This is a genomic window from Bradyrhizobium sp. CB2312 (assembly GCF_029714425.1).
Lineage (GTDB): Bacteria > Pseudomonadota > Alphaproteobacteria > Rhizobiales > Xanthobacteraceae > Bradyrhizobium.
Genome location: NZ_CP121668.1, coordinates 1,078,321 through 1,132,500 on the forward strand (window position 1 = coordinate 1,078,321; position 54,180 = coordinate 1,132,500).

Annotated in this window: 48 protein-coding genes, 2 tRNA genes, 1 rRNA gene and 1 riboswitch; of the genes, 29 read left to right on the forward strand and 22 right to left on the reverse strand. The window is 65.1% G+C overall.

Features of this window, described 5'->3' with window-relative positions:
- Positions 1-276: 276 nt before the first annotated feature.
- The 3 genes from QA642_RS05110 (at position 277) to QA642_RS05120 (ending at position 4,238) form a co-directional block, all read left to right on the forward strand.
- Positions 277-1,278, forward strand: coding sequence for a glycoside hydrolase family 16 protein (locus QA642_RS05110; RefSeq protein WP_283086807.1), 1,002 nt, complete (start codon positions 277-279; stop codon positions 1,276-1,278).
- A gap of 2 nt (positions 1,279-1,280) precedes the next feature.
- A complete protein-coding gene (locus tag QA642_RS05115) occupies positions 1,281-2,747 on the forward strand; it encodes a GH1 family beta-glucosidase (protein ID WP_283083683.1) in 1,467 nt (488 codons plus the stop codon).
- A 147-nt stretch (positions 2,748-2,894) separates the two neighbouring features.
- Entirely contained in the window at positions 2,895-4,238 is a 1,344-nt protein-coding gene (locus QA642_RS05120; RefSeq protein WP_283083684.1) for a squalene monooxygenase, read from the forward strand.
- Between the two features lie 100 nt (positions 4,239-4,338).
- On the opposite strand, the gene QA642_RS05125 is transcribed toward QA642_RS05120, so the two are convergent.
- The 7 genes from QA642_RS05125 to QA642_RS05155 all read right to left on the reverse strand — a co-directional run bounded on the left by QA642_RS05125 (position 4,339) and on the right by QA642_RS05155 (position 12,991).
- Positions 4,339-4,896, reverse strand: coding sequence for an HNH endonuclease (locus tag QA642_RS05125; protein WP_283083685.1), 558 nt, complete (start codon positions 4,894-4,896; stop codon positions 4,339-4,341).
- A 205-nt stretch (positions 4,897-5,101) separates the two neighbouring features.
- The gene (locus QA642_RS05130; RefSeq protein ID WP_283083686.1) at positions 5,102-6,079 is read right to left on the reverse strand and encodes a peptidyl-alpha-hydroxyglycine alpha-amidating lyase family protein; all 978 of its coding nucleotides are present in this window, start codon (positions 6,077-6,079) and stop codon (positions 5,102-5,104) included.
- A gap of 136 nt (positions 6,080-6,215) precedes the next feature.
- Positions 6,216-7,991: an NAD(P)/FAD-dependent oxidoreductase gene (locus QA642_RS05135; RefSeq protein ID WP_283083687.1), complete on the reverse strand. Its 1,776-nt coding sequence runs from the start codon at positions 7,989-7,991 to the stop codon at positions 6,216-6,218.
- 75 nt (positions 7,992-8,066) lie between these two features.
- Positions 8,067-9,152 (reverse strand): DUF2855 family protein, encoded by a 1,086-nt coding sequence (locus tag QA642_RS05140; RefSeq protein ID WP_283083688.1) that lies wholly within the window; start codon positions 9,150-9,152, stop codon positions 8,067-8,069.
- Positions 9,153-9,253: 101 nt separating this feature from the next.
- Positions 9,254-10,768 (reverse strand): acyl-CoA synthetase, encoded by a 1,515-nt coding sequence (locus QA642_RS05145; RefSeq protein WP_283083689.1) that lies wholly within the window; start codon positions 10,766-10,768, stop codon positions 9,254-9,256.
- A 25-nt stretch (positions 10,769-10,793) separates the two neighbouring features.
- Positions 10,794-11,978, reverse strand: a complete 1,185-nt coding sequence (locus QA642_RS05150) for an ABC transporter substrate-binding protein (RefSeq protein WP_283083690.1) — start codon at positions 11,976-11,978, stop codon at positions 10,794-10,796.
- A 38-nt stretch (positions 11,979-12,016) separates the two neighbouring features.
- On the reverse strand, positions 12,017-12,991 hold the full coding sequence (locus tag QA642_RS05155) for a nitronate monooxygenase family protein (RefSeq protein ID WP_283083691.1): 975 nt from the start codon (positions 12,989-12,991) through the stop codon (positions 12,017-12,019).
- 183 nt (positions 12,992-13,174) lie between these two features.
- Here QA642_RS05155 and QA642_RS05160 point away from each other — a divergent pair, with 183 nt between their 5' ends.
- The gene (locus QA642_RS05160) at positions 13,175-14,062 is read left to right on the forward strand and encodes a LysR family transcriptional regulator (RefSeq protein WP_283083692.1); all 888 of its coding nucleotides are present in this window, start codon (positions 13,175-13,177) and stop codon (positions 14,060-14,062) included.
- Here the strand turns inward: QA642_RS05160 and QA642_RS05165 are convergent.
- A complete protein-coding gene (locus tag QA642_RS05165) occupies positions 14,059-14,709 on the reverse strand; it encodes a DNA-3-methyladenine glycosylase 2 family protein (protein ID WP_283083693.1) in 651 nt (216 codons plus the stop codon). The two genes, QA642_RS05160 and QA642_RS05165, sit on opposite strands and share 4 nt — an antisense overlap.
- 127 nt (positions 14,710-14,836) lie before the next feature.
- Here QA642_RS05165 and gluQRS point away from each other — a divergent pair, with 127 nt between their 5' ends.
- Together gluQRS and QA642_RS05175 are read left to right on the forward strand one after the other, a co-directional pair.
- Positions 14,837-15,706: a tRNA glutamyl-Q(34) synthetase GluQRS gene (gene gluQRS, locus QA642_RS05170; RefSeq protein ID WP_283083694.1), complete on the forward strand. Its 870-nt coding sequence runs from the start codon at positions 14,837-14,839 to the stop codon at positions 15,704-15,706.
- Between the two features lie 103 nt (positions 15,707-15,809).
- Positions 15,810-17,072: an ATP-binding protein gene (locus QA642_RS05175; protein WP_283083695.1), complete on the forward strand. Its 1,263-nt coding sequence runs from the start codon at positions 15,810-15,812 to the stop codon at positions 17,070-17,072.
- On the opposite strand, the gene QA642_RS05180 is transcribed toward QA642_RS05175, so the two are convergent.
- The gene (locus QA642_RS05180; RefSeq protein ID WP_283083696.1) at positions 16,999-17,892 is read right to left on the reverse strand and encodes a YihY/virulence factor BrkB family protein; all 894 of its coding nucleotides are present in this window, start codon (positions 17,890-17,892) and stop codon (positions 16,999-17,001) included. The genes QA642_RS05175 and QA642_RS05180 overlap by 74 nt on opposite strands.
- 288 nt (positions 17,893-18,180) lie before the next feature.
- Between QA642_RS05180 and QA642_RS05185 the strand changes: the two genes are divergently transcribed.
- The 6 genes from QA642_RS05185 to QA642_RS05210 all read left to right on the forward strand — a co-directional run bounded on the left by QA642_RS05185 (position 18,181) and on the right by QA642_RS05210 (position 22,338).
- The gene (locus tag QA642_RS05185; protein ID WP_283083697.1) at positions 18,181-18,375 is read left to right on the forward strand and encodes a twin transmembrane helix small protein; all 195 of its coding nucleotides are present in this window, start codon (positions 18,181-18,183) and stop codon (positions 18,373-18,375) included.
- An 86-nt stretch (positions 18,376-18,461) separates the two neighbouring features.
- The gene (locus QA642_RS05190; protein WP_283083698.1) at positions 18,462-19,034 is read left to right on the forward strand and encodes a cob(I)yrinic acid a,c-diamide adenosyltransferase; all 573 of its coding nucleotides are present in this window, start codon (positions 18,462-18,464) and stop codon (positions 19,032-19,034) included.
- A gap of 125 nt (positions 19,035-19,159) precedes the next feature.
- Positions 19,160-19,909 (forward strand): electron transfer flavoprotein subunit beta/FixA family protein, encoded by a 750-nt coding sequence (locus QA642_RS05195; protein WP_092218212.1) that lies wholly within the window; start codon positions 19,160-19,162, stop codon positions 19,907-19,909.
- Positions 19,909-20,853, forward strand: a complete 945-nt coding sequence (locus tag QA642_RS05200; RefSeq protein ID WP_283083699.1) for an FAD-binding protein — start codon at positions 19,909-19,911, stop codon at positions 20,851-20,853. The genes QA642_RS05195 and QA642_RS05200 overlap by 1 nt, the downstream gene beginning before the upstream one ends.
- A 208-nt stretch (positions 20,854-21,061) precedes the next feature.
- Positions 21,062-21,943 (forward strand): 3-hydroxybutyryl-CoA dehydrogenase, encoded by an 882-nt coding sequence (locus tag QA642_RS05205; protein WP_283083700.1) that lies wholly within the window; start codon positions 21,062-21,064, stop codon positions 21,941-21,943.
- A 200-nt stretch (positions 21,944-22,143) separates the two neighbouring features.
- Positions 22,144-22,338 carry a putative motility protein gene (locus QA642_RS05210; RefSeq protein WP_027562813.1) on the forward strand — a complete coding sequence of 65 codons (195 nt, stop codon included), beginning with the start codon at positions 22,144-22,146 and terminating at the stop codon, positions 22,336-22,338.
- Positions 22,339-22,398: 60 nt separating this feature from the next.
- Here the strand turns inward: QA642_RS05210 and QA642_RS05215 are convergent, their stop codons facing one another.
- A complete protein-coding gene (locus tag QA642_RS05215; protein ID WP_283083701.1) occupies positions 22,399-23,064 on the reverse strand; it encodes a TlpA disulfide reductase family protein in 666 nt (221 codons plus the stop codon).
- Positions 23,065-23,165: 101 nt separating this feature from the next.
- Here QA642_RS05215 and argH point away from each other — a divergent pair, with 101 nt between their 5' ends.
- The 3 genes from argH (at position 23,166) to lysA (ending at position 26,236) form a co-directional block, all read left to right on the forward strand.
- The gene (argH, locus tag QA642_RS05220) at positions 23,166-24,563 is read left to right on the forward strand and encodes an argininosuccinate lyase (protein ID WP_283083702.1); all 1,398 of its coding nucleotides are present in this window, start codon (positions 23,166-23,168) and stop codon (positions 24,561-24,563) included.
- Between the two features lie 93 nt (positions 24,564-24,656).
- Positions 24,657-24,947 carry a lipoprotein gene (locus QA642_RS05225; protein WP_283083703.1) on the forward strand — a complete coding sequence of 97 codons (291 nt, stop codon included), beginning with the start codon at positions 24,657-24,659 and terminating at the stop codon, positions 24,945-24,947.
- 23 nt (positions 24,948-24,970) lie between these two features.
- Positions 24,971-26,236, forward strand: coding sequence for a diaminopimelate decarboxylase (lysA, locus tag QA642_RS05230; protein ID WP_283083704.1), 1,266 nt, complete (start codon positions 24,971-24,973; stop codon positions 26,234-26,236).
- Between the two features lie 103 nt (positions 26,237-26,339).
- Here lysA and QA642_RS05235 read toward each other — a convergent pair whose 3' ends face one another.
- Both QA642_RS05235 and QA642_RS05240 read right to left on the reverse strand, forming a co-directional pair.
- Positions 26,340-27,230 (reverse strand): NAD(P)-dependent oxidoreductase, encoded by an 891-nt coding sequence (locus QA642_RS05235; RefSeq protein WP_283083705.1) that lies wholly within the window; start codon positions 27,228-27,230, stop codon positions 26,340-26,342.
- A 136-nt stretch (positions 27,231-27,366) separates the two neighbouring features.
- Positions 27,367-27,750, reverse strand: a complete 384-nt coding sequence (locus tag QA642_RS05240) for a carboxymuconolactone decarboxylase family protein (protein ID WP_008567285.1) — start codon at positions 27,748-27,750, stop codon at positions 27,367-27,369.
- A 168-nt stretch (positions 27,751-27,918) separates the two neighbouring features.
- Here QA642_RS05240 and QA642_RS05245 point away from each other — a divergent pair, with 168 nt between their 5' ends.
- Together QA642_RS05245 and QA642_RS05250 are read left to right on the forward strand one after the other, a co-directional pair.
- Positions 27,919-29,865, forward strand: a complete 1,947-nt coding sequence (locus tag QA642_RS05245) for a TIGR02302 family protein (protein WP_283083706.1) — start codon at positions 27,919-27,921, stop codon at positions 29,863-29,865.
- On the forward strand, positions 29,853-30,992 hold the full coding sequence (locus tag QA642_RS05250) for a DUF4175 family protein (protein ID WP_283083707.1): 1,140 nt from the start codon (positions 29,853-29,855) through the stop codon (positions 30,990-30,992). Before QA642_RS05245 ends, QA642_RS05250 begins: the two co-directional genes overlap by 13 nt.
- A gap of 140 nt (positions 30,993-31,132) precedes the next feature.
- On the opposite strand, the gene QA642_RS05255 is transcribed toward QA642_RS05250, so the two are convergent.
- A complete protein-coding gene (locus tag QA642_RS05255) occupies positions 31,133-31,507 on the reverse strand; it encodes a response regulator (RefSeq protein ID WP_283083708.1) in 375 nt (124 codons plus the stop codon).
- Positions 31,508-31,554: 47 nt separating this feature from the next.
- Positions 31,555-32,433: an MJ0042-type zinc finger domain-containing protein gene (locus QA642_RS05260; protein ID WP_283083709.1), complete on the reverse strand. Its 879-nt coding sequence runs from the start codon at positions 32,431-32,433 to the stop codon at positions 31,555-31,557.
- Positions 32,434-32,608: 175 nt separating this feature from the next.
- Between QA642_RS05260 and ftsE the strand changes: the two genes are divergently transcribed.
- From ftsE to QA642_RS05280, 4 genes are all read left to right on the forward strand, one after another.
- On the forward strand, positions 32,609-33,268 hold the full coding sequence (gene ftsE / locus QA642_RS05265) for a cell division ATP-binding protein FtsE (protein WP_018646542.1): 660 nt from the start codon (positions 32,609-32,611) through the stop codon (positions 33,266-33,268).
- Positions 33,261-34,229: an ABC transporter permease gene (locus QA642_RS05270; RefSeq protein ID WP_283083710.1), complete on the forward strand. Its 969-nt coding sequence runs from the start codon at positions 33,261-33,263 to the stop codon at positions 34,227-34,229. The genes ftsE and QA642_RS05270 overlap by 8 nt, the downstream gene beginning before the upstream one ends.
- 107 nt (positions 34,230-34,336) lie before the next feature.
- Positions 34,337-35,041 (forward strand): YdcF family protein, encoded by a 705-nt coding sequence (locus tag QA642_RS05275; protein ID WP_283083711.1) that lies wholly within the window; start codon positions 34,337-34,339, stop codon positions 35,039-35,041.
- Positions 35,042-35,052: 11 nt separating this feature from the next.
- Positions 35,053-35,826: a lysophospholipid acyltransferase family protein gene (locus QA642_RS05280; RefSeq protein ID WP_283083712.1), complete on the forward strand. Its 774-nt coding sequence runs from the start codon at positions 35,053-35,055 to the stop codon at positions 35,824-35,826.
- Here QA642_RS05280 and QA642_RS05285 read toward each other — a convergent pair.
- A complete protein-coding gene (locus QA642_RS05285) occupies positions 35,823-36,428 on the reverse strand; it encodes a gamma-glutamylcyclotransferase (RefSeq protein WP_283083713.1) in 606 nt (201 codons plus the stop codon). The two genes, QA642_RS05280 and QA642_RS05285, sit on opposite strands and share 4 nt — an antisense overlap.
- Positions 36,429-36,538: 110 nt before the next feature.
- Between QA642_RS05285 and QA642_RS05290 the strand changes: the two genes are divergently transcribed.
- Positions 36,539-37,723, forward strand: a complete 1,185-nt coding sequence (locus QA642_RS05290; RefSeq protein ID WP_283083714.1) for a DUF2125 domain-containing protein — start codon at positions 36,539-36,541, stop codon at positions 37,721-37,723.
- 126 nt (positions 37,724-37,849) lie between these two features.
- Here the strand turns inward: QA642_RS05290 and QA642_RS05295 are convergent, their stop codons facing one another.
- From QA642_RS05295 to QA642_RS05305, 3 genes are read right to left on the reverse strand one after another with little or no spacing between them, the layout of a single operon-like run.
- A complete protein-coding gene (locus QA642_RS05295; RefSeq protein WP_283083715.1) occupies positions 37,850-38,788 on the reverse strand; it encodes a prephenate/arogenate dehydrogenase family protein in 939 nt (312 codons plus the stop codon).
- Positions 38,785-39,879 (reverse strand): histidinol-phosphate transaminase, encoded by a 1,095-nt coding sequence (gene hisC, locus QA642_RS05300; RefSeq protein ID WP_283083716.1) that lies wholly within the window; start codon positions 39,877-39,879, stop codon positions 38,785-38,787. The genes QA642_RS05295 and hisC overlap by 4 nt, the downstream gene beginning before the upstream one ends.
- Positions 39,880-39,909: 30 nt before the next feature.
- Entirely contained in the window at positions 39,910-40,758 is an 849-nt protein-coding gene (locus QA642_RS05305; protein ID WP_283083717.1) for a chorismate mutase, read from the reverse strand.
- Between the two features lie 202 nt (positions 40,759-40,960).
- A riboswitch (SAM riboswitch) is annotated at positions 40,961-41,040 on the forward strand.
- A 91-nt stretch (positions 41,041-41,131) separates the two neighbouring features.
- On the opposite strand from QA642_RS05305, the gene QA642_RS05310 reads away from it, so the two are divergent.
- Together QA642_RS05310 and metW are read left to right on the forward strand one after the other, a co-directional pair.
- Positions 41,132-42,334 carry a homoserine O-acetyltransferase gene (locus QA642_RS05310; RefSeq protein WP_283083718.1) on the forward strand — a complete coding sequence of 401 codons (1,203 nt, stop codon included), beginning with the start codon at positions 41,132-41,134 and terminating at the stop codon, positions 42,332-42,334.
- A 15-nt stretch (positions 42,335-42,349) separates the two neighbouring features.
- On the forward strand, positions 42,350-43,012 hold the full coding sequence (gene metW / locus QA642_RS05315) for a methionine biosynthesis protein MetW (protein WP_283083719.1): 663 nt from the start codon (positions 42,350-42,352) through the stop codon (positions 43,010-43,012).
- A 116-nt stretch (positions 43,013-43,128) separates the two neighbouring features.
- Here the strand turns inward: metW and QA642_RS05320 are convergent, their stop codons facing one another.
- A complete protein-coding gene (locus QA642_RS05320) occupies positions 43,129-43,992 on the reverse strand; it encodes an alpha/beta hydrolase (protein WP_283083720.1) in 864 nt (287 codons plus the stop codon).
- 215 nt (positions 43,993-44,207) lie between these two features.
- Between QA642_RS05320 and QA642_RS05325 the strand changes: the two genes are divergently transcribed.
- Positions 44,208-44,864 carry a TIGR02594 family protein gene (locus QA642_RS05325; protein ID WP_283083721.1) on the forward strand — a complete coding sequence of 219 codons (657 nt, stop codon included), beginning with the start codon at positions 44,208-44,210 and terminating at the stop codon, positions 44,862-44,864.
- A 128-nt stretch (positions 44,865-44,992) separates the two neighbouring features.
- On the opposite strand, the gene QA642_RS05330 is transcribed toward QA642_RS05325, so the two are convergent.
- Positions 44,993-45,781 (reverse strand): MOSC domain-containing protein, encoded by a 789-nt coding sequence (locus tag QA642_RS05330; protein WP_283083722.1) that lies wholly within the window; start codon positions 45,779-45,781, stop codon positions 44,993-44,995.
- A 241-nt stretch (positions 45,782-46,022) separates the two neighbouring features.
- Here QA642_RS05330 and clpB point away from each other — a divergent pair, with 241 nt between their 5' ends.
- Positions 46,023-48,662: an ATP-dependent chaperone ClpB gene (gene clpB / locus QA642_RS05335; RefSeq protein ID WP_283083723.1), complete on the forward strand. Its 2,640-nt coding sequence runs from the start codon at positions 46,023-46,025 to the stop codon at positions 48,660-48,662.
- A gap of 80 nt (positions 48,663-48,742) precedes the next feature.
- On the opposite strand, the gene QA642_RS05340 is transcribed toward clpB, so the two are convergent.
- The gene (locus QA642_RS05340; protein WP_283083724.1) at positions 48,743-49,009 is read right to left on the reverse strand and encodes a hypothetical protein; all 267 of its coding nucleotides are present in this window, start codon (positions 49,007-49,009) and stop codon (positions 48,743-48,745) included.
- Between the two features lie 117 nt (positions 49,010-49,126).
- Positions 49,127-51,190 carry a M23 family metallopeptidase gene (locus QA642_RS05345; protein WP_283083725.1) on the reverse strand — a complete coding sequence of 688 codons (2,064 nt, stop codon included), beginning with the start codon at positions 51,188-51,190 and terminating at the stop codon, positions 49,127-49,129.
- A gap of 990 nt (positions 51,191-52,180) precedes the next feature.
- Here QA642_RS05345 and QA642_RS05350 point away from each other — a divergent pair.
- From QA642_RS05350 to QA642_RS05360, 3 genes are all read left to right on the forward strand, one after another.
- Positions 52,181-53,669 (forward strand): 16S ribosomal RNA (locus QA642_RS05350).
- Positions 53,670-53,859: 190 nt separating this feature from the next.
- A tRNA-Ile gene (locus QA642_RS05355) sits at positions 53,860-53,936 on the forward strand.
- A gap of 33 nt (positions 53,937-53,969) precedes the next feature.
- Positions 53,970-54,045, forward strand: a tRNA-Ala gene (locus QA642_RS05360).
- The last annotated feature ends 135 nt before the right edge of the window (positions 54,046-54,180 follow it).

The window sequence follows — 54,180 nt, forward strand, 5'->3', positions numbered from 1 at the left end:
CGGCTTTCGCGAGACATGCGGCATCCATTGAACGGATGCCGGCGCTTCGGGTTCCCTCCGGCCGCAGAGTGAGGCCGGCGACGGCCGCCTGCCCTCGGGTTTGGTGAAAGGATGGGGGAATCGGTGCAGGTCTGGTTTTTGTAAGTGCACGAAAATCTGGCTCGCATAAGCGGGCGGCGATCCCGAATTTGCGCGCCGGCAGCATGGCTGCACTTGCCGGTCCGAATGCGGGCGAGTTAATTTCTGCGCCTTTCCTGGCCTGTTCGATGTGTGATGATGATCGACCGTTGGACGAGGGGCGCTCTGGTTGCGATCGGTCTCTGCGCCGTGCCTGCGCCAGGCATCGCGCAGGACGATCTTGATGTCGCGCCGGACAGCCTGACGCTGCAAGTGACGACCGATCCTTCCATGATCGAGTGCCGGCGGCTGGAGACGGTGAATCCGGCCTCGCTCGCGTTCCTGCCGCTGCGCCGGACCTTCAACGACGATTTCGACGAGCATCCGCTCGCGACCGGGCGCTGGGTGCCGCATTACGCCGGCGGTGCGGCGTGGCCTGAGGCACGCTATTGGGGCGGCGACGGCTCCGACTTCAAGCGCAAGACCAGCGCCAATGGCGAGCAGCAGATCTATGTCGATCCGCGCTACGCGGGGCGCGCCGCAACGCCGCTCGGGCTCGATCCGTTCAAGGTCAAGGACGGCGTGCTGTCGATCGTCGCGCGCCGCACGCCGCCGGAATTGAAGCCGGTGCTGTTCAACAACGAGTACATCTCGGGGATCCTCACCACGCAAGGCACGTTCGCGCAGAAGCACGGTTATTTCGAGATCCGCGCCAAGCTGCCGGTTGGCCATGCGGTGTGGCCGGCGTTCTGGATGCTGGCGGACGACGGCGGCTGGCCGCCGGAGGTCGACGTGCTGGAAGGCCGCGGCGAGCGGCCGGGCGATCTCGTCATGACCACGCATTGGCGGATCCCCTCGACCCAGAAGATCCAGTCCTGCGGCTTCGATTTCGCGGTCGGCGATGCCTCCAGCGCGTTTCATAATTACGGCGTGCTGTGGGAGGAAGACCGGCTGATCTATTTCATCGACCGTAGGCCGGTCTCCGACATCAAGGTGCCGATCGGCTTCGACGATCCCATGTGCATGATTGTCAATCTCGCGATCGGATCGAAATTCTTTCTCGGCGTCGGTCCCGTCGATGCGGAATCGCCCCCGAGCGTCACCTTCGAGATCGACCGGGTCTCGGTCTATCAGATCGACATGGCGCAGGCGCGGAGATAGCGATGCTCGCAAAATTCTCGCGGCGCGGTTTTGCAAAGCTCGCCGGCGTCGCCGCGCTTGGCGCAGCGGCGGGTGCCAGGGGCGCGGAGAATGACGCGCCGGCGATGGACCGCCACGCGCCGGCACCGTTCCCGAAGGAGTTTCTGTGGGGCACGGCGACCTCGTCCTACCAGATCGAGGGCGCGGTCAACGAGGATGGCCGCGGCAAGTCGATCTGGGACATCTTCAGCCACACGCCCGGCAAGATCGAGGACGGCTCGACCGGCGACCGCGCCAACGAGCATTATCACCGATACAAGGAGGACGTCGCGCTGATCAAGGCGCTCGGCGTCAAGGCTTACCGTTTCTCGATCGCCTGGCCACGGGTGTTTCCCGAAGGCTCAGGCCAGCCCAATCCCAACGGGCTCGACTTCTACAACCGTCTCGTCGACGAGCTGCTCGCGAACGGCATCACACCCTACGTCACGCTCTATCACTGGGATCTGCCGCAGGCGCTGCAGGACCGTGTCGGCGGCTGGCAGTCGAGCGACACCTCGAAGGCGTTTGCCGATTACGCCGCCTATGTTGCGGCGCGCCTGACCGATCGCGTGAAGACCATCTTCACCGTCAACGAGGTCGGGCGCTTCGTGAATTTCGGCTATGGCTGGGGCATCGACGCGCCCGGCCTCAAGCTGCCGACGGCGCAGCTCAACCAGGCCCGCCATCACGTCGCGCTGGGACACGGGCTTGCGGTGCAGGCGATCCGCGCCTCCGCTCGTGCCGGCACCCGCGTCGGCGCGGCCGAGAACATCGCCGCCTGCGTGCCGGCGATCGCGACGCCGGACAACATCCGCGCCGCCGAGATCGCGACGCGCGAGCTCAATGCCGGCTTTCTCGGCGTGGTGCTGGACGGCAAGTACACCGACGGCTTCCTCGCCTATGCCGGCGCGGATGCGCCAAAATTCACCCCTGAGGAGTTGAAGATCATCGGCACGCCGAACGATTTCGTCGGTCTCAACATCTACGCGCCGCAGTTCTACGTCACCGCGTCCGAGCGCGCGCCGGGCTTCCACGTGCTGCCGTTTCCGGGCTCGTTCCCGCACATGAACTCGGAATGGCTGCGCATCGGGCCCGAAGTGATCTACTGGGCGCCGCGCCTCGCGGCAAAGATCTGGAACATCGAGAACATCTACATCAGCGAGAACGGCACCTCGTCGGAGGACAAGATCGCCGCCGACGGCCAGGTCTACGACCTCGACCGCATCATGTTCCTGCGCAACTACCTGACCCAGATGCAGCGCGCCATCAGCGAGGGCGTGCCGATCCGCGGCTATTTCCTCTGGAGCCTGATGGACAATTTCGAGTGGATCTTCGGCTACGGCAAGCGCTTCGGCGTCTATCGCGTCGACTTCGAGACCCAGGCGAGAGTCCCGAAGCTGAGCGCCGCGTTCTATCGGGACGTGATCGCGCGAAACGCGATCGGGGTGTGAGCCGAGGACGCGTGCTGCATTCTGACGCGGCGCGGGCATCCCGGCCGCTCTGTTGCAATAGAAACAAAGGTCCAGCGATCGGAAACATTCCCGTAGTGCGGCCCACGCACAGAAGGGCGGTGAAGCAAAACCACCAAGGGAATGAACATGAACCGTCATTTTGGGCAGCGCGCGGTCGTCATCGGAGCGGGGATGGGCGGATTGTCTGTCGCCGGAGCGCTTTCCTCCGCATTCAAGGAGGTCATCATTCTCGAACGCGACACGCTGCCGGCCTCGGTCATGTCCCGTGCCGGCGTTCCCCAGGATCGGCATCCGCATCTTCTTCTGGCCGGCGGGCTCCAGGCGCTCGACTCGCTCTTCCCCGGATACGCGCAGGATCTTGCCGCGGCTGGTGCCGTTCCTGTGAACGTCTTTAAAGACGTCCACTACGAGCGGCCGGATGTCGGCGCTCTGCCGCGGCGCGATTGCGGGACGTCGCTGCTGTGCGCCTCGCGGCCGCTGATCGAGCACACCTTGCGCCGAAAGGTCGTCGCGATCGCCAATGTGACGTTGCAATCGCAAAGCCGCGTGACGGAGATTGTGCCGGCTGCGATCCGGCCGATGGTCAAGTTCGAGACCGACGCAGGCGTTGGTGCCGCGATCGAGGCGGATCTCGTGATCGACGCATCCGGCCGCGGCGCGCCGACCCTTGGCCTGCTCGATGCGCTTGGCTGGGAAAAGCCGCAGGAAACCGTCGTGGGCGTCGACATCAGCTACACCACCGCGGTTCTCAGGGCTGCGCCGACCTCGTTCAACTGGCTCAATCTCGTCACCTTGCCCGATCCGGCCATCTCGGCGACAGCCGGGTTGATCATTCCGCTCGAAGGCGGGCGCTGGTTTGCAACAATTTCCCAGCACGGTGCGACGGATCACCCGGAGACCTGGGAGGAGTTTCTCGCCGTTGCGCGCCAGTTGAACACGCCTGCGATCTACAATGCGATCTACAAGCTGTTGCCGCCCGGTGGCCTCCGGCATTTCGTGCTTGATGCGAGCCGCTGGCGGCATTTCGAACGGCTCGAGCGGTTGCCGCACGGGATTCTTCCGGTGGCGGACTCGCTGTGCCGGTTCAATCCGGTCTACGGCCAGGGCATGACGGTCGCGGCGCGCGAGGCAAAGCTGCTGCACGACATCCTGGGGCGCGTGGCCGGGGAGGAGGATCCGATCGAGGCGCTCCAGGCTGCGTTCATGTCCGAAGTGGGTACGCTGCTTCAGGCGCCCTGGAACATGGGCGTGAACGCCGATTTCGCCTATCCCACCACGCGCGGCGAGCGCCCGGAGCGTTACGAGGAAAGCCGGCAGTTCGAGGCCGCTCTATTCCGGGCCGCTGTGGCCGATCCGGTGGTTCAGCGGGCGTTCTCCGATGTCGTGCAACTCATGGAGCCGTTCGACCTGCTCAACCAGCCCGATATCCGGCAGCGAATCGAGTCTCATTCCCTTGCGCAGAGCGCCTGACGTTCGATGAGACGAAGACCCGTCGGCAAGCCGGCGGGTCTTTTGCTTTTGAGGTCGGCAGATCGCACGAATGGCCGGACGTGGTGGACGCTGTATCGGCCTACGGATCCAGCTCCGTATCCCAGTAGAGATAGTCCAGCCAGCTGTCGTGCAGATAGTTCGGCGGGAACAGGCGGCCGTTGCGGTGGAGCTGGTGCACGGTCGGGGCGAACGCGCTTTGGCGCGGAAACATCCTGGCTTGCGCCGGGGTGAGATTGCCCTTGCGAAGGTTACAGGGCGAGCACGCCGCGACCACGTTCTCCCAGGTGGTCTGGCCGCCTTTGCTGCGCGGGATGATGTGATCGAAAGTGAGGTCTTCGGGCGAGCCGCAATATTGGCAGGCGAAACGATCGCGCAGGAAGACGTTGAAACGGGTGAAGGCGGGATGGGTGGTCGGCTTGACGAAGGATTTGAGCGAGACGACGCTGGGCAGCTGCATTTGCAGCGTGGGACTTCGAACCGCCTGATCGTAATGCGCGACGATGTTGACGCGGTCGAGGAACACCGCCTTGATCGCGTCTTGCCACGACCACAGAGACAGTGGGTAGTAACTCAGCGGCCGGAAGTCCGCATTCAGGACCAGCACCGGCCAACTGCCTTGCGAGACATGTGCGTTCAAGTAACGCTCCCGGCCTCCAATGTACGCTGCGAAGCAGCATGTACTGACATACTACATGCAGCGTGACGGGATTGTGAAGCCCGTTGAGCGACTTATTCAGGCGCAAGCAATGCGGCGGCGGGGTGGCAAGCGCTCAAAAACGCCGCGATTCGGGGAGCGGTCATGCGAGGCCGGCCCGGAACCCCTGATGCGGCTCGCCGACGCCTCATTCCCGCACCCGCTCCAGCTTCTGCAGGCAACGCGTGGCGCCTACTACGGCCGGCATCTCCTCGTCCGGAAAGCTGGTTTTCCAGTTGGTGACGCCGACCTCGCCGACATAGATGTCGCCCCTCGAATCCAGCGCGATGCCGTGCGGGGCCAGGAATTTTCCGCTGGCAACGCCCGGGCCTTGCTCGCCGCCGAGGCGCGCGATGCGCTTGCCCTGCGCGTCGACGATCGACAGCCGCGGGCCGAGATTTGGCACATTGCGGTTGATGTCGAGGCCGGGGCCGAGCTCGCCGATGACGAAGGTCGGACTCTTGGCGCCGCCGCAGCAGCACAGCGCGCAGGGCCGGTGCAAATTGTTCCACTGCGTCTCGTACTCGCCCTCGCCGTTGAACACCTGCACGCGGTGGTTTTCGCGGTCGGCGACATAGACCCAGCCGTCGGCATCGGTCGCGATGTTGTGCACGATGTTGAACTGGCCGGGATCGGTGCCGGGCTCGCCCCAGCTCTTGATCAGCTTGCCATCGGGCGTGAACTTGTGGACGCGCGCATTGCCATAACCGTCGGAGACGTAGATCTCGCCTTTCGGCGACAGTGCGGTGTGAGTGCAGCGGTGAAACGGCTCTCCGCTCATGAACGGCGCCGGCTTTGCGGGGATGCCGATCGTCAGCAGCACCTTGCCGTCGGTCGTGCATTTGCGCACGGTGTGGTCGCCGTCGTCGGTGCAATACAGATTGTCGTCGGCGTCGATATGCAGGCCGTGCGCGCGGGAGAACAGGCCCTCGCCAAAACTCCGAAGGAAATTGCCCTCGCGGTCGAGCACCACCATCGGATGGGCGCCGCGGTTGAAGACGTAGACGCGGTCCTTGCTGTCGACCGCGACCGAGGCCACGTCGGTCAGCTGCCAGCCGTCGGGCAGCTTCGCGAAATTGTCGACGACGCGGTAGCGGTGCTCGCCGGTGCCGAGAATGGCTGGCATGGGTGTCCCTTCCTCTCGCTGTCTCTGTCGTGCTCGTCTGCATCCGCGTCGTCATTGCGAGCGCAGCGAAGCAATCCAGAGTATCTCCGCGGTGGGATTCTGGATTGCTTCGCTACGCTCGCAATGACGGTGCTGCTCAAGCCGTGCCGACCTCACGCGCCAAAATCCCTTCCTCGATCGCCTTGATCTGGAGCGCAAGAAATTTCGAGTTGATGCGGCACTGCGCGAGGCTGCCGGCGATGAACCACAGCCCGGGCTGCTTGGTGCGCGCATACATGTTGCGCAATTCAAAGCCATCGCCAAAGCCCCAGACCGGGCCGACGCGGTCGGCGACCGCATCGCCGAACAGTTTTTGCACGAGGTACTCCTGCGGCTTGTAGCCGGTTGAGAGCACGATGAGATCGGCGGCAATCATCGTGCCGTCCTTCAACTGCGCGCCGCCGGCCGTAAAGCCCTCGATGTCGTCGAACTGCTTCAGCTTGATCGCGCCCTCGACGATCAGGTTGGAGCAGCCGACGTTGAAGTAATAGCCGCCGCCGCGGGTGAGGTATTTGAACTGCCAGCCGGTGCCGGCCTCGCCGAAGTCGAGCTTGAAGCCGACGCGGGCAAGACCGTCGAGCAGCTCTTTGTCGAGCCGCTTCGACTGCTCGGTCAGCATCACATGGGTCTTCTTCGCGAGCGGCGTCGGCATCGAGGCCGCGATCAGGTCGTTGTCCTCGAGCGTGCCTTCATTGTAGGTCGCATAAGCCAGCTGTGCCGACGGCTCGATATTGGTGACGAGTGTGGGCGAGCGCTGCACCAGCGTCACATCGGCGCCGCTGGAATGAAGATCCTGCGCGATGTCGTGGCCGCTGTTGCCGGTGCCGATGACGATGGCGCGCTTGCCGGTCCAGTTCTCGCCGTCCTCGTAGCGGCTGGAATGCAGCAGCGTGCCCCTGAAATTATCGAGGGTCGGAATGTCAGGGATATTGGCGATGCCGCTGACGCCGGTCGCCGTGATCACGTGGCGTGGATGCATGGTGCGCTTGCTGCCATCGGCGCGCCGCAGCGTCACCGTCCAGTGGCCCTCCGGCTCGTCATAGGCGCCGCCCTCGAATTCGGTGGCGGTCCAGAAATTCAGCTCCATCGCATCGACGTAAGCTTCGAACCAGTTGGCAAGCTTGTCCTTGGGGATATAGACCGGCCAGTTCGGCGGGAACGGCATGTAGGGCATATGATTGACCTGCACCTGATTGTGCAGGGTCAGCGCGTGATAGCGCTTGCGCCAATTGTCGCCGATGCGCGACCCGCGATCGACGATCAGCGTGTCGATCTTGAGCTGCTTCAGCCGTGCCGCGATCGCAAGCCCGGCCTGGCCGCCGCCGACCACCAGCACGGTCGGATCGCGGTCCGCATAGTCGCGCGAGGCGTTGCGCTGGTCGAGCCAGTTCGGTCCGCGAAAATCGCGCGAATAGGCCTGGCCGCGCGGCCGTGAGGTGCCGAGCTGTTCCTCAAATCCCCTGAGCTCGTCGAGCGCGGTGAGCAGCGTCCACGCCTTCAGGCGATCGCCGTCGGAGGCATCGAGCACGAGCCGCACGATGCCGCTGCCGCGGCCGAGCGCGGTCTCGAAATTGAAGATGGCTTCGATGTTGTTGGTGCCGGCGCGCATCACCCAGCGCGGCGCCGCGCGGTTCGGCGCGATTTTGAAGTTGCTGGGAGCCGCCTTGGCCGCGAGCACGGTCAGAGATTGCGCAACTGCATCGCGTCCAGCGATCGTCTGCAGGTTCCAGCTCAGCGCCAGCACATCGCGCCAGAAACACTCGGCAACGAAGAAGCGGTCGAGCGCTCCGCGATCCGGCGTTCCCAGCGTGCGCTCGAATTCGTCGAGCCAGGCTTGCGCGGAGGCAGCAATATCCTTCGTACGATCCAGCATGCGCGACCTCGTGGCCGTCTTTGGCGTTTCCCTCGAGAGGAACGCTATACCGGATCAGCCGATGCCAAAAGCGATTTACCCGAGCAGCGAGAGCATGTGGCCCTGCTCGGGCGGAATGCGCCCCTTCAGCGTGTCGAGATAGACCTGCCGCACGGCGTCCGGACCGCGGCTCTCGGTCACGGTCAGGCGCCGGTCGAGCGTCGGTGCGAAGCCCGCCCAGGCCCGGCTAAACCGCCGCTCGATGCCGCCCGGGCCCCAGTCCTTGGCGCGTTTGCGGATCGTCTCGGGCGCGGAGAACCAGCGCGGCTTGGCACCGGGCAGAGCGGCTTCCTCGGCATCGTTGGCGCGGTGCGTCAAGCCGACGCGCATCGAGCATTTCATCTGGTCGCCAAAATGCCGGTGCAGTTCGGCGCGCAGCGCGCTGTTGCCGGCCATGTCGATGAAGGCGACCGGCGCGTCTGAGGGCAGCGATGTCACGCGGTCATAGGTGACGATCTCGTCATAGCAGCCGAGCGAGGTGACGAAAGCGGCATTGCCCGATGAGGTCAGCCCGATCACCTTGCGGCCTCGCGCATGCAGGAGATGCGCGAGCCCGAACGCGGTCTTGCTCGATGCGCTCGAGAGCAGCACGGTGCGCGCGCCAAAATCGTCGTTCTCGGCGAGAAAATCGTCGACCAGGAACGACAGCATGAATAGCGGCCGCAGCAGCGCCTGGTAGTCGCCTTGCTTGCCTGCATAGGCGGGATCGCCGCTGACGCGCGCATAGGCGTTGTAGACGGGCGCGACATTCTGCCGGTGCGCGGCACCGTCGCGCAGGCCGCGCTTGCTGACGTCGGCAGCTTCGATGACGAGATGCGTCGCCATCGGGAAATAGCCGAACAGGCGCTCGCCGACCGGCACGTTCGGATGCCGCGAGGCGATCACATCGCCGAAGCCCCACACCGGAATATTGCCAAAACCCTTTGGCGCGGGAAACAGCTCCCAATATTTCACGGTGTCGCCGAGCACGGCATAGGTGGTGTTGTTGGCAGTGAAGGCGAAGCGGTCGACCTTCACCAGCAGCGCATCGTCCGGCAGCGCGTCGGCTGCGGGAAGCGTCGTTGAGATCGTCTTGCAGTTTTCGAAATCGTCCCGTGCGACGATGAAGTCGGAGGCTGTCATGATGTCGATCCCGGCTCATGCCCGTCCCGGGATCTCAATCGACCACGCGTGCGGGATTTGCAACAGCAACATAGTTTTAAATGCTGTTCGCTCGCCTCCCGTTAGGTCCGGTTCGCCCAGTAGGGATCGCGCAGCTTGCGCTTGAAGATCTTCCCCGTTGCCTCCCGCGGCAGCGCATCCAGGAACTGGACCTCCTTCGGTACTTTGAAGTTTGCCAATCGCTCGCGCAGGAAGGCCTGCACCGCGGCAGCGGAGAGCTGCGCACCTGTCTCCGGTTCGATGCAGGCGCACAGCCGCTCGCCGAACTCAGCATCCGGGATGCCGAACACCGCGCAATCGCGCACGCCGGGCATTGTGATCAGCACGTTCTCGATCTCGGCGGGATAGATGTTGACGCCGCCTGAGATCACCATGTCGCGCTTGCGATCGCACAGGAACAGATAGCCGTCTTCATCGAGATAGCCGACGTCGCCGACGCTGACGAGGCCGTCGCGTCCCGCCTCGGCCCGCGCCTGCGCCTTGCCGTGATAGTCGAAATCCGGCACCGCCGTCTGGCGCATGTAGATCTCGCCGACCTCATTGACGCCGCAGAGGCTGCCGTCGTCGCGAAAAATCTTGACGATGCCGCCTTCGATGGCGCGGCCGACGGTCCCCGGTTTCTTCAGCGCCTCTTCGGCCGAGTGCCACACCGGAATGCCCGTCTCGGTCGAGCCGAAATATTCGTTGATGACCGGTCCCCACCAATCGATCATGGTCCGCTTGATCTCGGAGGGGCAGGGCGCGGCACCGTGCACCACAAAACGCAACGAGGAGAGGTCGTAGCACTGTCTCACGTCCTCGGGCAGCCGCAGCAACCGGACGAACATGGTCGGCACCATGTGGATATGCGTGACGCGGTGGCGCTCGATCAGTGCCAGCAGCTCCTCGGCGTCGAACCGCGCCTGGAGGACGATGGTGCAGCCGCTGCGGAACGCCAGCATGCCGTAGGAGTGCGGCGCCGAGTGGTACATCGGGCCGTTGATCAGCACGACCTGGTTGTCTCGCGGCTTGATGCCATAGGCGATCGCGCCGACGCGCTCGGAGGCGGCCGCCTGTTCGGGCTGCATCGGCATGCGCCGCACGCCCTTCGGCATGCCCGTGGTCCCCGACGTGTAGATCATTGCCGCGGCACGGCGCGGCGGGGCCTGATTTTCCGGATGGCCATCGCGCCAGGGGTCCCAATCGGTCAGTCCCGCCGGGACTTGGGTCAGCTGGGGCGGAACGGCGAAGGTCGCCGCGAGCTCGGGCGGCGTCGCGACGACGAGCAGGCGGACATCCTTGGGCAGGCCCGCGCGGATCTGCGGCAGCAGATCGGCATGGCAGACCAGGATCTTCGCACCGCTATCCGTCAGGATGTAGCGGACCTCCTCGGCCTTGAGATGCCAGTTGATCGGCACCACCGGGCTGCCCAATGCGGCGGAGGCCGCGACCACCTCGAACAGCGCGAAATCGTTGCGCAGCATCATCGCAACCGGTGCGCCTTCGACAAGGCCAAGGGCGCGGATACCGCTCGCCGCGCGCCTGATACGGGCCTGGATCTCGTCGTAGCCGATCCGGCGTTCACCGCTGATGATCATGGCGTGTCCCTTTTCGCGCTCGAGTCTAGCGATCGTCCAGCACGTCGCCGAACCCGACCCAGCTCTTGCCGTTGAAGCGGCGGAGCTGAAGCTGCTGGAACGGCAGATAGTCGTCGGGGCCGGTGGTGACAGACATGCCCGGCAGCAGCAGGGGCAGCTTCACCTCCTTGAGCGAAGCGGCCTGGCGCATGATGTTGCCGCGGCTGAAATCATCCTTGCACGCCTTCAACACCGTCATCAGCAGTGTCGCATAGTGGTAGCCGGCCGCGTAGTTGGAATTGGAGAGGTCCGCGTTCGGCATGTATTGCTTCATGAAGGCAAAGTATTCCTTCACGCCGGGATCGCTGGCCCATTGCGGGTCCATCGTGTCCTTCTGGTTGCTGGACGAGATCAGGCCGACCGCGTTGTCGAGCCCGGCCGGCTCGAGGAACGAGATCGACGAGGCCGAGGTCGGCACGAAGAGCAGCTCGGGCTTCCAGCCGATCTCGGCCACGCCCTTGACCATCTGCGAGGTGAACTTGCCGAGCACGACGCCGAACAGCACGTCGGCGCCGGAGGCCTTCAGGGTCGAGAGCTGCGAGCTGATCGTCGGCGCGCTGGTCTCGTAGGTCTGCTCCGCCACGATCATGCTGGCGGCCTTCTCGCCGAGCGCGCGCTTGAAGCCGGCGACATAGTCTCGGCCGAAATCGTCGTTCTGGGACAGGATGGCGATCTTCGCGCCAGGCTTCGTGCGCAGCACGTGCTTGGCATAGACCACGCCCTCGGATTCGTAGGCGGCCATGCCGGGCATGGTCCACGCATATTTCTGCGGATCTGCCCATTTCGTCGCGCCCGAGAGCACGAACAGCTGCGGCACCTTCTTGCCGTTGAGGTAGCGCTGCACGGCGCTGTTGGTGGCGGTGCCGAGCGAGCCGAACATCATCAGCACCTCGTCCTGCTCGACCAGCTTGCGGGTCTGCTCCACCGTCTTCGGCGGCGAGTAGGCGTCGTCCAGCGTGATGAACTTGACCTTGCGGCCGTTGATGCCGCCCTCGGCATTGACCTTCTCGAAGAACGCCTCCTGCGTCCGTCCGATCGCGCCGAAGCCCGAGGCCGGGCCGCTATAGGGCAGGGTCTGACCGATCCGGATCTCGTTGCTGCCTTCGGCGCCGGCGGTTCCGGTCGCGAGCGTCAGCAACGACAGGCCGATCAGTGCGGCTGCCAGCTTCATTGTGTCCTCCCGTTGTTCTTGTCCGTCAGTCTGAGCCGTCAGGCGCTGGCGCGCATCAGGAAATCCTGCCGGGCCTGGTCGAACTCGCCCTTGAGCCGGTCGACCAGCTCGGCGACCGGCGGTGCGTCGGTGATCTGGCCGATGCCCTGGCCCGATCCCCAGATGTCGCGCCACGCCTTGGATTTCATGTTGCCGCCGGAGCCGAAATTCATCTTTGATTTGTCGGCGGCCGGGAGATTGTCCGGATCGAGCCCCGCGGCGGCGATTGAGGGTCCCAAGTAATTGCCATGCACGCCGGTGAACAGGTTAGTGTAGACGATATCGTGCGCGGTGTGCTGCGTCAGCGCCAACTTGTAGGCTTCATCGGCATTGGCTTCCTGCGTGGCGATGAAGCGCGTGCCCACATAGGCGAGGTCGGCGCCCAGCGTCAGCGCGGAGGCTATGCCAAAGCCGTCGCTGATCGCGCCCGACAGCAGGATCGCGCCGCCGAACCATTGCTTGACCTCGCGCACCAGCGCGAAGGGCGACAGCGTGCCGGCATGCCCGCCCGCGCCGGCGCAGACCAGTATCAGGCCGTCAACGCCCTGCTCGGCGGCTTTCCGTGCATGCTTGACGTTGATGACGTCGTGGAACACCAGCCCGCCATAGGAATGCGCGGCCTCGACGATCTCGGCCGGCGGCCGCAGCGAGGTGATGATGATGGGCGCCTTGTGCTTCACGCAGGTCTCCATGTCCTTCATCAGCCGGTCGTTGGAGGCGTGGCAGATCTGGTTGACGGCGTAGGGTGCGACCCTTTTGCCGGGATTGCGCGACTTGTATTCGCCAAGCTCGTCCTCGATCCGGCTCAGCCACTCGCCAAGCTTCTCGACCGGACGGGCATTGAGCGCGGGAAACGAGCCGACGATTCCCGCCTTGCACTGGGCGATCACCAGCTCCGGTCCTGAGACGATGAAGAGCGGCGAGCCGACGACGGGCAGCTCCAGATTGTTCTTGAGCAGGGCGGGCAGTGCCATCCGATCCTCCTGACGACGCACGCGTCAACGGCCTGCCGGCCGATGGTGAGCGCTTCCATGTTGATCTGTCGCGCCGGCGGAGTGTCCTCGCCTTGGCGCTTTGACCCCACTATAGGGTTGGACGACGGGCGGGGATCGTTCAATATTGAACAAGCAGGTATTCATGTTTGAACGGAGCCGGCGGTGGATTGGGATCTCTGCAAGACCTTCGTCGCGGTCGCCGACACCGGCAGCTTCAGCGCCGCGGCAAAGCGGCTGCACGCGAGCCACCCGACCGTCAGCCGCAAGATCGCGGCGCTGGAGGCGCAGCTCGGCACCAAGCTGCTGGCGCGCGCCGCCGACGGCTTCGTACTCACCGCCGACGGCCGGACGCTGCGCGAGCATGCGGAAGCGATGGCGGCTGCCGCGCTCCGGGCCGAGGCCGCGGTCGGCGCCGGCGGGCGCAAGGCGCGCGGCACGGTCAAGCTGTCGATCGGCGCGACGCTGGCCTCGCACTGGCTGATGCCGCGGCTGCGGTCCTTTCTCGGCGCGCATGATCACATCCGGCTCGAGATCATCACCCATCCGTTTCCGGCCAGCGTGCGCCGCCGGGAGGCCGACGTCGTGTTGCGGCCGGTCGACAGCGGCGAGGAAAACTTGGTCGGCCGCAAGATCGGCCGTCTCGGCACCGGCTTCTATGCCTCGCGGGACTATGCCGCCGGCCGGTCCCTGCCGGAGCGCAGCGGCGAGTGGAAGGGGCACAGCGTGATCGGCTTTGCCGATCAGGATTCCAACGCGCAGCTGGCGCGCTGGAGCAATGCGATCACGCGCCAGGGCACCGTCGTGATGCGCTGCTCGTCGCAGGGCGACATGCTGGCGGCGGTGCGCGCAGGGATTGGCATCTCCGCGCTGTCCTGCTTCGTCGCGGAGAGCTATCCGGATCTCGTGCGCGTCGCGCCGCAGAAGCTCGTCAGTGTTGCCGACCTCTGGCTGCTCGCCCACCCTGATCTGGTCGAGCTGTCCGCGGTGCGCGCCGTGGTCGACTTCGTGGCCGAATGCGCCCGCGCCGATCGCGAGCAGCTGCGGGGCTAATTTCCGGCGAGCACACCCTCGCGCTTCTTCACCGCGCGATAATAGCTCCACCACAGATGCGCCGCGGCGCCGCGCAGGGGTCGCCAGGGTTCGGCGAGCGGCGCCATCTGCTTCTCGGTCGGCCGCGCCTTCAGGCCAAGGCCAATCTTGATGCCCTCCTGCACAGCGAGATCGCCGGCCGGCCAGGCATCGCCATGGCCGAGGCAAAACAAGAGATAGACGTCCGCGGTCCACGGCCCGATGCCGGGCAACGAGATCAGCGTGTGATGCGCGGCGTCGGCGTCCTCTTCGGCCAGCACGTCGAGGTTCAGCCGCTGCGCATTGATCTCGCGCGCGAGATGCTTCAGCGTCTTGATCTTGGCGGCGGAGAGGCCGAGCCGCCCCAGCCGGTCGGTGCGGGCGCGACGCACGGCGTCATGGTCGAATGGGTCGAACGCTGCCGACAGCCGTCCCCAGATCGCCGCCGCGCTCGCGGTCGAAAGCTGCTGCCCGCAGACGATGTGGGCCAGCCCGGTAAAGCCCGGCTCGCGCCGCCGGAGCGCCGGCATGCCCGCGATCTCGAACACGGGCTTGAGGCGCGGATCGCGCTTGATCAGCGCGTGGACGGCCTCTTCGAGATCGGACTGGCTTTCGAGGTGGATGGTCATCGCAGTTCGGCAAGCTCTTTCCGGCGTCATGGCCGGGCTTGACCCGGCCATCCATCTCCTATCGTAACAGAGTCATGGAGGATGGATTGCCGGGTCAAGCCCGGCAATGACGAATAGCTGAGAACTCATGCAACCCGTTTTCCGATTTGCCCCCAGCCCCAACGGCCTGCTGCATCTCGGCCACGCTTATTCCGCGCTGCTGAATTTCGACCGCGCGCGCGAGACCGGCGGGCGGCTGCTGCTGCGGATCGAGGACATCGACGCGACGCGCTGCCGGCCGGAATTCGAGGCGGCGATCTACGAGGATCTCGCCTGGCTCGGGATATCCTGGGAGACGCCGGTCCGCCGGCAGTCCGAGCATCTCGCCGACTATCGCGCCGCGCTGGACAAACTTACTGCGCTCGGGCTCGTCTATCCCGCGTTCGAAAGCCGCGCCGAGATCGCCAGGCTCGTCGCCGCGCGGGAGGCCAGCGGGCCGTGGCCGCGCGATCCCGACGGCGCTCCGCTTTATCCGGGTGATGCGAAGTCGCTCTCTGCCGATGAGCGGACACGGCTGATCGCCGCGGGCGTGCCTTACGCGCTGCGGCTGGACATGGCCGCCGCCCGCCACCGCGTCGCTGGCCTGAGCTGGAACGAGCTCGGCGAGGGGCCCGGCGACGAGCGTGACATCGTCCCGGCGCGGCCGGAGGCCTGGGGCGACGTGATCCTGGCCCGCAAGGAGACCCCGACCAGCTACCACCTGTCCGTGGTCGTCGACGATGCCCTGCAGGGCGTCAGCGAGGTGGTGCGCGGCCAGGACCTGTTTAACGCCACCTCGGTCCACCGCCTGCTCCAGCTCCTGCTCGGCCTGCCGGAACCGGTCTATCGCCACCATGGCCTGATTCGCGACGGCGAGGGGCGGAAGCTGTCGAAGTCGGACCGCTCGACCGGTCTGCGCGAGTTGCGCGCGGCCGGCATGACACCTGCCGGTATCCGCCAGCTGGTTGGATTAGGTTAAGTTTCTCTGGGGTTTAGCCAAACGCCGCCGTGACTCCAGGTGTTCCGCCGTGCCATTCTTGCTGTGAGCCCGGGGTTCGAAGGACGTTCTTCGAAGGGGAGTTATGGCGGCGAAAACGCGCCCAGCGCGCACCACGCGGATGTCCAGGCCACCGCCTCGGAAGCAGTCCGGGACGGCCGGCCGGCTGCGTCAGCGCAGCGCCAAGGCGGACGCGCCGGACGTGGTCCAGGCCGCGCTCGCTGCCTTTGCCCATGAGGTCCGCACCCCCCTGACCGGCATTCTCGCGATCAGCGACCTGCTCGCGACTTCCGATCTCGGCGAGCGGGAACGGCGCTGGGCCGACACCATCAAGGCCGGTGCCGAGCATCTGGCGAGCCTCGCCACGCTGTTCGTGGACGCTGCCAGAACAGGGACGGGCGGCAGCACGCTGCGTCAGGACCTGTTCGACCTCAGGACGCTCGCCCGCAGCGCCGGCGATTCGCTGGCGGGCCGTGCCGCGGCCAAGGGCCTCCAGGCCGAGGTCGAGATCTCCGGCAAGCTGCCGGGCCTCGTGGTCGGCGACTCGGTCCGGCTGCGCGCCGCGCTGGAGAACCTGATCGACAATGCCGTCAAATTCACCGAGCGCGGCGGCGTGGCGCTCGCGGTGGCGCCCTGGCGCCCCGCCAAGGGCAGGAAGAGCGACAAGGCAAAGGGCAGGGTCGGGGTCGCCTTCTCGGTCTCCGACAGCGGCATCGGCCTCACCATGGCCGAGATCAAGCGGCTGTTCCGCCCGTTCACTCAGGCGAATGTCACCATCGCCTCGCGCTTCGGCGGCGCCGGGCTCGGCCTGTCCTCGGTGAAGCAACTGGCGCGCGCGATGGGCGGCGACATCACCGTCGCGCCGCGCCGCGGCGGCGGCGCCACCTTCACATTGACCGTGTCGCTGGATGCGGCGGGGCCGCCCAGGTCCGGCAAATCGAAGAACGGCAGTGAAGCGGATGCAATGGCGGCGCTGCGCGTGCTCAGCGTCGAGGACAATCCGTTCGGCCGCGTCGTGCTCAACACCATCCTGACCGAGCTCGGTCATCATGCCGAGTTCGTCGGGCGCGGCGAGGATGCGGTCGACCGGCTGGCGCAGGGCGCGTTCGACGCGGTGCTGATGGACATGGTGCTGCCGGGCATCGACGGCGTCGAGGCGATCAGGCGGATCCGCACCATGCCGGCGCCGCTGGCTCAGATCCCCATCATCGGCGTGTCCGGCCGCGGCGAGGACGAGGCGGCCTCGCGTGAGGCCGGCGCCGACGCCTTCCTGATCAAGCCTGTGTCGCCTCGGGCCTTAGCGACTGCGCTGCTTGAAGCGAGACGCCGTGAGGAAGCCGCGACTTGATGATCGCGGCGTTGAGCTCGCCGCCGTAAACGAAGATCGCGGCGATGAAATACAAAAACACCAGCGCGATGATGACCGAGGCGAGTCCCGCATACATCGTCACGTAGTTGTTGGCGAAGCGCGCCAGATACTGGCCGAACACGACGCCCGAGATCAGCGACGCCACCATCGTGAACACGATGCCGGGCAGGATCTGGAAGAAGCTGCGCCGTCCCGCCGGCAGCCAGGCGTGCAGGATGAACAGCGCCACCACCAGTGCGGCGATGGTGATGCCGTAGCGCAGCCAGGTGAGAATGCTCTCGTTCGACTCGACGAACAGCGGGATGTGGCGTCGCGCTGCCTCGATCAGCAGAGGTCCGAGCACGATCAGGAACGCCATGGCGAGCGCGGTGAAGGCGGCGACCAGCGTGTAGCCGATCGATTCCAGACGCAGCCAGTACCAGCGCCGCATCTCCACCACGGCATAGGCGCGGTTGAGCGCGACCCGCAGCGCCTCGACGCCATTGGAGGCGAAATAGACGGACAGCGCCGCGCCGATGGTCAGCACGCCGGAGCGGGTCGTGGTCAGCACGTCGTGCACCTCGCCCGAGATCGAATCGGAGACCTGCTTGGGCCAGACCTGGAGCATCAGGCTGGCGGCCTGGTCGGCAAGCTCCTTGGAGCCGAAGAAACCGGCGAGCGAGGTCAGCACGATCAGGAACGGGAACAGCGCCATCAGCGTCGACAGCGCGATGTGGCTCGCGATTGCCCAACCGTCGTCGGCCAGGAACGTGTAAAACGCGTCCTCCACGACGACGTAGATGGTGCGGATGGCTTTCACGCGCCACCTACACTGCTGCCTTGCTCTGCCCGCTTGCGGAGAGAGGTGAGATGAGCAGGCAATTGGCGCAAATCGGAAATCATTCCGCTAGCATCTGATATTATTGGCCTAAAAGCCAGATCGCGAAGCGCCGCGCTGTCATTCCGGGGCGCGCGAAGCGCGAGCCCGGAATCCATCGGGCCGCAACGCAACTGGAGGAATGGGATTCCGGGTTCGATGCTTCACATCGCCCCGGAATGACGGCGGGGGAGATAGCGGACCGCCGCTCAGGGTGTTATCTACCCTCAGATGGCATCTATCCTGAGTACTTTCATCCTGCCGATCGCGGTCGGCGCCGTTGCGCTGGTGCTGCTGCTCGGCCTCGTCAACATGATGCGTGGCGGCTCGCCCGACATTTCGCAGAAGCTGATGCGCTGGCGCGTGCTGCTTCAGTTCGTGGCGATCGTCATCGCGATGGCCGCGGTCTGGGCGATGGGGCGCTAGGGCATGATCCGGACCCGAAGGGCCGCGTTTGCGCAAAGTGTGAAGCGGTTTTCCGACAAGATCATGTCCTAAAACAAGAGGTCTACATGGTCACCTTGAACCGCATCTATACGAAGACCGGTGACGACGGCACGACGGCGCTCGGCTCGGGTGAGCGCCGTCCGAAATATGATCTGCGCATCGCGGCCTATGGCACGGTCGACGAGACCAATGCCGCGATCGGCGTGGTGCGGCTGCACACCCATGACATGCCCGAATTCGACGCGATGCTGGGCCGCATCCAGAACGATCTGTTCGATCTCGGCGCGGATCTCGCAGTGCCCGAGCGGGAAGGCAAAGCGGAGCGGCTGCGGGTTGTCGCGAGCCAGGTCGAGCGGCTCGAGCGCGACATCGACACGCTCAACGACAAGCTCGCGCCGCTGACGTCCTTCGTGTTGCCGGGCGGCACGCCCGCCGCGGCTTACCTCCACATCGCCCGCACGATATGCCGCAGGGCGGAACGCGTGATCGTGGAACTGGCGGCGCAGCCCGGCGAGCCCGTTGGTAGCGCTGGCATCCAGTATATGAACCGCCTGTCGGACTTCCTGTTCGTGGCCAGCCGCGCCGCTAACCATAACGGCGCCGGCGACGTGCTCTGGGTTCCTGGCCAGAACCGCTGACCCATTGAGATCAGCATTTCTAAGGTCTAAAATTTGGCCCTGTCGCGCGTTGACCGGGCCGGATCAGGCCTTTAGGTTCCGCGCCAGTTGAATACCCCCCTCCTAAATTGAGTGAAAGAGGATCGATGAAGGTCTTAGTGCCGGTAAAGCGGGTGGTCGATTACAACGTCAAGGTCCGCGTCAAGGGCGATGGATCGGGCGTTGAACTCGCCAACGTCAAAATGTCCATGAACCCGTTCGACGAGATCGCGGTCGAGGAAGCGCTGCGCCTGAAGGAAGGCGGCAAGGCGACCGAGGTCGTTGTGGTCTCCATCGGACCGGCGCAGGCGTCGGAGACGATCCGTACCGGTCTTGCCATGGGCGCTGATCGCGGCATCCTGGTGAAGGCCGACGGCAACGTCGAGCCGCTTGCCGTTGCCAAGATCCTGAAGAAGATTGCTGAAGAAGAGCAACCGGGCCTGATCATCCTCGGCAAGCAGGCGATCGACGACGACTCGAACCAGACCGGCCAGATGCTGGCCGCGCTGCTCGGCTGGTCGCAGGCGACCTTCGCCTCGAAGCTCGAGGTCGATGGTTCGGACTTCAAGGTCACCCGCGAAGTCGACGGCGGCCTGCAGACCGTGAAGCTGAAGGGACCGGCGATCGTCACCACCGACCTTCGCCTCAACGAGCCGCGCTATGCTTCGCTGCCCAACATCATGAAGGCCAAGAAGAAGCCGATCGCGGAGAAGGCTGTCGCCGATTACGGCGTCGACGTCACCGCGCGTCTCGAGGTCCTCAAGACGACTGAACCGGCGGGCCGCAAGGCGGGCGTCAAGGTGAAGGACGTCGCCGAGCTGGTGTCGAAACTCAAGAACGAAGCCGGGGTGCTCTGATGACGACGCTTCTAATTGCCGAACACGACAATGCGTCGCTCAAGGATGCGACCAACAAGGCCCTGACCGCGGCTGCCGCGCTCGGCGCGGACGTCGAGGTGCTGGTGGCTGGCCAGAACGCCAAGGCCGCGGCAGACGCCGCCGCCAAGCTCGCCGGCGTCAAGAAGGTGCTGCTCGCCGACGGCGAGACCTATGCGCACGATCTCGCCGAGCCGCTGGCCGCGCTGATCGTCTCGCTCGCGCCGTCCTATGACGCGATCGTCGCGCCCGCGACCTCGCGCTTCAAGAACGTGATGCCGCGTGTCGCCGCCCTGCTCGATGTCATGCAGGTCTCGGAGATCATCAAGGTGGTCGCCCCCGATACCTATGAGCGTCCGATCTATGCCGGCAACGCCATTCAGACGGTGAAGTCGAAGGACGCCAAGAAGGTCATCACGGTCCGCACCTCCACCTTCGCCGCTGCGGGCGAGGGCGGCAGCGCGCCGGTCGAGAGCGTCTCTGCCGTGGCCGATCCGGGCCTGTCGACCTTCGTCGGCGAGGAAGTCGCCAAGAGCGACCGTCCGGAGCTGACCTCGGCCAAGATCATCGTCTCCGGTGGCCGTGCCATGCAGAGCCGTGAGAACTTCGCCAAGTACATCGAGCCGCTGGCCGACAAGCTCGGCGCCGGCGTCGGCGCCTCGCGCGCGGCGGTGGACGCCGGCTATGCGCCGAACGACTGGCAGGTCGGCCAGACCGGCAAGGTCGTGGCCCCCGAGCTCTATGTCGCGGTGGGCATTTCCGGCGCGATCCAGCATCTGGCCGGCATGAAGGACTCCAAGGTGATCGTTGCGATCAACAAGGACGAGGACGCGCCGATCTTCCAGGTCGCCGACTACGGCCTGGTCGCCGACCTCTACCAGGCGGTTCCGGAGCTGACGGCCGAACTCGGCAAGCTCGGCAAGTAAAACGCGTTAAAAACACCGGCCGGAGGCATAAACTCCGGCCGGTTTTTCTTTTTCGAGGCGTTTTCTTTGGCGTGGTGCACGCCTTCGAAGCGATCCAATCTAGGTTTCGAGCCCGGGTTCTGATTAAATCGGCTCCTGGTCAAATCAGACCTCCCGGCTCAGGGGATAGGCAGGGCGCGATCTGCGCGCCGTTCCGGTGGATGACATTATGGCGGCAGTGATCAAGAAGGTCGGCGTGATCGGCGCGGGTCAGATGGGCAATGGCATCGCGCATGTCGCGGCGCTGGCCGGCTTCGACGTGGTGCTCAACGACGTTTCGGCCGACCGCCTCAAGTCGGGCATGGCCACCATCAACGGCAACCTGGCGCGCCAGGTCTCCAAGAAGGCCGTGACCGAGGACGACAAGGCCAAGGCGATCGCGCGCATCAAGCTCGCCGAGAAGCTGGACGACCTCGCCGACTGCGACCTCGTGATCGAGACCGCGGTCGAGAAGGAAGAGGTCAAGCGCAAGATCTTCCACGAGCTCTGCGCGGTGCTGAAGCCCGAGGCGATCGTCGCCTCCGACACCTCGTCGATCTCGATCACGCGGCTAGCCGCCGCGACCGACCGCCCCGAGCGCTTCATCGGCATTCACTTCATGAATCCGGTGCCGCTGATGGAGCTGGTGGAGCTCATCCGCGGCATCGCCACCGACGATTCGACCTTCGATGCCTCCAAGGAATTCGTCGCCAAGCTCGGCAAGCAGGTCGCGGTCTCCGAGGATTTCCCGGCCTTCATCGTCAACCGCATCCTGCTGCCGATGATCAACGAGGCGATCTACACGCTGTATGAAGGCGTCGGCAACGTCGAGGCGATCGACGCGGCGATGAAGCTCGGCGCCCACCATCCGATGGGCCCGCTGGAGCTTGCCGATTTCATTGGCCTCGATACCTGCCTGTCGATCATGCAGGTGCTGCACGAGGGCCTCGCCGACTCCAAGTACCGCCCGTGCCCGCTGCTGGTGAAATACGTCGAGGCCGGCTGGCTCGGCCGCAAGACCCAGCGCGGCTTCTACGACTACCGCGGCGCCAAGCCGGTTCCGACAAGATAAGGCCGCGGTGGCCGTAGGGTGGGCAAAGCGAAGCGTGCCCACGGCTTCCATCCAATTGCGGACAGATGGTGGGCACGGCGCAAGTGCGTCTTTGCCCACCCTACGGCACTATCGCCCTGCTGCCGCACATCCGCCCTGCGACGATTCATGTCCCATTAACCGCTCGCGTCTAGGCTGCACCCAGTACGAGGGTTCGCGTAATGGACATGATGGCAATGGTCAGCACCATGCTGGCCGCTCAGCAAGGCGCGCTGCAATCGAATATCGCGGCGACGCTGACCAAGCAGAACATGGATATGGAGAAATCCACCGTCCTGACGCTGCTCGGCGCCGGTCAGCCTTCGCTTGCCAATGTCGGCCCCGGCGTCGGCGGCAATCTCAACGTCACCGCCTAGCGCATGATCCGGAAAAGTGGGTACCGGTTTTCCGATCAGATCATGCGCAGATAAAAGTACCTAAAGCGACGCGGCGGCCTTGCCGGTCGCGGCACGCAGCAGCTTGAGCGCGTCCTCGCTCGCCCATTCCGCCGGCCCGGCGATTGTCGCGATCTCGCAGCCCTGCGGGTCGACCAGCACCGAGGTCGGCATGCCCAGCGCCCGGCCTATGGCCTTAAGATCCTGAAAAACCTTGGCTTTTTGGTCGTTGAAGTAGCCAAGACGGGTCAGATTGGCCTCTTTCAGGAAGGTCTTGGGCTTTTCGGGGTCGCGGGTGTCGATATTGATCGCCACCACCTCGAAATTCGGGCCCGACAGCTTGCCCTGGAGCTCATCCAGCGCCGGCATCTCCTTCCGGCACGGCACGCACCAGGTGGCCCAGAGGTTCACCAGCAGCGTCTTGCCGCGGAAATCCGAGAGCTTCTTCGGCTTGCCGTCGGCGTCCTCGAAGGTGAGGTCGGGCAGCTTCAACGGCGCGCTCGCCATGGTCAGGGCGGCCAGCTCGCCATGGGCGAGCGGGGCGATCTTCTGGGCCGTGGCCACCGCCGGCTTGCAGGTCGGATCGCCTGAAGGCGCCCGGCTCAGGCCCAGCCCGTACAGCGCGGCGAAGCCGGCCAGCCCCCCGACCACCACGGTGGCGATGACGATGGGGATCCGGCGCGTGGCGGAAGGCTTTGGGTCGAGCATATCGTTTGTCATCCGGTCGCAGATATGGCTATCAGGGGCCTCTTAATACGGCTGGCCTTCGCCAGCAAACATGCGGCAAAGCAAGGCGTGAGCAGGGGATCATGAGCAACAAGATGTGGGGCGGCCGGTTCTCGGAACGTCCCGATGAGATCATGGAAGAGATCAACGTCTCCATCGACGTCGATCGTCACCTCTTTGCCCAGGACATTGCCGCGTCCAAGGCCCACGCCGCGATGCTCGCCGCGAAGGGCATCATCACGGCCTCTGATGCGAAAAATATCGGCAAGGGTCTAGACACGATTTTGTCAGAGATCGGCAAGGGCGACTTCACGTTCAAGCGCGCGCTCGAAGACATCCATATGAACGTCGAGAGCCGCCTGTCCGAGCTGATCGGCCCCGCCGCCGGCCGCCTGCACACCGCGCGCTCGCGCAACGACCAGGTCGCGACCGACTTCCGTCTCTATGTCCGCGACATCGTCGACGAGACCGACGCCGCGCTCGCCGAATTCCAGCAGGCGCTGGTGGCGCGCGCGCTCGAGCATGCCGGCACCGTCATGCCCGGCTTCACGCATCTGCAGACCGCGCAGCCCGTGACCTTCGGCCATCATCTGCTTGCCTATGTCGAGATGGCCGCGCGCGACCGCGGCCGTTTCCAGGACGCGCGCAAGCGGCTCAACGAATCGCCGCTCGGCGCCGCCGCGCTCGCCGGCACCTCGTTCCCGATCGACCGTCACGCCACCGCGAAGGCGCTTCTCTTCGACCGCCCGATGGCGAACTCGCTCGATGCGGTCTCCGACCGTGACTTCGTGCTGGAGACGCTGTCGGCGGCCTCGATCTGCGCCGTGCACATGTCGCGCTTTGCCGAGGAGATCGTGATCTGGACCTCGCCGCTGGTGGGCCTGATCCGCCTCAGCGACAAGTTCACCACGGGCTCCTCGATCATGCCGCAGAAGCGCAACCCGGATGCCGCAGAACTGGTGCGCGCCAAGACCGGGCGCGTCATCGGTGCGCTCAACGGCCTCCTGATCGTCATGAAGGGCCTGCCGCTCGCCTATCAAAAGGACATGCAAGAGGACAAGCAGGGCGCCATGGAGGGCTTTGCCGCGCTGTCGCTGGCGATTCGCGCCATGACCGGCATGGTCCGCGACCTCGTGCCCGACGAGGCCAAGATGAAGGCTGCCGCCGGGGAGGGCTATGCCACCGCGACGGACCTTGCCGACTGGCTGGTGCGGACGCTGAAGATGCCGTTCCGCGACGCGCACCACGTCACCGGCCGCATCGTCGCCAAGGCCGCTGAGGGTGGCGTGGCGCTGCACGAGCTGCCGCTGAAGGACATGCAGGCGATCGAGCCCAAGATCACCAAGGACGTGCTCGGCGTGCTCTCGGTCGAATCGTCGGTGAAGAGCCGGACCAGCTTCGGCGGCACCGCGCCGAAGAACGTGGCGTCGCAGGCAAAGAGCTGGGCGAAGCGGCTCGAAAAAGAGCGAAAATTGGGCTGAGGGCAAAATTTCGCTTATGTTTCATGGTCATCCGGCTCTCGCCAGAGCGCGCCAATCTCTGTATGGTGCGCGCCGCGTAGTGGGGATTTCGTCGTGACGTCAAAGTTTCGCCCGGCCGGCTCGGGTTGGGCCATCATTGTCTTGAGCCTGACGGCGCTTGCGCTCGCCGGCTGCGGCCGCAGGGGCCCGCTGGATCTGCCGCCGACCGCCTCCAGCGCGTCCACGGCCAATATCGCAGCGCCGACCGACACCGAGATCGAAGCCCAGAAAACGCCGAGCGTGTTCAACCCCACCTATGGTGCGGAGGCTGCGCCGGCGGCGCCCAAGGGCAGCAAGAAATCGTTTATCCTCGACCCGCTCCTGGACGAAAGACCCAGCCGGTAGGCTGGCGCAACCGAGCCAACGCCATGAACCATTTCGACTACCGCAACGGCGTGCTGCACGCCGAGGCGGTGAACCTGTCCGAGCTGGCCGCAACCATCGGCACGCCTTTCTACTGCTATTCGACCGCGACGCTGGAGCGGCACTACCGCGTCTTCGCCGACGCCTTTGCCGGCGAGAAGGTGCTGGTCTGCTACGCCATGAAGGCGAACTCCAACCAGTCCGTGCTGCGCACGCTGGCCAAGCTCGGGGCCGGCGCCGACGTCGTCTCCGGCGGCGAGCTGAAGCGCGCGCTGGCCGCGGGCATTCCCGGCAGCAAGATCGTGTTCTCCGGTGTCGGAAAGACGGAAGCAGAGCTGCGCGCAGCACTCGCCGCCGACATCCTCTGCCTCAACGTCGAATCCGAGCCTGAGCTTGAGCTGCTCTCGCGCCTTGCGACCGAGATGGGCAAGACCGCGCGCATCTCCGTGCGCGTCAATCCCGACGTCGATGCCGGCACGCACGCCAAGATCTCGACCGGCAAGTCCGAGAACAAGTTCGGCATTCCGATCGCCTATGCCCGCGAGGTCTATGCTCGCGCCGCCAAGCTGCCGGGTATCGAGGTGACCGGCACCGACGTGCATATCGGCAGCCAGATCACTGATCTGTCCAAGATGGAGACCGCGTTCCGCATCCTCTCCGAATTCGTGCAGACGCTGCGCAGCGACGGCCACAACATCAGCCACGTCGATTTCGGCGGCGGCCTCGGCATTCCCTATTACATGGACCGCGAAGCGCCGCCGGCGCCCGATGCCTATGCGGCCATGGTCAAGCGCGTCAGCCACAATCTCGGCTGCACGCTGATGTTCGAGCCGGGCCGCATGATCGTCGGCAATGCCGGCATCCTCGTCGCCAAGGTCATCTATGTGAAGCATGGCGACGGCAAGAACTTCGTCATCATCGACGCCGCGATGAACGATCTGATCCGCCCGACGCTGTATGAGGCCCATCACGACATCCTGCCGGTGATGCAGCCCGCCAGGGGCGCCGTCACCATCATGGCCGACGTCGTCGGCCCGGTCTGCGAGACCGGCGACTATCTCGCGCTCGACCGTACGCTGCCGACGCCGAAGGCGGGTGACCTCCTCGCCATCATGACCGCGGGCGCCTATGGCGCGGTGCAGGCCGGCACCTACAACACGCGGCCCTTGGTGCCCGAGGTGCTGGTGAAGGACGACCAATACGCCGTGGTGCGCCCGCGCGTCGAGGTCGAGCAACTGATCGCGATGGATACACCCGCGCCCTGGCTATGATTGATTGACCGTAGCCCGGATGGAGCGCAGCGAAATCCGGGTTCTCGCCAAGCATTACCGACCCCGGATTACGCTGCGCTCCATCCGGGCTACGGGACTGGCGTTATTTCTTCTCGCCAACCACAACACCCGCCTTGTTCTCGATCGGCTTGATCGCCGCGGTGAAATCGGACTCGGCGCCTTCCGCGCTGATGACCGTCTCCCATAGCCGTCCCACCGCGTCGGCAACTTCCATCGACAGGCCGAGCTGCTTCATCTCCTCCAGCGCGAGCCGCACGTCCTTCACCATCAATCCCGTGGCGAAGCCGAAGTCGAATGTGCGCGGCAGCACCGAGCGCGGAAACTTGTCGCGGCTCGCGGTGTTCATGCCCGAGCCGGCATTGATGACGTCGATCATCACGGCGGGATCGAGCCCGGCTTTCACGCCCATCACCACCGCCTCCGACGTTGCCACGATGGCGGTGGCCGAGAGGAAATTGTTGGCGAGCTTCATGGTCTGCGCCGCGCCGGGCTTCTCGCCGATGAAGAAAACTTTTCCGATCACGTCGAGCGCGGGCTTGAGCAGTTCGAACTCCGCCTTCGGCCCCGACACCATCACCGCCAGCGTGCCCTTTTCGGCGCCGCCGACGCCGCCGGACACCGGGCAGTCGATCTGCACGATGTTGCGCTTCGCGAGCAAGCCGTGAATCTTCGCCGCCATCGCCGAGCCGACGGTGGAGAGATCAATGAAGCGTTTTGCGCGGCTTCCCTCGATCACGCCGCTCGCGCCCGTGGCGACCTCGAGCGAAGCCTGCAACGAGGGCAGGCTCGCCATCACGGTCTCGACCTGGTCGGCGACGTCCTTCGGCGATGTCGCAGCGGTTGCGCCGCGCGCCACCAACTTGTCCGTGACCTCCTTGCGCGTGTCGAACACGACGAGCTTGTGGCCGGCCTCGATCAGCCGCCGCGCCATCGGGAAACCCATGTTTCCGAGGCCGATGAATCCGATGTCCATGGTCCTATTTCCTTCCCGTCGTCATTGCGAGGAGCGAAGCGACGAAGCAAATCCAGGCTGTCTCCGTGGAGGAACTCTGGATTGCTTCGCTTCGCTCGCAATGACGGAGCAATACGTTGAATGCTGTTTGTCGGCCTCACGCCTTCCCGTCGATCTCCGCGAACACCTCGCGCGCGATACGAAAACTGTCGACGGCGGCGGGCATGCCGCCATAGATCGCGACCTGCATCAGGATCTCGCGGATCTCGTCGCGCGTCACGCCGTTGGTCAGCGCGCCCTTCAGATGCGCGCGAAACTCGTGCTGCCGGTTGAGGATCGCGATCATCGCGATGTTGAGCATGCTGCGGGTCTTGCGCGGCAGCTCTTCGCGGCCCCACACCGTGCCCCAGCAATATTCGTTGAGCATCTCCTGGAACGGGCGGTTGAAATCGTCGACGTTCTTCAGGGCATTGTTGACATAGGCCTCGCCCAGCACCGCCTTGCGGACTTCCAGGCCCTTGTCGTGCATCTTCTTGTCCATGGCGTTTCCTATCTCTCCCTCGGGAATGGCGGCGCGGAAATTACGGGGTTGCGGCGGACCAGTCACGTCCTCGTGTTATGCGGGAAAAGGGGTGTCTCCCGTACAGGAACGGATGCCTCAGTGCTGCCGTTGTGGTAGGCTTCTCTACCGGGCAACTTGGAGAGTTGATTGAACGGCGTCACCCCCGACCCGTCAGACCCGATCCGCAACAGTGACGCTCTGTCGCGGCTGAAGCTGGCGCAAGCCCTTGATCGGGCCATTTATGCCATCGCGTGGGAGCGTGCCTGGCCAAATCTGGCGCGGCTTCTGACCGTCGTCGGCCTGTTCCTGGCCTTGTCCTGGGCCGGGCTGTGGCTGGGGTTGCCGTTCGTCGCGCGCGCCATCGGCCTTGTCATTTTCGCCGGCATCGCGATTGCCGCTCTGTCGCCACTGGTTCGTTTCCGCTGGCCGAGCCGTGAGGAGGCGCTCGCCCGGCTCGATCGCGGCTCCGGCATTCGTCACCGCCCGGCGACCACGCTGACCGACACGTTGACCTCGCAGGATCCGGTTGCGCAGGCGCTGTGGCAGGCGCAGCGCGAGCGCACGCTGGCCTCGCTCAAGCGCATCCGCGCCGGTCTGCCGCATCCGCGCCTCGCCATCCACGATCCCTGGGCGCTGCGCGCGCTGGTGATGGTGTTGCTGGTTGCGACCTTCTTCGCCGCCGGCGACGAGCGCGCGATGCGGCTTGGTGCCGCCTTCGACTGGAACGGTGTGCTGGCGCCGACGAATGTCCGCGTCGATGCCTGGGTCACCCCGCCGCTCTACACCGGCAAGCCGCCGGTGATCCTGTCGGCCGCCAACAAGGAGGCCGCGGCGCTGCCGGCCTCTGGCCCGCTCGCCGTTCCCGCCGGCTCAACCCTGATCGTGCGCTCCTCGGGCGGCAGCCTCGATGTCACCGTCTCCGGCGGCCTCAAGGAGGTCGCTCCCACCGAGGCCACGCCCAAGGGCACCAACGAAAAGCATTTTGCCATCACCGGCGACGGCACAGCGCATGTGCGCGCGCCCTCGGGCCAGCCGCAATGGGCCTTCGCGGCAACGCCGGACCACCCGCCGACGATCGCGCTCGCCAAGGATCCGGAGCGTCAGGCCCGCGGCGGGCTCCAGCTCTCCTACAAGATCGAGGATGATTACGGCGTCACCGGCGCCGAAGCGCAAATTGGCTTGCGCCCCGCCGATGCCGGGGATGCCAGCAAGAATGGTGGCAAGGACGCCGACACCAGGGCGGCCGCGCGGCCGCTGTTCCAGCCGCCGAAATTCCCGCTGGTGCTGCCGAACGCGCGGACCCGCAACGGCGTCGGCCAGACGGTGAAGGACCTCAGCGAGGATCCCTATGCCGGCGCCGACGTCACGCTGACGCTGACCGCGAAGGACGAGGCCGGCAACGAGGCCAAGAGCGATCCCTTCAACATGCGCCTGCCCGAGCGCCTGTTCACCAACTCGCTCGCGCGCGCGCTGATCGAGCAGCGTCGCATCCTCGCGCTCGACGCCAACAAGAATTCCGAGGTCTACGCCGCGCTCGACGCGCTGATGATCGCACCCGAATTGTTCACGCCGGATGCCGGCTGCTATCTCGGCCTGCGCAGCCTGGCGTCCCAGCTCGAGGCGGCCCGCACCGACGATGCGCTGCGCGAAGTGGTGGCGAGCATGTGGGCGTTCGCGACCACCATCGAGGACGACGGTGTCGCCGGCAGCGTCAACGCCGCGCTGCGCGCGGCGCAGGACGCGCTCAAGCACGCGCTGGAACGCGGCGCCAGCGAGGACGAGATCCGGGTGCTGACGCAGAAGCTGCGCGAGGCCATGGCCGGCAAGGTGCGCGATCTCGCCCGGCGCGCCGAGCAGAACCCGCTCGGAGCCCGGCAGCCGTTCCCCGCGGAGGTTCAGCTCATTCTCGACAAGGCGATCGAGTTGCGACAAAAGACCCAGCATGCCACGCCCGAGCAGCTCGAAGAGCTGGCGCAGCAGCAGGACGCATTGCGCCAGCAGCTTCAGGCCTATCGGAAGTCGGCGAACAGTCGGGCCAACAAAGGCGAGGACGGGGCCAACCAGTTTACGCGGGACCGGAAATGCGGAAGCTAGCGCGCGTGCCAGTCTTGAAGGCGATCTCGATCGCCTGCTTCGCCTTCCTGCTCGGAGGCGTCGCGCCTGCCGCTGCCCAGCTCGATCAGGATCCTGACGCGCTGCTCGACAGCGCGGAAAAGGCCATGCAGGATTCCGGCGACAGCCTCCGGCAGAAGGAATCCGGCAAGAGCCTGAACAACCAGTCCGATGCGATCCAGAAGCTCGAGGAATACAAGCGCGCGACCGAACGCAGCCAGTCCTCCAATCGCGATCGTTCCGTCATCACGCAGCGCGATCTCGACGACCTCCTGAAGCAGATCGAGAAAGCCGCGCGCGAAGGCAATAAAGAAGCCGCCCAGCGCCTGCTCGAGCAGCTGGCGCAGATCATGGAAAACCTCCAGATGGCGCAGCCCGGGCAATCCGGAGACAGCGAGATGGAGCAGGCGCTGAACGAGCTCAGCGACATGATCCGCAAGCAGCAGCAATTGCGCGACAAGACCTTCAAGCAGGGCCAGGATTCCCGGCGCGATCGTTCGCGTGGCAAGCAGGGCGATCAGTCGATGTCGGACCTGCAGCAGGACCAGCAGGCGCTGCGCGACCGCCTGAAGAAGCTTCAGGACCAGCTCGCCAAGCGCGGCCTCATGCAGAAGGGGCAAAAGGGTCAGAATCAGAAAGGCCAGCAGGGTCAGCAGGGCGACCAGGGCCAGCCCGGCCAGGATGGCGATCAGGACGGTGATGACGATGGCGGTCTGGACGCTGCCGACGGCGCCATGGGCGACGCCGGCTCGAAGCTCGGCGAGGGCAATGCCGACGGCGCCGTGGACTCCCAGGGCAAGGCTCTCGAGGCCTTGCGCAAGGGCGCGCAGAAGATGGCCGAGGCGATGCAGCAGGGCGATGGCGAGGGCCAGGGCGACGGCCCCGGCAACCGCGCCGGCCGTCAGCAGAGCGGCAGCAACCAGACCGATCCGCTCGGCCGCCCGCTCCATGGCCGCGATCTCAGCGACGACTACACGGTGAAGATCCCCGGCGAGATCGATGCCCAGCGCGTCCGCCGCATCCTCGAAGAGCTCCGCCGCCGCCTCGGCGATCCTTCGCGCCCGCAGATCGAGCTCGACTATATCGAGCGGCTGCTGAAGGATTTTTGACGTCACCCGCAGTGTCATCGCCCGCGAAGGCGGGCGATCCAGTACTCCGAAACGGTTGTGATTTGACCGATAGGCTGCGGCGTACTGGATGCCCCGCCTTCGCGGGGCATGACAGCGGAATGTGTGGCTGCTGTTGCCCGCTACCCCTTCTTCGCCGCCAGCGCGTCCGCCACCGCGGTGCGGATGTCGGCCACCGAGAACGGCTTTGTCACGACGTCATGCACCAGCGCATTGAGGTTCGAGGCGCGCTCGCGCTGGTCGGCAAAGCCGGTCATCAGCAGGATGGTGAGGTCGGGAAAATCGCGCGCGGCCGAGAGCGCCAGCGCGATGCCATCCATGACCGGCATCTGGATGTCGGTGAGCAGCAGGTCGAACGCGCCGTCCTCGCGGGTCAGGATCTCCAATGCCTCGGCGCCGTCCTGCGCGGTGACGATCTCGTGGCCGTCCATGGCGATGGCGCGCGCCACCAGCTGGCGCATCGAATCCTCGTCGTCGGCGATCAGGATTTTCGGCATGAGACCAACCTTGGGACCAACCTCCCGTGGAGAATACGCGAGATCAATTATACGCTGCCGCCGGCGATGTCGCGTCGGTTGAAGAAGCGGACGTCGATGTTGCGGCCCTCCGGCGGCGGCGAGGCCAGGCGCGAGCGGAAGAAGGCGCGCTCGCCGGGTTGCAGCACGGTCTGTTCCAGCACGGTGTTCCAGGCGTAGATCTCCGCGCCTTGCGCGTCGCGCACGGCAAAGCGCAGCCGCGGGATATCGAGCGGCTTCTTGCCCTGGCCGACGATCACGCCCTCGATCACCAGCACCTGCTTACCGTCCACGGTCTCGCTGGAGAGCTTGACGTCCTTGAAGGTGAGCCCGCGCAGATTTACCTCGAACCCGACCAGCTTGTAGAACGCGGCGGTCTGCGGCAGCAGCCGCACCATGTCGCCGCGCCAGATGATCAGGGCCAGCACCAGCGCGCCCATGGCGGCGCAGGCCATGGGCAGGCCGAAATGGGATTTGCGCGGCGTCGCGGCGGGGATCGGGCGGCTCACGCGCGCGCCGCGGCGGCTGAACAGGCCGCGGAACCAGGACTGGTGCTGTGCGCCGACCGCGTCCTCTTCGGCGGCGCGGGCGGCCGCCGACCACTCGTCCTCCATGTCCTTGGCCTCGTCGGCCGGCCAGTCGCTGGCGATGGAGGGGCTGTCGACGACGGGTGTATCGGCGGCACCGTCGTCCTTGGCGTAGGAGTTCCACTGCTCGGCGAGGTCGGACTGGTCCTCGGACTGGCTGGCTGCGGCCATGGCCGGAACGGATGCCTCCTCGATGGCATCATCGGCATAGGCAACCCAGGTCTCCTTGCAGCGGGAGCAGCGGACCGTCCGTCCGTTCGTCCCAAGGCTAGCGAGCTTGATGGCGTAGGATGTCGTACAATGCGGACAGACGATATGCATGGACACGGGCCTTGATGCACGGACTGGTCTTGACGATGCCCCGGCCAAGGAGAGCCGGGCGCTCTAAATGCTACAGGGCGACCGTTAACGAACCGGAAACCATAACGGTCGCACAACCCCTTGATCGCGTGTGGCGGGGTGCCGCGGCGCGGCCCCCTCTCGAACGGAGCTGAACTTGGTTCGGTTCGAAAATGTCGGATTGCGTTACGGACTGGGGCCGGAGATCCTGCGCGACCTCAGCTTCCAGATTCCAGCGCATTCGTTCCAATTCCTCACCGGCCCGTCGGGCGCCGGCAAGACGTCGCTGCTGCGCCTGCTGTTCCTGTCGCACCGGCCGACGCGGGGCCTCGTCAATCTGTTCGGCCACGACATCTCGCAACTCGGCAAGGACGAGATCGCCGATTTGCGCAAGCGCATCGGCATCGTGCTCCAGGATTTCCGCCTGCTCGACCACATGACCACCTACGAGAACGTCGCGCTGCCGTTCCGTGTCATGGGCCGCAGCGAGTCGAGCTACCGCAAGGAGGTCATCGACCTCTTGCGCTGGGTCGGGCTCGGCGACCGCATGGACGCACTGCCGCCGATCCTGTCCGGCGGCGAGAAGCAGCGCGCCGCGATCGCGCGCGCCGTGATCTCGCGGCCGCAGCTGTTGCTCGCCGACGAGCCGACCGGCAGCGTCGATCCGACGCTCGGCCGCCGCCTGCTGCGGCTGTTCATCGAGCTCAACAAGTCAGGCACCGCCGTCATCATCGCCACCCACGACATCGGCCTGATGGACCAGTACGAGGCGCGGCGGCTGGTGCTGCATCAGGGACGGCTGCACGTCTATGAGTAGGACCGACGAGCGCGGCGTGCTGGTCGACCTCGGACAGGAGCGTCCGCAGCTTCCGGCCAAGGCGCGCAACATGTCGCCGATCGTGCCGCGCGCCTCGATCCATGGCCGCGCGCTGGTCGCCGTCGTCGCCATCATGACGTTCCTGGCGTCGATGACGACGGGCACGGTGCTCCTCGTCAGCGCCTCCGCCGCGGAATGGCAATCGGATGTCGCAAGCGAGATCACCATCCAGGTCCGTCCCCAGGCGGGGCGCGATCTCGATCGCGACACCGCGGCGGTGACCGAGGCGATGCGCGCGCAGGCCGGCATCGTCGAGGTCAAGCCGTTCAGCAAGGACGAGAGCGGCAAGCTGCTCGAGCCCTGGCTCGGCACGGGCCTGTCGATGGACGACCTGCCGGTGCCGCGCATGATCATCGCGCGGGTGCAGCCCGGCACGCCGATCGATCTCGCTGCCTTGCGCGCGCGTGTGACGCAGGTGGCGCCAAGCGCCAGCGTCGACGATCACCGCGCCTGGATCGAGCGCATGCGCTCGATGACCAATGCCACCGTGCTCGCCGGCATCGGCATCCTCGCGCTCGTCATCGTCGCGACCATCATCTCGGTGTCGTTCGCGACCCGCGGCGCCATGGCGGCGAACCGCCCGATCGTCGAGGTCCTGCATTTCGTCGGCGCCGGCGACCGCTACATCGCCAACCACTTCCTGCGTCATTTCCTCCGCCTGGGGCTGGAGGGCGGCGTGATCGGCGGCGGCGTCGCCATGCTGGTGTTCGGCTTCTCCGAATCGATCGCCGGATGGTTTTCCGGCACGCCGGTCGGCGACCAATTCGCGGCGCTGCTCGGCACCTTCTCCCTGCGGCCGTCAGGCTATGTCGTGCTCGCGGTGCAGGCGGTGCTGATCGGCGCCATCACCGCTGCCGCCTCGCGCCAGACCCTGTTCGCGACATTGAATGACATTGATTGAGTGCGTTCTTCATCCTTCTCCCACAAGGGGAAGAGGGTGAAGAAACCGGACTCCACTTCGTCTCAAAACGTCTTAAAATCATCTCGGGAAGGGATCACCGACATCACATGACCTCAAGGGCCGACGATCGATCGCCGAAAATGCCGCGCGGCTGGCTGCGGGCGGCATTGGTCTCGACGATCGCGTTCGCCTTCGTCGGCGCGGCGGCGGGCTTCATCGCGTTCCTGTCGCAACTACGGGGCGCCGAGATCGCCCCTAGCCGCAAGGCCGACGGCATCGTGGTCCTGACCGGCGGCTCCTCGCGGGTGTCGGACGCGATGGAGCTGCTGGCTGCCGGCTACGGCCAGCGGCTGCTGATCTCCGGCGTGCATCCGACCTCGACCGCGAGCGACATCTCCCGGACCCTGCCGGAGAACCAGTCCTTCATGCATTGCTGTGTCGATCTCGACCGCACCGCGGTCTCGACCCGCGGCAACGCGGCGGAGGCGCGGCGCTGGGCCGAAGGGCGCGGCTTCAAGTCGCTGATCGTGGTCACCTCGAACTATCACATGCCACGCGCGCTGGTGGAGTTCTCGCATGCGATGCCGGAGACGACGCTGATTCCGTTCGCGGTGGTCGGCGAGAAATGGCGCGAGGAGCCCTGGTGGACCTCGGCCTCGACCTTGCGGCTGCTCCTGTCCGAATATGTCAAGTATGTCGCGGCCGAGATCAGGGTCCGCCTGGAGGATTTCGGGATTGACCTTTCGCCCGAGATGTCGGAGCAGCCTCAAGGCCAGCAACCGAAGCGGCCCGCCACCGCACAGGCCAATTGATCGGACCCTCGATGTTCCTGATTTTCCTGCGCTCGCTCGTGTTCAACGTGCTGTTCTACACCGTGCTGGTGTGCCTTGCGATCGTGGCGCTGCCGACCTTCGCATTGCCGCCGCGCGCCATGCTGACGGTCGCCCAATGGTGGGCGAAGGCGACGTTGGTGCTGATGCGCGTCGTCTGCAACATCAAGGTGGAATTCCGGGGTGCGGAGAAGATCCCGGCCGGGCCGCTGCTGATCGTGGCGAAGCACCAGTCGTTCTGGGAGACGTTCGTGTTGCCGGGCTTCTTCAACCGCCCGATCTTCATCCTCAAGCGTCAGCTGATGCAGATCCCGGTGTTCGGCCAATTCCTGGTCAAGACCGGCATGATCGCGATCGATCGCAATGCCGGCGTGAAGGCGCTCCTCGACATGACGCGCCGCGCGCGCGAGGCGGTGCGCAGCGGCCGCCAGCTCGTGATCTTTCCGGAGGGCACGCGCCGCGCGCCGGGCGCGCCGCCTGATTACAAGACCGGCTTTGCGCAGATCTATTCGTCCTGCGGCGTCGCCTGCCTGCCGATCGCGCTCAATTCTGGCCTGTTCTGGCCGCGCCGTACCTTCATGCGCTATCCCGGCACGCTGGTGGTGGAGTTCCTCGATCCGCTGCCGCCGGGCCTGCCGAAGGACGAGTTTCTCTCCCGCGTGCAGACGTCGATCGAAGACGCGACCGCCCGCCTCGTCGAAGCAGGGCGGAAAGAGCAGGAGCAGCTGATCGGCTCTGCGCCGAGCTATGCGCCGTCGGCGAGCTAGCGGCTTTCGCTGTCTTCGTCGGGTGCGTGCAGCGAATGTGCTTCCCCATGCAGCATGGTCGCGAGCTGATGCAATTGCGTGTCGCGAAAGCCCTCGGCCTCGATCGCCTTCACCGTCGCCGTGACGTAGTCGCGGTTGGCGCCGGACTGGCCGTGGCCCTGGATCACGTGGCGGTGCTGCTCGGCGAGCGACAGCCGGCCGGCATATTGGACATGGCCGCGGTCGACCACATAGGCGAGCGCGGGGACGCGCTGGCGCGCATCGTTCTCCAGCCACACCGAGCGCATCACCTCGCGATAGACCGAGGTGACCTGCTCGCGCGCGCGCAAGTAGGCGACGACGTCGGTGCGGTTCGTCTCGGCGACGCGGAAGGCAATGCCGCGGCAGGCGCCGCCGCGGTCGAGCCCGAGCACCAGGCCCGGCTTCTCCGGCGTGCCGCGATGCACGAAGGAATAGACGCAGAGCGCTCGGTGCTCGCCGACCAGCCGCGCCGGGACGCGCTCCTCGAATTCGAAGCCCGGCCGCCACATCAGCGAGCCGTAGCCGAACACCCAGAGGTCGCCTTTGGCTGTGGTGATGGAGGGGAGGGTGATTTCCGACATTTCGGGCACGGCTACCAGAACCGGGCCCCCAAGCGAAGCGGATTCTCAGCCTTTCGGCGGGACCGGACCTCGCTTACATTTGACAAAATCTGGGGCCAAAGGGTCGCCGCATGTCCGATATGACCGTTGCCGCAGGCCGGCGCTCCCGTTGGCGCCTTTTCATCGCACCCGTTCTCCTCCTGATCCTCGCCCTCGCGTGGAGCGGCTTCTGGTTCTTTGCGGCCTCGCAGGCCGAAGTGGCCGCGGATGCCTGGCGCGCGCAGGAGGCCAAGGCCGGCCGCATCTATGATTGCGCCAAGCGCTCGATCGCCGGCTTCCCGTTCCGCTTCGAGGTGCAGTGCTCCGGCGCCAGCGTCGCCCTGGTGTCGCAGAACGCCAGCAAGACGCCGTTCACGGCGAAGCTCGACAATATCCTGGTGGTCGCCCAAGTTTACGATCCCAGACATGTCATCGCCGAATTCTCCGCGCCGGCGACGCTGACCGATGGCATCACGCAAAACACCTTCGTGGTGAACTGGAGCAAGGGCCGCAGCAGCGTGGTCGGCTTGCCGGCGGTGCCGGACCGCGCTTCCATCGTGTTCGATGATCCCAGCGTCAACCGGCTCGACGGCAGCGTGCAGGTGCCGCTCGCCCGCGCCAAGCAGGTCGAGTTGCACGGGCGCCTGGCGGACGGATCGACCTCCGATCATCCTGTCATCGAGACCGTGCTTCACGTCGCGCAAGGCAGCATCCAGGGCGTTCACCCCCTGCTCGCCGAGCCGTTCGAAGCCGACACGCGCGCGAAGATCACCGGCCTTTCCGACCTCACGCCAAAGCCCTGGCCGCAGCGCTTCCGCGAGATCCAGGCCGCAGGCGGCCATGTCGAGATCGTGCAGTCGCGCATCCAGCAGGGCGAGATGATCGCGGTCGCGGCCGGCACGCTCGGCCTCTCCGCCAATGGCCGGCTCGATGGCGAATTGCAGATGACGGTGACGGGCCTCGAGCGCGTCATCCCCGCGCTCGGCATCGAGAAGATGCTGGAGGAGGGCGTGCCGCAGGCGACCCTCGACCGTGTCGCGCCCGGTATGAAGTCGCAGGACCTCAACAATCTCTTCGGTGCGCTTGATCGCGCCGTGCCCGGCCTCGGCAAGGTGATCAAGCAGAACGCCAATGCCGGCGTTGCCGCCGGAATCAATTCGATCGGCACCGAGAGCACGCTGGAAGGCAAGAAGGCGCGCAGCTTCCCGCTGAAATTCGTCGATGGCGCCGTGCTGCTCGGCCCGATCAAGGTCGGCCAGATCCCGCCGCTGTATTAAACACGGCACGCCCCGCCAAACGCTCCGTCGTCATGCCCGGGCTTGTCCCGGGCATCCACGTCTCTGTTCAATCGCGGAAGCGCGTGGATGGCCGGGTCAAGCCCGGCCATGACGGAGAGAAACGCGCTATGGCTTCTTGCCGAGCCGCCCGTGCTCGCGCCCGAAATCGGCTGCCGCCGAATCCTGGCCGATCTCGACGATGCCGCGGCGGATGGCGCGGGTGCGGGTGAAATGGTCGAACAGCGCCTCGCCGTCGCCACGTCGGATCGCGCGGGTGAGCTTGGCGAGATCCTCGGTGAAGGTGCCAAGCATCTCCAGCACGGCTTCCTTGTTGGCGAGGAAGACGTCGCGCCACATCGTCGGATCGGACGCCGCGATGCGGGTGAAGTCGCGAAAGCCGCCGGCGGAGAACTTGATCACCTCTGACTCCGTCACCTGCGCGAGCTCGTCGGCGGTGCCGACGATGGTGTAGGCGATCAGATGCGGCAGGTGGCTGGTGATGGCGAGCACGAGATCATGATGATCCGGCGTCATCACCTCGACCTTGGCGCCCATCGCCGCCCAGAACGCGCGCAGCCGATCGGTCGCCGCCGCATCGACGCCCTCCGGCGGCGTCAAAATGCACCAGCGGTTGATGAAGAGCTCGGCGAAGCCGGAATCCGGGCCCGAATGCTCGGTGCCCGCGACGGGATGCGCCGGCACGAAATGGACGGTCTTCGGCAGATGCGGCGCCATGTCCCTGACCACCGCGCCCTTCACCGAGCCGACGTCGGAGATAATAGCACCGGGCTTCAGATGATCGGCGATCTCCTTTGCCACCTCGCCGCAGGCGCCGACGGGAATGCAGAGGATGACGAGATCGGCGTCCTTCACCGCCTCCGCATTGGTCGCCACGACGTGGTCGACGATGCCGAGCTCCATCACCCGCGCGCGCGTCTTCTCCGAGCGCGCGGTGGTGACGATCTCGCCTGCCAGGCCCTGGAGCTTCGCAGCGCGCGCGATCGAGCCGCCGATCAGGCCGAAGCCGATCAGCGCGACGCGCTGGAAGTGTGGTGTCGCGCTCATTTGCCGGCCATGAAGTCGCGCAAGGCGTCGACCACGAGGCGGTTGGCCTCCTCGGTGCCGATGGTCATGCGCAGCGAATGCGGCAGGCCGTAATTCTTCAGCGCGCGCAGCACGAGGCCGCGCTTGGTGAGGTAGGCGTCGGCCGCGTCCGAGGTCTTGCCGTCGGTCGGGAAGTGGATAAGCACGAAATTGGCGACACTCGGCGTCACCTTCAGTCCGAGCTTGCCGATCTCTTCGGTCAGCCAGTTGCGCCAGGTCTCGGTGAACTGCTTCGACATCGCCTGGTGCGCGGTGTCTTCAATGGCGGCGACCGCGGCGTACATCGCCGGCGTCGACACGTTGAACGGCCCGCGGATGCGGTTGACGGCGTCGATGATGTGCTCGGGGCCGAACATCCAGCCGATGCGCAGCGCGGCAAGCCCGTGGATCTTGGAGAAGGTGTGCGTCACCACCGTGTTCTCGGTGGTGGCGACCAGCTCGATTCCCATCTCGTAATCGTTGCGCGAGACATAGTCGGAATAGGCGGCATCCAGCACCAGCAGCACGTGCGACGGCAGGCCGGCGCGCAGCCGCTTGACCTCGTCGAACGGCACATAGGTGCCGGTCGGGTTGTTGGGGTTGGCGAGCCAGACCAGCTTCGTCTTCGGTGTCACCGCCTTGAGGATGGCGTCGACGTTGCAGGTGAGGTTGGTCTCCTGCGCGACGACGTTCTTGGCGCCCACCGCCATGGTCGCGATCGGGTAGACCAGGAACCCGTGGGTGGTCGAGATCGCCTCGTCGCCCTGGCTGAGATAGGTGTGGGCGAGCAGGTTGAGGATCTCGTCCGAGCCAGCGCCGCAGATGATGCGGTTGGGGTCGAGCCCGAACGAGCGGCCGATCGCCTCGCGCAGCACGCGCGAGGTGCCTTCCGGATAATCCTCCAGATGATCCGCCACGCGCTTGAAGGCCTCGATCGCCTTCGGCGAGGGTCCGAACGGGGTCTCGTTGGCCGAGAGCTTGAACACCTTGCGGCCCGGCTCCGGCACCGGGCTCTTGCCGGGCGTGTAGGGCGCAATATCGAGAATGCCGGGATTCGGCACGGGGCGGGACATCTTCAACTCCGGATAGGCTGGGCGCGTGACTTACGATTTCGGCCCGATCGGGGCCACCGTATAGCGCGTTGCGTGGCTGCCGACGAGGGCCGTGGAGCGCACCGAGGCCCCCGCCTCGATCAGGGCAGCCCTGATCTTGTCGATGCTGGTGTCTGATGTGACCGAGACCAGCAGCGCCGCACCGTCGAAGGCGGTATCGGGCACCGCCACGATGTCGGCGAGCGGCGACAGCGCGCGCGCGACCTCGGCGTTCCACCCGGACACGCGCACGCTGAAGGTCTCGACCTCTGTCACCACGGCGCTGTCGGCGACGCGCGAGATCGCGAACACCGGCAGCGACGCCGGATGGTCGGCACGCTCGACGAAGGGCATGCGCGCAATGATCTTTGGCGCGCCCCGCGCTTCCAGCTCCAGCCACCACGGCGTGCGGCTCGATGTCGCCGAGACCAGCGCCAGATCGCCCTTGGATTTCGCCACCGCCTCGACCGCAGCCTGCGCGCTGAAATGCGCGACGTAAGGAACCGTGAAGCCGAAATGGAAGCGCACGGAATCGCGCATCGCCGGCTCGCTCACCGAGATGTCGGCATGCACGGAGAACGGCGCCTGGACATAGGTGAAGGTGGAAATGATGACGCGCCAGATGCTCTCGACCGTGTCGAGCGGCAGGATGCCGCGATGCCGCTGCACGATCTCGCGCATCATCGAGGCCTCGCGTGCGGGCCGGAACGCCGAGCCGACCTCCTGGGTCTGCTTCACCTGGATCAGGCGGTCGATGATGTCGCCGCGCTGCATCAGCAGGCGATGCATGTCCGCGTCGATCGCGTCGATCTCCTTGCGTAATTCCTGGAGCGATGGTGGCGCGGGCGGACGTTGGGACATATCTGCCAGATGGGTTCAGTGCTGTTGAGAGGCGTTCCAATGCGGGATGGGCAAGCCGGATTCCGCTGCGGTCGATGTCCTGATTAGGCAGTCAGGGCGGCGAAAGCAAAGAGAAATGACGACCTTTTCGCCGAGCGTTTCAAGGACGATTTTGGTTAATCCGGGCCGCGACTTGACGAAAACCGCCCAAGACAGTAGGTTTTGCCTGTTCCGTGGTCATTTGAGCCGGCCGGCTTGCAGCCACGTTAAAAAACTCGCTAAACAGGCCGGGGACGCTTCCGATCCCGGCCGAACCTATCGTTCAGGCCGGGTTTTTCATGGCCTGATGCAAGTGGCGGTCTGAAGTCCGATCGCAAACGAGGTCGATGGTCAGATGGGTAGCGTCAAGTCGATTCCGAGTCCTGCGATCAGCGCCGATGAGCGCTCGCACGAGGTCGATCACCCGAGTTCGCAGGTCGCGCGTTTTGGCGCAGACCAGCCGCTGCGGCTCGATTGCGGCGTCGATCTGGCGCCGTTCCAGATCGCCTACCAGACCTATGGCGAGCTCAATGCCGATCGCTCCAACGCCATCCTGATCTGCCATGCGCTGACCGGCGACCAGCACGTCGCCAATCTGCACCCCGTCACCGGCAAGCCCGGCTGGTGGGACACCTTGGTCGGCCCGGGCCGCCCCATTGATCCCAGCCGCTACTTCATCATCTGCTCCAACGTGATCGGCGGCTGCATGGGCTCGACGGGGCCGGCCTCGATCAATCCCGCCACCGGCAAGGTGTGGGGGCTGGATTTTCCTGTGATCACCATCCCAGACATGGTGCGCGCGCAGGCGATGCTGGTCGACCGGCTCGGCATCGACACGCTGTTCGCTGTGGTCGGCGGCTCGATGGGCGGGATGCAGGTGCTGCAATGGACCGCGGCCTATCCTGCCCGCGTGTTCTCTGCGCTCGCGATCGCCTGTTCGACGCGGCACTCGGCGCAGAACATCGCCTTCCACGAGCTCGGCCGCCAGGCTGTGATGGCCGACCCTGACTGGCACAATGGCGGCTATGCCGATCGCGGCCTTCATCCGCATCGCGGCCTCGCGGTCGCGCGCATGGCCGCGCACATCACTTATCTGTCAGACGCTGCTCTGCACCGGAAATTCGGCCGGCGCATGCAGGATCGCGAGCTGCCGACTTTCTCGTTCGACGCCGACTTCCAGGTCGAGTCCTATCTGCGCTACCAGGGCTCCTCCTTCGTCGAGCGCTTCGACGCCAACTCCTATCTCTACCTGACCCGCGCGATGGATTATTTCGACATCGCCGCCGATCACGGCGGCGTGCTGGCGAAAGCGTTTGCCGGCATCCAGACCCGATTCTGCGTGGTGTCCTTCACCAGCGACTGGCTGTTCCCGACCTCGGAATCGCGCGCGCTGGTGCATGCGCTGAACGCGTCGAGCGCGCGGGTGTCGTTCGCCGAGATCGAAACCGATCGCGGCCATGACGCCTTCCTTCTCGACGTGCCCGAATTCTTCGACATCTCCCGCGCCTTCCTGCAATCGGCGGGCAAGGCGCGCGGGCTGACCGGCAAGAACGACTGACAAGGACCGCTCGCGATGTCTGTACAGGAAGTGCTGCCGCTGAACGGTTTCACCGCGGAGCAATCCGCTCATTTCCGCGCCGACCATCTGCTGGTCGCCGAGATGGTCAAGCCCGGCTCCAAAGTGCTCGACGTCGGCTGTGGCGACGGCGACCTGCTTCAGCTGCTGGAGACGCGCGGCATCGACGGCCGCGGCATCGAATTGTCGCGTGAGGGCGTCAACCGCTGCGTCGCCAAGGGCCTCGCGGTGGTGCAGGGCGACGCCGACACCGACCTCGTCAATTATCCCGACGACGCCTTCGACTACGTGATCCTGTCGCAGACGCTGCAGGCGACGCGGCAGCCGCGCGTGGTGCTGGAGAATTTGCTGCGCATCGGCCGCCGCGCCGTCGTGTCGTTCCCGAATTTCGGCTTCTGGAAGATGCGGCTCCAGCTCCTGATCGGCGGCCACATGCCACGCACGGAGAATTTGCCCGCGACCTGGTACGACACCGCCAACATCCATTTCTGCACCATCAAGGATTTCGTCGAGCTCTGCGACGCGATCGGCGTCAAGATGGAGCGCGCCGAGGCGCTCGACCTCTACGGTCGTCCGCTGCGGCTGCGGTTGCCATGGTGGGTGTGGAACATGTTCGGCGAGCAGGGCGTGTTTCTGCTCAGCCGCGGCGGGCGGAAATAGTTTCTCCGTCATTGCGAGCGCAGCGAAGCAATCCAGGATCTTTCTGCGGAGGCAGTCTGGATTGCTTCGTCGCAAGAGCTCCTCGCAATGACGGAGCGTGTGGCGATGTCGCGGCTCTAATGCGCCGCCAGCGACCTTGGATCACGCACCGGCCATCGTCCCGCTTCCACCAGCGTCACGAACCGCTCCACGCTCTCGTTGAACAGTGCGGGCTCTTCGAGATTGAGCACGTGGCCGGACTTGGGAAACATCGCGAGGCCGGCAGCCGGCAGATGTTTCTTCAAAAACAGGCTCGCACCGACGCACGGATCATCCTCGTCGCCGCAGATAATCAGTGCCGGCGTTGTCGCGGCTCTGATCGCATCCGTCAGCGTGTAGATCGAGGGGCGGCCACCCTGGAAGCCGCGCATCGTGCGCGCCGATCCCCTTGAATCGTGGCGCGCCAGCGCGGTGTAGAAATCGGCGTGGCCGCGCGGGTCCTTGACCAGGAAGGGTATCCGGCTCGGCGCCTCGCGCGTGACTTTGGCGACCTCCGCGGAGCCCAGTGTCTCGAACTGCTCGGCGTTTGCGCGGCACTGCTTGCGCCAGGCGTCGAGATTTTCGAGCTCCGAGCCGGAGCCGACGCCGGTGAGCGTCATCGACAGCGCGCGATGCGGCGCGTTCAGTCCGATCTGGAGCGACGAATAGGCGCCCATCGAGAGCCCGACGAGATGCGCGCGCTCGATCCCGAGATGATCGAGCACCGCGAGCGCGTCGGTGTAGAAGTGCGTGTAGGTGTAGACCTCGCCATCGGGCACATCGGACGGCGTGTAGCCGCGCGCGGAATAGGTGATGCAGCGGTGGCCGCGCGAGAAGTAGCGCATCTGCGGCTCCCAATTGGTGTAGTCGGCCGCGAATTCGTGCAGAAAAATAATCGGCGTTCCCTGGCCCGCCTCTTCGAAATAGATGCGGACGTCATCCCTGGTCGTGGCGTGGGGCATTAACTGTTTCCCTCTGTTCAAGCCGCGCGCGAAGGATCGCAGTTAATGGTGTTGTCCGCAATGCGGCAGCCTCAGGCCAGCTCCAATGCAAAATCATCGCAGCCATTCGCCGGCGTGGCAGTCTTTTTCTCGCCACATCCGGAAGCTTTACGGCCCGGCGGATGTCGGCCACCGCACGGGCCGACGGGAAGTGGGGGTGTAACTAAGGATGAAGAATGGTTGAGTTGTTTGCGTACCGCCTGTCGCGTTGTGTTGTCGCGCTGGCGTTCTTCTTTGCGGCGGTTGCCGCGTTCGTTTCTCAGGCCTCAGCGCGGCCACATCATCGTCATAGCGCAGAGCGGCACGGTTACGTGCACCATGCCAGACATCATCATTATCGCCACCATGCCCGCAGCTCGCGCTTCGCGCGTAGCGCGGCGCAGTTGCAGGCTAGCGGCTTTGCCGACACGAAGGCCAGCTACGATCCGAACGCCAACGGCGGCGGCATGGCCAGCAACGCCATGAGCGGTGGCGGCCTCAGTAGCGGATCGGGCCTCGTGTCCGAGGCGCGCCGCCATCTCGGCGGCAACCCGACGGGACGCGGCAGCCTGTGGTGCGCGCGCTTCATGAACATGGTGCTGGAGCATACCGGCCATCGCGGCACCGGCTCCGACATGGCGAGCTCGTTCGCGCGGTACGGCACCCGTGTCTCCGGTCCGCAGGTCGGCGCCATCGCGGTGATGTCGCGCGGTCGCCGCGGCGGCCATGTCGGCATCATCACCGGCATCGACGCGCAAGGCAATCCGATCATGATCTCCGGCAACAACGGCAATCGCGTCCGCGAAGCGCCGGTCTCGCACGGCCGCATCTATGCGTATGTGATGCCGAACTAACGACGGAGCCGTAGCGGGAGTGCCGTAGGGTGGGCAAAGCGAAGCGTGCCCACCACTTCCGTCCGTTCGATAAAATGGTGGGCACGGCGCAAGAGCGCCTTTGCCCACCCTACGGCAGCGGTACTAGCTCACATCAGCTTCGGCTGTTCCACCGCGACCGCATCCCCCACGCCGATCTCGCCACCTTCGATCACCTCGGCATAGATGCCGCAATCCATGTGGCCGAGATGGCGCGAGAGCGTCGGCGGAATTTCGAGGTCGCGCGCGGCGGTCACCGGGTCGACATTGGTGGCCGGGCAGCGGACGATGCGCTTGACCACTTTCAGCCGGGCTTGCCCGATCGCGAGCGTTTGGCCGACGAGGTCGAGCTCCGACCAGGCCGGCCAGCCCTTCACATAGAGATTGGCGCGGAAGCGCAGCGGATGCACGGTAGTGCCGCCGAGCATGGTCTCGATGGCGCGGACGCTGTCGAGATTGATGATGGATACGACCTTGCGGGCGACGTCGGAAAAGCTGTGGTCGCGGCCGGACAGGACCTTGGGCGGCCCTTTCAGCTCCGGTTGGAAATTCTCGGTGAAGTAGCTCTCGATGGCGGCCCGCCCGGCGGCGGTCTCGAGATCGCCGCTGGCGACGATCTGGCCGTCCTTGCGGATGGTCAGGCGGTTGGTCGCGTCCTCGAAACGGCTGTCGAGCGACGCCAGCCGCTCATTGCGCGCCAGCATCAGAAACTGGATTTTCGGCTTCCACTCGGGGGCTTCAGGGTCGAACCCGCTCGGGCCGTTCTCGATGGCATAGCGGCGGTCGGCGGGCAGGGTCTGGCCAACCCGCAAAGGCACCCGGGGCAGGCTCTCCGGCGTCAGGCCCTTGATTGGATAGCGGTAGAGGCCGGTGATCTCGGCGGTCTGGTTGGCTGTCATGCCGCTACTTAAGGGATTCGACCGCGCCCCGCCAAGCTGGCGGATCGGCGCACGAAATTGTGAAGTCGCCTCTTTCGATCCGGGGGCACGCTTCCCACATCTGGGTCAGGCCGGCGCCAGCGCCGGCTGATAACGACCGCTGCCGGTTGAGGAACGTCAACGCGGTCAGCGGAAACCCAGTGAAGATGCCGTTTGGGGTGCCTTAGAGGGCCCCAGGGGCAGGCCGAGGGACAGAAAAGAAATGAACATCGAGAAGTATACCGAACGCTCCAGGGGCTTCATCCAGTCCGCGCAGTCGCTCGCGGTGCGCGAGGGGCACCAGCAGTTTTCCACCCTGCATGTGCTGAAGGTCCTGCTGGACGACAATGAGGGGCTCGCTGCCGGTCTGATCGACCGCGCTGGCGGCAATTCCCGTGCAATCCTGAAGGCGACCGAGGACGCCCTGAACAAGGTGCCGAAGGTCAGTGGCGGCGGTGCCGGGCAGATCTATCTCGCGCCCGAGCTCGCCCGCACCTTTGATGCCGCCGAAAAGGCCGGCGAGAAGGCCGGTGACAGCTTCGTCACCGTCGAGCGGCTGCTGCTCGGTCTCACGCTGGAGAAGACCAGCGAGGCAGGTAGCATTCTCGCCAAGGGCGGTGTCACCCCGCAAAATCTCAACGCTGCGATCGAGGCGCTGCGCAAGGGCCGCACGGCGGACTCTGCGACCGCCGAGAACGCCTATGACGCGCTGAAGAAATATGCCCGCGACCTGACCCAGGCTGCGCGCGACGGCAAGCTCGACCCGGTCATCGGCCGCGACGAGGAGATCCGCCGCACCATCCAGGTGCTGTCGCGCCGGACCAAGAACAACCCCGTCCTGATCGGTGAGCCCGGCGTCGGCAAGACCGCCATCGCCGAAGGGCTCGCGCTGCGCATCGTCAACGGCGACGTGCCGGAGGGACTGAAGGACAAGAAGCTGCTGTCGCTCGACCTCGGTGCGCTGATCGCCGGTGCAAAATACCGCGGTGAGTTCGAGGAGCGGCTGAAGGCCGTGCTCCAGGAGGTGACCGCGAGCGAGGGCAATTTCATCCTGTTCATCGACGAGATGCACACGCTGATCGGCGCCGGCAAGGCTGACGGCGCGATGGACGCCTCCAACCTGCTCAAGCCCGCGCTCGCCCGCGGCGAGCTGCATTGTATCGGCGCGACCACGCTCGACGAGTACCAGAAGCACGTCGAGAAGGATGCCGCGCTGGCGCGTCGGTTCCAGCCGATCTTCGTCAGCGAGCCCTCGGTCGAGGACACCATCTCGATCCTGCGCGGCCTGAAGGACAAGTACGAGCAGCATCACGGCGTGCGGATCACCGATTCCGCACTTGTTGCCTCTGCGACGCTGTCCAACCGCTACATCACCGACCGCTTCCTGCCCGACAAGGCGATCGACCTGATGGACGAGGCCGCGGCGCGGCTGAAGATGCAGGTCGATTCCAAGCCGGAGGAGCTGGATTCGCTGGACCGCGAGATCATCCGGCTCAAGATTGAGCAGGAGGCCCTGAAGAAGGAAAGCGATCCCGGCTCCAAGACCCGTCTCGAAGCGCTCGAGAAGGAGCTGGCCGAGCTCGAAGAGAAGTCGGCGGCGCTCACCTCACGCTGGAGCGCGGAGAAGAACAAGCTCTCCAATGCCCAGAAGCTGAAGGCGGAGCTCGACGGCTTGCGCGTCGAACTCGCCAACGCGCAGCGGCGCGGCGAATTCCAGAAGGCCGGCGAGCTGGCTTATGGAAGGATCCCGGAGCTGGAGAAGAAGCTCGCCGATATCGAGGCGAAGGAGAACTCCGGCGAGATGATGGAGGAGGCGGTCACCGCCAGCCACATCGCGCAGGTGGTCTCGCGCTGGACCGGCGTGCCCGTCGACAAGATGCTGGAAGGCGAGAAGGAGAAGCTCCTCAAGATGGAGGAGCAGCTCGGACAGCGCGTGATCGGCCAGGCCGAGGCCGTGCGTGCGGTCGCAACCGCCGTGCGCCGTTCGCGTGCGGGCCTGCAGGACCCGAACCGGCCCACCGGCTCGTTCATGTTCCTGGGGCCGACTGGCGTCGGCAAGACCGAGCTGACCAAGGCGCTCGCCGAGTACCTGTTCAACGACGAGACCGCGATGGTGCGCCTCGACATGTCCGAGTACATGGAGAAGCATTCGGTCTCGCGGCTGATCGGCGCGCCTCCGGGCTATGTCGGTTATGACGAGGGCGGTGCGCTCACCGAAGCGGTGCGGCGCCGGCCTTATCAGGTGGTGCTGTTCGACGAGATCGAGAAAGCGCATCCCGACGTCTTCAACGTCCTGTTGCAAGTGCTCGACGACGGCCGCCTGACCGATGGCCAGGGACGTACCGTCGATTTCCGCAACACGCTGATCATCATGACCTCGAACCTCGGTTCGGAGTTTCTGGTGAATCAACCCGAGGGCGAAGACACCTCAGCCGTGCGTGAGCAGGTGATGGGAACGGTGCGGGCGCATTTCCGCCCCGAATTCCTCAACCGCGTCGACGAGATCATCCTGTTCCACCGCTTGCAACGAAGCGAGATGGGCCGGATCGTCGAGATCCAGTTCGCGCGGCTGCAGAAGCTCCTGACCGATCGCAAGATCGTGCTGACGCTCGATGCTGCGGGGCGTGACTGGCTCGCGGCCAAGGGCTGGGATCCCGCCTATGGTGCACGGCCGCTGAAGCGGGTGATCCAGCGCTATCTCCAGGATCCGCTAGCCGAGATGATCCTCGGCGGCGACGTTAGGGACGGGGACAGCGTCGCGATCTCCTCCGAAGGCAACGTGCTGACCTTCAACGGCAAGGCGCCGCAGACCGCGGAGATCGCACAGTTCGAGGCGCCGGTGTCGAAGCGCAAGCTGAACTGATCGGGCGGCGCTCGCCGCAAAACAGGATCGCCCCGGAGAGGTTCGTCCTCTCCGGGGCGAATTTTTTTCAGGCTGCATTGCTAGCTGGCCGGAGACATCGTGCCGGGCGAGGCGGGGCCTTCCTCCTCGCCGTCCTGTTCGAGCTCCGACAGGATGTCCACGAGCGCGCGGACGCGGCCCTGCGCCAGCGGACGCAGATCGTTGATCATGGGCTCGTCATTGGCGAGCCAGGCCTGGGCTTCCGCGAGTTCCTCGACTGTGGCGCCGGTGCCGATGATCTCTGCAATCGTCACGTCGTCCACGCTGCCGACGGCCTTGGTGACGTCGTCGCGAGAGAGTTGCTGCATGGCGGTCCTCCTCTGGCTCAACGGCAAAAGACTGGTCGCGCGAATCAATCGAGACGCTGCCGATCGGTTCCGTGAGGTCTGGAGGGGAGGAGCGATCGGGCCGGAATCGCGGGGAAATTAACGGTTGGTGACCTGGAGCGGGCCGCCGGTTGCGTCCGACATGCGGGCGATGGCGCCGTTGCGTCCGCTCATCATGGTGTCGAGCCGGTCGCGCTCCTTCTCGAAGCCCGCCAGCATCGGGCCTTCCAGCGAGCGGCCGCGTGGCAATTTCACACGCAGCGGATCGACGAAGCGGCCGTTCACCAGGATTTCGTAGTGCACGTGCGGGCCGGTCGACGCGCCGGTCGAGCCGACGAAGCCGATGACCTGGCCCTGGCGGACCTTCTTGCCGGCTTCCATGCCCTTGGCGTAGGCCGACATGTGGCCGTAGGCCGTCTCATAGCCGTTATTGTGCTTGATGCGGACATATTTGCCGTAGCCGCCCTCAGTGCCGATCTTTTCGATCACGCCGTTGCCGGAGGCGAAGATCGGCGTGCCGTAGGCGGTGGCCCAGTCGACGCCGGTGTGCATCTTCACGAAGCCGAGGATCGGATGGCGGCGGCCGCCGAAGCCGGAGCGCATGATGGCGTTGTTGACAGGTTTCCTGACCAGGAACTTCTTCGCGCTCTTGCCGCTCTCGTCGTAGTAGTCGACGACGCCGTCGTCGGGGCTCTGATAGCGGTAGTATTTCTTGGTCTCGCCGCCGACCGTGAGCGAGGCGAACAGCACGTCGTTCTTTTCGCTCGACGTCACGCCCTCGTCCTCGCCGGCGTAGAACACGTCGAAGGAATCGCCCGGTTGCACCTTGCGCTGGAAATCGACGTCGTAGGAGTAGATCTTGATCATGTCCTCGATGACCGGCATCGGGACCTTGTTGCGCATCGCGGTCTCGTAGATGCTCTGGTAGAGCCGCACCCCGGTGCCGTCATCGTCGTCATCGTCGTCGCTGTTGGCGTTGGCCGTGGCGTCGGCGACGGTGTTCATGCTGGAGACGTCGACCGCGACGTATTTGCCGAGGTCGGACAGTGCCGCGATCGCCTCGACCATGGTGTCGTTTGCAACCACGACGCGATAGGGCTGGAGACGGGCGCCGGGGCTCGCAGGCGCCATCAGGATGCGGAGCTTCTCGCCTTCCTTCAGGCCGCCGTCGCGGCCGCGGGGGCCAAGCGTTGCGGTGATCGCCTTGATCTCCTCGGCGGTGGCGCCGAGATCGCGCAGCACGGAGCCGACGCTGTCGCCCTTCTTGACCAGGTGGACGCGTTCACCGCTGGGATTGCCGCCGGTGATCTGTTCCTTGGTCTTCGGCAGCAGCGTGACGTTTTCCGGCACCACGCGCGTCTCGAAGCCGGCATAGGGATCGGACGACGACGTTTCCGGGGCGTAGGCGCTTCGGATGTCGGACGGGCCGGTCGCGCCGGAGACGTCGGCGGTGGCATTGGCGAGCGAGGCGTAGCGCACGCCGCCATTGCCGCGCCAGTTGGCGGCATCGCGCACCCGCATCAGGATGTCATCGAGCGCCACCACGGCGGAAATCTTCGCCTTCGGCAGCACCGGCGACAGGTCCTTGGTCACGAAGGAGACCTCGGCGTCGGGCTCGACGGCTTCGGGATTGTTGGGATCGTCGGCGGCGGTCTTCGGATCGGAGCCGACGTCGGTGAGCAGACGCTGGGCGTTGAACGGCGGAATCTTCGCCGACAGGTCGCTCGTCGTCATCGACAAATTGCCGGCGATCCGGACGAAGGGGCGCACCCGCATCACGTCGCGGTTGCCGACGCGGGCGACGGTCGAGACGCGCACGATGTTGCGCGAAGCCGTGGATTCGCTCGGCGGCGGCAGGCGGTCGCTCTTGTGCAGCGTGGCGGCGCGATCGGCCGCGCCGAACGCACCACGCAGCGCGCCTTCAACGCGCTCGGGCACTTTGGCGAAGGTCATCTCGCCGTCGAGCGACGCGAAAACGGCGCCGCCGATCAGGGCCGCGCCGCAGAGTCCGGTCAGAATTGTACCGCTGAACCATTGCACCGAGACGCGGCGGCGATCGATGACGGCGGCTTCCGAACCATCGACGGACAGCGGCGGCTCGTGGCCGAGATCGATGATCCCGGTCTCACGCCCGTAAGCGCCGCGTGACGTCCTGTGGTTCAACCCAAGTCCCCCAATCAACGACCCAAGATGCCCGTTTTCGAACCCCGTTCCGGCCGCCCTCTTGCAGGGGGATCGCCGGAAAAGGCAAGCCGCACGGCGCCCGCGTTCAGAAAGCCCCTCTAGGTGGGGCCGGCCGAAATTACGAACAGCTGGACGGGTGAAGGTCTCTCGAAGTCTCTCGAATGTCGGAAGAAGGCCGCCTCATCGTATGATTGCCTTCCTCTGACCCTACGAAAATCGCGGCAGCCCCCACTGGCATCCCGCGATTCAAGCTTGTCTCTTATCAGAACGCCGCGGGATTGTGGCTCAAGTACGGCGCCTAATATGGAAAAAGTTTCCTGAACGGCCGGGCGCCTGGGGCCGCCCGGGAGGGGCGCCCAGGGCCGCCTTCGGAGCCCCTCAGGAGCCCCCAGGGAGGCAAACTTTTTTTGAGATTTTTTACCGTGCGGACCGGTCGACGCGCCCGCTGGCCTCCTAATCGACTGGAATCGCTGGAATTTTTTCCATGATCCGCTGTGCGACGATTTGTTGACGATTGGCGTTGACAGCCCGGAAGGCGGGGCCTATAACCCCAACCACTGAGCGCGGCGCCGCCGGGTCACTGACCAAGGCGAGCGAACGCGCCACTGATGCTCCTCACCTTGTTGAGTGAACACAACAGCCGACACCAGTCGGTTGGAGTTCATCCATCGTCGGTAAGGGTGTCGGAACCCTTCCTCTCAGGAAGGTTGGGGCCTCTCCGGTCCCGGGCTGTTTGACAAGTGAAGATGAAGAAAGAGAAGCGTGGACGGCGGAGTCCTTGCGGGTCTCGCTTCTGAAAAGCTTCGGCTTTTCTGATCGAGACCGGACGAAAGACTTCGGCGGTACACGTTTCAAAGGAAACACCATCGCTGCCAGCGATGTGAATCGTAGGCAGCTCGGCGATTTCGGTCGTCGAAAAATGGTGGGACCTCGTCAAACGTTGTGATCAGCCGGTTCAAAGTTCAAGTCCAACTTGAGAGTTTGATCCTGGCTCAGAGCGAACGCTGGCGGCAGGCTTAACACATGCAAGTCGAGCGGGCGTAGCAATACGTCAGCGGCAGACGGGTGAGTAACGCGTGGGAACGTACCTTTTGGTTCGGAACAACACAGGGAAACTTGTGCTAATACCGGATAAGCCCTTACGGGGAAAGATTTATCGCCGAAAGATCGGCCCGCGTCTGATTAGCTAGTTGGTAGGGTAATGGCCTACCAAGGCGACGATCAGTAGCTGGTCTGAGAGGATGATCAGCCACATTGGGACTGAGACACGGCCCAAACTCCTACGGGAGGCAGCAGTGGGGAATATTGGACAATGGGGGCAACCCTGATCCAGCCATGCCGCGTGAGTGATGAAGGCCCTAGGGTTGTAAAGCTCTTTTGTGCGGGAAGATAATGACGGTACCGCAAGAATAAGCCCCGGCTAACTTCGTGCCAGCAGCCGCGGTAATACGAAGGGGGCTAGCGTTGCTCGGAATCACTGGGCGTAAAGGGTGCGTAGGCGGGTCTTTAAGTCAGGGGTGAAATCCTGGAGCTCAACTCCAGAACTGCCTTTGATACTGAAGATCTTGAGTTCGGGAGAGGTGAGTGGAACTGCGAGTGTAGAGGTGAAATTCGTAGATATTCGCAAGAACACCAGTGGCGAAGGCGGCTCACTGGCCCGATACTGACGCTGAGGCACGAAAGCGTGGGGAGCAAACAGGATTAGATACCCTGGTAGTCCACGCCGTAAACGATGAATGCCAGCCGTTAGTGGGTTTACTCACTAGTGGCGCAGCTAACGCTTTAAGCATTCCGCCTGGGGAGTACGGTCGCAAGATTAAAACTCAAAGGAATTGACGGGGGCCCGCACAAGCGGTGGAGCATGTGGTTTAATTCGACGCAACGCGCAGAACCTTACCAGCCCTTGACATGTCCAGGACCGGTCGCAGAGATGTGACCTTCTCTTCGGAGCCTGGAACACAGGTGCTGCATGGCTGTCGTCAGCTCGTGTCGTGAGATGTTGGGTTAAGTCCCGCAACGAGCGCAACCCCCGTCCTTAGTTGCTACCATTTAGTTGAGCACTCTAAGGAGACTGCCGGTGATAAGCCGCGAGGAAGGTGGGGATGACGTCAAGTCCTCATGGCCCTTACGGGCTGGGCTACACACGTGCTACAATGGCGGTGACAATGGGATGCGAAGGGGTAACCCCTAGCAAATCTCAAAAAGCCGTCTCAGTTCGGATTGGGCTCTGCAACTCGAGCCCATGAAGTTGGAATCGCTAGTAATCGTGGATCAGCACGCCACGGTGAATACGTTCCCGGGCCTTGTACACACCGCCCGTCACACCATGGGAGTTGGTTTTACCTGAAGACGGTGCGCTAACCCGCAAGGGAGGCAGCCGGCCACGGTAGGGTCAGCGACTGGGGTGAAGTCGTAACAAGGTAGCCGTAGGGGAACCTGCGGCTGGATCACCTCCTTTCTAAGGATGATCCTTCAGCGAGCTCACGCTCACTATCGGATCGTTTTAGAAACATCAGTGGCCAACAGATCGCCAGATCGTTGAGCTGCATTGGCGGGATTTCGCCGTCTTCGTTTCTCTTTCTTCGCGGACGAACACGCGCTGGGCCTGCAACGGCAGGGTCCAGGGTCCTTAACGGGATGTGCGTTAGGGGCTTGTAGCTCAGTTGGTTAGAGCGCGCGCTTGATAAGCGTGAGGTCGGAAGTTCAAGTCTTCCCAGGCCCACCACACTCATCGAGTGAGCATTCGTCTTCTGGTTACGGGGCCATAGCTCAGCTGGGAGAGCGCGTGCTTTGCAAGCATGAGGTCGTCGGTTCGATCCCGTCTGGCTCCACCAGATGGTTTGATCACCGAGATCTTGTACCGTCGTCCGCGAAACATCACTTCGCATTCACTAGTCTGGATAGACAGTGAACTGCGTGTTTTCTGACATCGTAAAGAGGAGATCGATCCGAGTTGGGTCGTGTAGCGG

Bases quoted from the DNA above. Each gene is read 5' to 3' on its own strand.
- QA642_RS05110 (WP_283086807.1), top strand. From the start codon at position 277: ATGATCGACCGTTGGACGAGGGGCGCTCTGGTTGCGATCGGTCTCTGC.
- QA642_RS05115 (WP_283083683.1), top strand. From the start codon at position 1,281: ATGCTCGCAAAATTCTCGCGGCGCGGTTTTGCAAAGCTCGCCGGCGTC.
- QA642_RS05120 (WP_283083684.1), top strand. From the start codon at position 2,895: ATGAACCGTCATTTTGGGCAGCGCGCGGTCGTCATCGGAGCGGGGATG.
- QA642_RS05130 (WP_283083686.1), bottom strand. From the start codon at position 6,079: ATGCCAGCCATTCTCGGCACCGGCGAGCACCGCTACCGCGTCGTCGAC.
- QA642_RS05135 (WP_283083687.1), bottom strand. From the start codon at position 7,991: ATGCTGGATCGTACGAAGGATATTGCTGCCTCCGCGCAAGCCTGGCTC.
- QA642_RS05140 (WP_283083688.1), bottom strand. From the start codon at position 9,152: ATGACAGCCTCCGACTTCATCGTCGCACGGGACGATTTCGAAAACTGC.
- QA642_RS05145 (WP_283083689.1), bottom strand. From the start codon at position 10,768: ATGATCATCAGCGGTGAACGCCGGATCGGCTACGACGAGATCCAGGCC.
- QA642_RS05150 (WP_283083690.1), bottom strand. From the start codon at position 11,978: ATGAAGCTGGCAGCCGCACTGATCGGCCTGTCGTTGCTGACGCTCGCG.
- QA642_RS05155 (WP_283083691.1), bottom strand. From the start codon at position 12,991: ATGGCACTGCCCGCCCTGCTCAAGAACAATCTGGAGCTGCCCGTCGTC.
- QA642_RS05165 (WP_283083693.1), bottom strand. From the start codon at position 14,709: ATGACCATCCACCTCGAAAGCCAGTCCGATCTCGAAGAGGCCGTCCAC.
- gluQRS (WP_283083694.1), top strand. From the start codon at position 14,837: ATGCAACCCGTTTTCCGATTTGCCCCCAGCCCCAACGGCCTGCTGCAT.
- QA642_RS05175 (WP_283083695.1), top strand. From the start codon at position 15,810: ATGGCGGCGAAAACGCGCCCAGCGCGCACCACGCGGATGTCCAGGCCA.
- QA642_RS05185 (WP_283083697.1), top strand. From the start codon at position 18,181: ATGGCATCTATCCTGAGTACTTTCATCCTGCCGATCGCGGTCGGCGCC.
- QA642_RS05190 (WP_283083698.1), top strand. From the start codon at position 18,462: ATGGTCACCTTGAACCGCATCTATACGAAGACCGGTGACGACGGCACG.
- QA642_RS05195 (WP_092218212.1), top strand. From the start codon at position 19,160: ATGAAGGTCTTAGTGCCGGTAAAGCGGGTGGTCGATTACAACGTCAAG.
- QA642_RS05200 (WP_283083699.1), top strand. From the start codon at position 19,909: ATGACGACGCTTCTAATTGCCGAACACGACAATGCGTCGCTCAAGGAT.
- QA642_RS05205 (WP_283083700.1), top strand. From the start codon at position 21,062: ATGGCGGCAGTGATCAAGAAGGTCGGCGTGATCGGCGCGGGTCAGATG.
- QA642_RS05210 (WP_027562813.1), top strand. From the start codon at position 22,144: ATGGACATGATGGCAATGGTCAGCACCATGCTGGCCGCTCAGCAAGGC.
- QA642_RS05215 (WP_283083701.1), bottom strand. From the start codon at position 23,064: ATGCTCGACCCAAAGCCTTCCGCCACGCGCCGGATCCCCATCGTCATC.
- argH (WP_283083702.1), top strand. From the start codon at position 23,166: ATGAGCAACAAGATGTGGGGCGGCCGGTTCTCGGAACGTCCCGATGAG.
- lysA (WP_283083704.1), top strand. From the start codon at position 24,971: ATGAACCATTTCGACTACCGCAACGGCGTGCTGCACGCCGAGGCGGTG.
- QA642_RS05235 (WP_283083705.1), bottom strand. From the start codon at position 27,230: ATGGACATCGGATTCATCGGCCTCGGAAACATGGGTTTCCCGATGGCG.
- QA642_RS05240 (WP_008567285.1), bottom strand. From the start codon at position 27,750: ATGGACAAGAAGATGCACGACAAGGGCCTGGAAGTCCGCAAGGCGGTG.
- QA642_RS05250 (WP_283083707.1), top strand. From the start codon at position 29,853: ATGCGGAAGCTAGCGCGCGTGCCAGTCTTGAAGGCGATCTCGATCGCC.
- QA642_RS05255 (WP_283083708.1), bottom strand. From the start codon at position 31,507: ATGCCGAAAATCCTGATCGCCGACGACGAGGATTCGATGCGCCAGCTG.
- QA642_RS05260 (WP_283083709.1), bottom strand. From the start codon at position 32,433: ATGCATATCGTCTGTCCGCATTGTACGACATCCTACGCCATCAAGCTC.
- QA642_RS05270 (WP_283083710.1), top strand. From the start codon at position 33,261: ATGAGTAGGACCGACGAGCGCGGCGTGCTGGTCGACCTCGGACAGGAG.
- QA642_RS05275 (WP_283083711.1), top strand. From the start codon at position 34,337: ATGACCTCAAGGGCCGACGATCGATCGCCGAAAATGCCGCGCGGCTGG.
- QA642_RS05280 (WP_283083712.1), top strand. From the start codon at position 35,053: ATGTTCCTGATTTTCCTGCGCTCGCTCGTGTTCAACGTGCTGTTCTAC.
- QA642_RS05285 (WP_283083713.1), bottom strand. From the start codon at position 36,428: ATGTCGGAAATCACCCTCCCCTCCATCACCACAGCCAAAGGCGACCTC.
- QA642_RS05290 (WP_283083714.1), top strand. From the start codon at position 36,539: ATGTCCGATATGACCGTTGCCGCAGGCCGGCGCTCCCGTTGGCGCCTT.
- QA642_RS05295 (WP_283083715.1), bottom strand. From the start codon at position 38,788: ATGAGCGCGACACCACACTTCCAGCGCGTCGCGCTGATCGGCTTCGGC.
- hisC (WP_283083716.1), bottom strand. From the start codon at position 39,879: ATGTCCCGCCCCGTGCCGAATCCCGGCATTCTCGATATTGCGCCCTAC.
- QA642_RS05305 (WP_283083717.1), bottom strand. From the start codon at position 40,758: ATGTCCCAACGTCCGCCCGCGCCACCATCGCTCCAGGAATTACGCAAG.
- QA642_RS05310 (WP_283083718.1), top strand. From the start codon at position 41,132: ATGGGTAGCGTCAAGTCGATTCCGAGTCCTGCGATCAGCGCCGATGAG.
- metW (WP_283083719.1), top strand. From the start codon at position 42,350: ATGTCTGTACAGGAAGTGCTGCCGCTGAACGGTTTCACCGCGGAGCAA.
- QA642_RS05320 (WP_283083720.1), bottom strand. From the start codon at position 43,992: ATGCCCCACGCCACGACCAGGGATGACGTCCGCATCTATTTCGAAGAG.
- QA642_RS05325 (WP_283083721.1), top strand. From the start codon at position 44,208: ATGGTTGAGTTGTTTGCGTACCGCCTGTCGCGTTGTGTTGTCGCGCTG.
- QA642_RS05330 (WP_283083722.1), bottom strand. From the start codon at position 45,781: ATGACAGCCAACCAGACCGCCGAGATCACCGGCCTCTACCGCTATCCA.
- clpB (WP_283083723.1), top strand. From the start codon at position 46,023: ATGAACATCGAGAAGTATACCGAACGCTCCAGGGGCTTCATCCAGTCC.
- QA642_RS05340 (WP_283083724.1), bottom strand. From the start codon at position 49,009: ATGCAGCAACTCTCTCGCGACGACGTCACCAAGGCCGTCGGCAGCGTG.